Origin of the sequence: Pseudomonas sp. FBF18, from assembly GCF_024261405.1 — a bacterium.
Taxonomy (GTDB): domain Bacteria; phylum Pseudomonadota; class Gammaproteobacteria; order Pseudomonadales; family Pseudomonadaceae; genus Aquipseudomonas; species Aquipseudomonas palmensis.
In genome coordinates this window covers 1-57,671 of record NZ_QKRS01000018.1, presented here as the reverse complement: position 1 = coordinate 57,671, position 57,671 = coordinate 1, and the positions used below count along the sequence as shown (strand labels likewise).

Sequence of the window (57,671 nt, the reverse complement as noted above, 5' to 3'; positions counted from 1 at the left end):
ACCGCCAGCAGCGCCTGAGCTACCAGGTGTACGAGGACAACGGCTGGCTCGATGATGCGTTTTCCGAAACCCTGATGCTGCTGCTCGAGGCCTGGAGCGAGGGGCCCAACAGTTTCACCACCCAGTTGCCCACGGCGCACTACTTCGACGAGGTCGCCTTCTTCAACCACGCCATCAGCGACCAGCCACTGAACTACACCCGCCTGGTGCAGTTCTGCGGCTATGCGATGTTCCTGCGCCGCCATGGCAGCAGCCAACCGCAGGCATTTGGCGAGTGGATGCGACTGGTGGTCAACCTGTCGGTCAATGCCAGCTACGACGGGCCGGACGATGTAAAGCGCAGCGTCAGCGGGCTCGGCGAAATGCTGGAGCAGGCGCTGGACATCCTCGCGCACTTTGCCAGCGTCGACAGGCCCGTCAGCGGCTTTCGCGGTACCCAGGTGCGCGAGGAAATCACCAAGGCGAAACTGATCGTCGCCGACAGCCAATGGCGGCCGCTGCTCGAACACGCCGAGCAGCACGGCTACTTCCAGGGCCAGATCGATTTTCTGCTCGACCACAGCAGCGCCGCCTGGGCGCTGCAAAGCCACGCGCACGCCACCTGGCAGGAACACTTTGCCAGCAGCCTTGCGCTGGCCGAGCAGATGTTCGACGACCACGGCCTACGCGCAATCGACGACTTCCTCTGGGAGCGCGCGCTGTTGAGCGAGGGTGATTACCTGCTCAAACGCGGCTACAACCATTCGTTCCTTGGCGACGGTCTCACGGGCCCTGGCACCTGGAAACGCCTGCTGGCCAATGAAGACGGCATGCGCGTGACGCTGTTCTGCCTCTGGAACCGACTGGACGAAACCCGCCCGCTGCCGGCCCAGTTGCAACGCATCATCGACCAGGCCCGGGTGCGGGAGCCGTGGCGCCAGGTGCTGATCCAGACCCCCTCGGCCCTCGGGTACTGCGCGTTGCGCCAACTGCGCTTCGAACGCGACCAGGTGTACCTGCTGGCCAGGGAACGCATGAGTGGCAGCCATGCCGAGCTGTTCAGCTTCGCCCTGCATCAACGGCTGCAAACCCCGCAGCGGCTGGCGCAACTGGCACCGCTGTCGGTCGAAGGCTACGTGCCGGTTTCCGGCAGTGCCGACGAACCCTACTTCTACCTGCTGCACAGGCACAGCCCGCAGGTGCACACCCATCTCTATGTCACCTCCACGCCGCATGGCTTCCTGCTGCAGATCGATGTCGATGAACTGCTCGGGCGCGACGCCCTGGCCCATGCCCTGCAGCAGGACTTCGACTTTGTCGTCGAGGCCGGCTACCTGCAGAGCCACTGCTCCCGCGACACGGTCGAACGGCGGCTGGTCGCGCTGGCCGGCCTGTTGGCGGCCTGAGGCACGCGGACTGCCCGCCGCCCTCCAAGTGGTCGGTTGATGCCCGCGCCCTGCCCCTATGCTTGGGCAGGTCGCGAGGCATGCAGCCTTGCCATCAACGAGGACCATCAGCGATGACCAGCAGTACCGCATCACTCGCCATCCGCCCCATCCAGCCCACCGACTTCGAGGCCTGGCTGCCGCTCTGGCTGGCCTATCAGGACTTCTACCAGGTCGACCTGGGCGAAGCCGTCAACGCCACCACCTTCAAGCGCTTTCTGGACCCCGACGAGCCCGTGTTCGCCGCAGTGGCCGAGTACGACGGCGAGCTGGTCGGCATGGTCACCTGGGTCATCCACCGCTCCACCTGGTCGACCACCCACTACTGCTACCTCGAAGACCTCTACGTCGCCCCGCAGATGCGCGGCCAGGGTACCGGCGAGCACCTGATCGCCTGGGTCAAGGCCGCCGCCGACCAGCAGCAGTGCACACGCCTGTACTGGCACACCCACCAGACCAACCATCGCGCCCAGCAGCTGTACAACCGTGTGGCCGTCAACCCCGGCACGATCCTCTACCAGATCGCGCTGTAACCTTCCCCCGTTCAAGGGCAGGCATGGACAGCCGGGCCCTGGCAGGTCAGCATGCCGGCCTGCCCTTCTTCACTGCACAGACGTCATGGCCCACAGTTTTCAACTCGACACCCTGAAGATCCGCCTGGCCGCCGCCGAGCTGGCCCCGCTGGAGCTGCGCGTGCGGGTACAGCGCGCCCTGCGCGAACTCATTCTTGCCGGCGAACTGCCGCCGGGTTGCCGCCTGCCCGCCACCCGCACCCTGGCCAGTTCCCTGGGACTGTCTCGCGACACCGTGGAGATGGCCTATGTGCAACTGCAGCTGGAGGGCTGCATCTGCCGCCGCCCAGGCTCGGGCAGCTATGTGGCCGAGCACCTGGGGCCGCGTCTGCTGGGTGCACGGCCCCCGCGCACCGGCGCGCCGCAGCACGCGCCTGCCACCGTCGGCCTCAGCGCCCGTGGCGCGGCGATCCTGGCCAGCGGCGGGGTCAGCGACCAGCAGCAGGTCAAGGCCTTCGCCACCGGCCTGCCCGAGACGCGCAACTTCCCCCTCGACACCTGGGACCGCCTGCAACGCCAGGCCCAGAAGGACTACCGCGCCCAGGTGCTGCTGCATGGCGACCCGCTGGGTGCCGCGCCGCTGCGCCAGGCCATCGCCCGCTACCTGAACCTGGAACGCGGCGCCAGGGTGCACGCCGACCAGGTGCTGGTGCTGAGCAGCGCGCGCCAGGCGCTGTACCTGTGCGCGCAGGTGCTGGCCGACCCCGGCGGGCCGATCCTGCTCGAAGACCCGGGTTACTTTGGCGCGCGCAAGGCCTTCGAGATGGCCCAGCTGCAGGTGGTGCCCGTGGCCGTGGATGAGCACGGCCTGCGCACCGACCTGCTGCGTGCCGACCGCAGCGGCGCCAACACCGTCTACGTCACCCCGTCGCACCAGTACCCCACCGGCGTCACCCTGGCCCTGGAACGGCGCCTGGACCTGATTGCCTGGGCCGCCGAGCGCAACGGCTGGATCATCGAGGACGACTACGACAGCCAGTTCCACTACGACGGCCTGCCCACCGCCTGCGTGCAGGGCCTGGACAACGCGCAGCGCACGATCTACCTGGGCACCTTCGCCAAGTCGCTGTACCCCGGCCTGCGCATGGGTTTCATGGTGCTGCCGCCGGCCCTGGTCGCGCCCATGAGCCACGCGCGCAGCATGCTCGACGGGCACACCCCGCAACTGGCCCAGTTGACGCTGGCGCGGTTTATCGAAGACGGCCATTTCGCCGCGCACATTCGCGCCATGCGCACGCTGTATGCCGTGCGCCGCGAGGCCATGGCCGAGGCACTGCACCAGCACCTGGGCGGCATCGCCAGCGCGCAGCTGCCACCGGGCGGCCTGCAGATGCTGTGCCGCCTGGAGCATGGCTGGAGCGAGGCCGAGACGATCCGCCAGGCCGCGCGGGCGGGCATCCACCTGCCCGGCCTCAGCCGCCTGTACGCCACGCCGCCGGCACAGGGCGGCTGGCTGCTGGGCTTCGCAGCGCTCACCCCGCACCAGATCGGCAGTGCCGTGGCACGCCTGGCCAAGGCCCTGCGCCCCGGCGTGCGCAGCGGTCTGGCGCAGGCCAGCGAGGTGGACTGATCGGGCCACCCCTGGCGCGGATACGCTCGGCACCCCAGCCCATCCCGCAAGGACCTGCCCATGAACCGAACCGCTTCGCGCCTGCACCCGCGTGACCTCGTCTCACCCACCCTGGCCGCCCTGATCAGCGTCATGGTCAACTATGGCGGCACCTTCGTGCTGGTGTTCCAGGCCGCGCAACTGGGCAACCTGACCGCCGCGCAAACCGCCTCGTGGGTGTGGTCGGTGAGCATCGGCGTGGGCCTGACCGGGGCCTGGCTGAGCTGGCGCTACCGCGCGCCGATCATCACCGCCTGGTCCACCCCGGGCGTGGCGTTCCTGGCCACGGTCATGCCGTTCACACCCTATGGCGAGGTGATCGGCGCCTATGTACTGTGCGCCATCGGCTTCATCCTGCTGGGGCTGTCGGGGGTGTTCGAGCGGCTGGTGCGCTGGATACCGGCCGGCATCGCCGCCGGGCTGCTGGCAGGCATCCTGCTGCAGTTCGGGGTCAACGCCTTCGGCGGGGCCAGCGCCGACCCGCTGCTGGTGATCGTGCTGGTGCTCACCTACGCCGTGCTGCGCCGCTTCACCTCGCGCTTTGCCGTGGTCGGGGTGCTGGTGGCGGGCCTGGCCATGCTGCTGGCCCAGCAGCGCCTGGACCTGCACGGCGTGCACCTGAGCATGGCGCTGCCGGTATTCGAAACCCCGCAGTTCAGCCTTGGCGCGCTGTTCGGCGTGGCGCTGCCGCTGTTCATCATCACCCTCACCGGGCAGTACATGCCGGGCATGCTGGTGCTGCGCAACGACGGCTACACCACCAGCGCCAACCCGATCATCACGGTCACCGGGCTGGGGTCGCTGCTGATGGCGCCGTTTGGCGCCCATGCGTTCAACGTGGCCGCCATCACCGCGGCCATCTGCACCGGCAAGGACGCGCACCCCGACCCGGCCAGGCGCTACCTCGCCGGCATCGCCTGCGGGGTGTTCTACGTCACCGTGGGGGTTTTCGGCGTGACCCTGGCCAGCCTGTTCATGGTGCTGCCGCGCACCTTCGTCACCACCCTCGCCGGGCTGGCCCTGCTGGGCGCCATCGGTGGCAGCCTGGCCAGCGCGATGGGCGATGCGCGTACTCGCGAGACCGCGCTGATCACCTTTCTGGCCACCGCCGCCAATGTCACCCTGCTGGGTATCGGCGGCGCGTTCTGGGGGTTGCTGACCGGCCTGCTGGTGCATGCGCTGATGCACGCCGGCCGCCCGCTCAGCCCAGCCGTGGCGAGTGCGCCAGCAAGCCCTGGGTGTACGCCGCCTGGGGGTGGTCCAGCACATCCTGCGCCGGCCCCTGCTCGACAATCCGCCCTTCCCTGACCACCACCACGCGGTCGGCGATGGCGCGCACCACGCCCAGGTCGTGGGTGACGAACAGCAGGGTCATGCCCTCGCCCTGCAACTGCTTGAGCAGCGCCAGGATCGCCGCCTGCACCGACACGTCCAGGGCCGAGGTCACCTCGTCGCAGATCAGCACCGAAGGCTCGCACACCAGCGCGCGGGCAATCGCCACGCGCTGGCGCTCGCCGCCCGACAGATGATGCGGGTATTTGTGCGCTGCATCCGGGGGCAGCGCGACCCGTGCCAGCGCCGCGTCGATACGCGCCCGGCAGGCCGCGCCCTTGAGGCCGAAGAAGTGCTCCAGGGGCGCTTGCAGGCACTGCGCCACGGTCTGGCGCGGGTTCAGGGCGCGGTACGGGTTCTGGAAGATGTACTGGATACGGTGGCGCGTGGCCGCGGGCCGCTGGCGCGCCAGCAGGCTCAGCGGCTGCCCGTCGAAGGTCAGCTCGGCCTGTGCGGTATCGCCCAGCCCCGCCAGGGTGCGCGCCAGGCTGGTCTTGCCCGAGCCCGACTCGCCCACCACCGCCAGGCATTCGCCCTTGTACAGGTCCAGCGACAGGTCGAACAGCACCTGGCGGTCGTAGCTCAGGTTGAGGTCGCGCAGGCTCAGCAGTGGCGTGTCAGCGCAGCTGAGCACCGTTGCCGGCACCACCGTCGGCGCAGCCACAGCAGTCAGTTGCGGGTGCAGGCAGGCGACCTGCTGCGCGCTGTCCAGCGCATTCAGCGACGGTTCCAGCGAGGTGCAGGCAGCGCTGCGGCGCGCGCACCGCGGGGCGAAGGCGCAGCCTTGCGGGCGCTGACCGGGCGCCGGGGCATGGCCGGCAATCGCCTGCAACGGGCGCTGGCGGGCCACGTCCGGAATCGCCGCCAGCAGGCCCAGGGTGTACGGGTGCGCGGGCCGCGCGAACAGGCGTTCGCGCTGCGCCACCTCGACGATGCGCCCGGCGTACATCACCATCACGCGGTCGACCAGGTCCTTGATCACGGCCAGGTCGTGGGACACGTACACCGCTGCCACCCCCTGCTCCTTGCACAGCCTGCGCAGGGTTTGCAGGATGTGCGCCTGGGTGCCGACGTCGAGGGCGGTGGTGGGTTCGTCGAGCACGATCAGGCGCGGGCGCAGCACGAAGGCCAGGGCCAGCATCACCCGTTGCTGCTGGCCGCCGGACAGTTGATGGGGGAAGCGCCTGAGAAACTCGCGATCGCCGGGCAGGCCGACGTCCACCAGGGTCTGCTGCAGGCGGTCGGCCTGGGCCGCGCGGGCAAGCTGCGGCTCGTGGGCCAGCAGGGTTTCGCGCAGCAGGTTGCCGATGCGCAGCGCCGGGTTGAGGGCCATGGCCGGGTCTTGCGCAACATAGCCGATCAGCCCGCCGCGGGCACGGCGCAGGGCATCGCCCTTGAGCTCGAGCAGCGAGGCGCCGGCAATGTCGATGCGCCCGCCGGCAATCTGCGCACCGCGCCGGGCATGGGCCAGCAGCGCGGTGGCCAGGGTGGTCTTGCCCGAGCCGGACTCGCCGACAAGGCCGAGGATTTCACCGGGGGCCAGGCTGAAGTGGATGTGGTCGATGATATCGGCGCCGCTGGCGAGTTCGACCCGCAGGTTCTCGACCCGCAACGCTTCGCCGGCAACGCCGGCTCCTACAGACGGTGCAAAACCTGTAGGCGCCGGCGTTGCCGGCGAAGAGGCCATCAAGGCATGCGCATTCATTTGCGTTCTCCCGCACTGTGCCGGGCAATGCCCTCGGCCAGAATATTGGTGCCGTAGGCGAACACCCCGATCAGCAGCGCCGGTGCCAGCACCGCCCACGGCTGCACCAGCAGCCCGGCCTGGTTCTCGTTGATCATCAGCCCCCAGTCCGCCGCCGGCGGCGCCACGCCGTAACCCAGAAAGCTCAGGCCCGACAACATGCCCACGCCCCAGGTCAGCATGTTGCCAAAGTGCACCAGCAGCGGCGTGAGCACGTTGGGCAGGATCTCGCGAAGCAGAATCCGCGTGCGCGAAAAGCCCATCATCTGCGCCGCCTCCACGAACTCCTGGCTGGCCACCGCCACCGCACTGCCGCGCGCCAGGCGGATCACGCCGGGGGTAAAGGCAATCGCCACGGTCATCACGATCAGCCACGGCGCGCGCCCCAGCATCGACACGATCAGCAGCACCAGGATCAGGTCCGGAAACGCCAGCCACACATCCGCCAGCCAGGTGATGGCCTGGTCCAGGCGCTGGCGCGACAGACCGGCCAGCAGCCCCAGCGCCGTGCCCAGCACCAGCGCAATGGCAGCGGCCGCCAGCGACATCCACAGGATCGACACACCGCCACCGAGCAACCGCGACACCACGTCGTGGCCCAGAAAATCATGCCCCAACGGCGCCTCGCCGCTGGGCGGCCCGTACACCCCGCCAACCATGTCGGTAGGCGCATGCGGCGCCAGCCACGGGCCCAGCAGCGCCAGCAGCACGATGGCCAGGGTCACCAGCCCACCCCGACGAATTTGCGGCTCACGCCAGACACTTGCACTGAACATGCTCTCTTCCTCTCAAGGGGCCTTGGCTGCCGGGCGGCGCCACCAGCTCTGGATGCCGCGACGGTTGCGCTGGATCAGCGTGACCCGCCGCGCGGTGCGCAGCCTGGGGGTCAGCAGCACGGTGAGCAGATCGGCCAGCAGGTTGATCGCCACCACGCCCAGGGTGATCACCAGCACCACGCCCTGGATCAGCGGCAGGTCGCGCATCTGGATCGCGGTGTTGAGCTGGGTGCCGATGCCGGGGTAGCTGAAGATCACCTCGGCCAGCAGCGCGCCGCCGATCAGGGTGCGCAAGGTCAGGGCCACGCCCTGCACTGCCGGCACCAGCGCGTTGGGCAAGGTGTGGCGCCACACGATGCGCCATTCGGGCACCCCGCGCAGGCGCGCCGCACTCACGTAGTCGGATTCCAGCGCCTCGATCATCGAGGCGCGTACCAGCCGCGCCAGGTACGGCAGCGACGACAGGCTCAGGGCCAGGATCGGCAGCAGCAGAAACTCCAGCTGCTGCCACAGGTGCTTGTCCGGGTCGAGGATCGACACCGCCGGCAGCAGGCTGAACTGCGGCATGGAAAACAGCAGCACCAGCCCGATGGCCAGCAGAAAACCCGGGGTGGCCTTGAGAAAGATCAGCGCCGACAGCGCCCAGCGGTCCAGGCGGCTGTCACGCCGCAGCGCCAGGCTCACGCCGATGCTCAACGCCAGCGGCACCACCACCAGCAGCACGCCGCCCAGCAGCGCCAGGGTATTGCCAAAGCGCGCGAGAATGATGCCGGCCACCGGTTGGTTCGAATCCAGCGAGATGCCCAGGTCGCCGTGCAGCACCTGCCCCAGCCAGCTCAGGTACTGCAGCAGGATCGGCCGGTTCAGGCCCAGTTGCTCGCGCAGGGTCTGGATGCTCTCCAGCGGCGCGTCGGGGCCCAGGATCACCCGCGCCGGGTCCGAGGGCAGCGCCTGGGTGGCGATGAACACCACCAGGCTGATGACCCAGGCGGTGAGCAGGCCGTAGCCCAGGCGCCCGATGAACCAGGGCAGCCAGGCCGGCAGTCGATGAGAGGTTGCGCACGGTTCAGGCATGGTTCAACCACAGGCTGTCAAAGCGCCAGGAGGCGAAGGTGGTCTGTTCGCCGTGCAGGCCGCCGACCTTGTTCGAGGCGGCGTCCAGCACGTCGGTGAAGCCCCAGATCAGCAGGCCGCCGCGCTGGTGCTGAATGGCCTGCGCCTCGTGTACCAGTTGCTTGCGCTGCGCCAGATCCGGCTGGCCGAGGGCCTGGGTGAACAGCGCACTGAAGCGCTCGTCACGGAAGTTGCTGCGGTTGTAGATCGCCAGCGGTGCATCGTTGTGCAGGCCGGTGGCCAGAAAGCCGCGGGCCGGTGTCGAGCCGGGCGACATCAGCCACTGCTCCTTCTGCGGGCCGTTGAATACCGAGGCGTCCACCGGCGTGACCTTGACCTGGACCCCGGCCTTTTTCGCCTGCTGGGCGAACACCAGGGCAGCGTTGATTTCGTTGGCGGTGGTGGTCAGCTCTATGCGCAGGTCGGTCTGCCCGGCCTGGCGCAGCAGCGAACGGGCCTGGTCCAGATCGAAGGGGCGCTGGGCGATGGCATGGTTGTAGGTGGGGTCGGTTGGCGAATACAGGTCGTTGGCGATGCGCCCGAAACCGTTGAGGCCACGGCCCACCAGCTCCTGGCGGTCGGCCAGCAGGCGGAAGGCCTGGCGCACCCGCTCGTCCTGGAACGGCGCCTTGGCGGTGTTGAGGTTGAAGCCACTGAACGAGGTGGTGGGCGACACCACCAGTTGCAGGCGCGGGTCGGCCTTGAGCAAGGCACTGTGCTCGGCCTGCACGCCGCTGGCGATGTCGATCTGCCCGGCACGCAGGGCGGCTACGCGCGATACCTGGTCCTTGAATTCGATGATCTCCAGCTCGTCGGCATATGGCTGGTTGGGCTTGTAGTAGTTTTCGAAACGGCTGAACAGCGCACGCTGGCCCGGCACGAAACGTTTGAGCCGGTACGGGCCGGCGCCCACCGGGTTGCTGACCGGGTCGTAGTCGGTGGGCACGATGCCGCCGAAGGCAATCAGGGTCTCGTCCAGCGGGAAGAAGCTGCGGCCCTGCTTGAAGCGGATCTCGATGGTGCGCTCGTCGAGCTTGCGCAGCGCCTGGCGGTCGATGGCGCCCACCAGCCCGGCAAATGGCGAGGCAAGTTTGGGGTCGGTCAGGCGCAGGATCGAGAACAGCATGTCGTCGGCGCCGATGCTCTTGCCGTGGTGGAACTCCAGCCCCGGCTTGATGCGAATGGTCCAGGCGCTGGCATCGGCATTGGGCTCGGCAAATTCGGCCAGGCCCAGGCGCGTGCTGACGTCGTCGTTCCATTCCCAGAACTTGCTGTACAGCGCCCAGCCGCGAATGATCCCGCCACCGGAAGGCTTGTGTGCATCCAGGTTGCCGGCCTGGTCGCCGTCGATGATGCCGACGCGCAGGCGCCCGCCGTGCACCGGGGTGCCCGGGGGTGCGCTGGCCGCCGCGTTGCTGGCAGGCCCGCCGGCATCGCAGCCGCCCAGCAGGCTGGAGCCCAGCAACAGGCCGCCACCGACGGCCAGGCTGTTGCCGAGGAAGATCCGGCGCGAGAATTCATGAGGCATGGGCAGCTCCTTAGGCCGGCTCGACAGCGGTGCGCGCACTCAGGCGCGGGATCTCGAACCCGTGGTCCAGTTCCAGCAGCGGGAACAGCAGGTCGGCCACCCGGTGCGCTTCATCGATCAGCGGAAAGCCCGAGAGAATGAACGCCGAGGTGCCCTGCTGCTGGTACTCGCGAATGCGCTCGGCCACCTGCTCGGCACTGCCCACCAGGTAGGTGCCGGACGACGGGCCGAGGATGTCGAAGCCGAACAGGCTGGGGCCGGTCCACACGTTGGGGTAGATCTCAAGCTCGCGCGCAGTGGGCAGGCGCCCGTCGCGGATGCTCTGCACGTTGCGCTGCACCTGCGGGTTGTCGCTGTGGAAGGTGTCCAGGGTCTGGCCCGGCGGCAGGCGGCGCTCGATGGCGGCGCGGGCGGTGGCCAGGGAGGTCTGTTGCAGCAGCTTCTCGGCATGCGCCCAGGCTTGGGCCTCGGTCTCGCGCACGATGACCTGCAGGCGCGTGCCGTAGGTCAGTTCGCGGCCGATCTTCGCCGCTTCGGCGGCCACGCGGCGGAACTTGTCGCCCAGCCGGGGCGGGGTGTCGGCAAAGCTCAGATACACGTCCAGCAGTTGCACCGAATGCGCCACGCCCACGTCCGAGGTGCCGGCGCCCCACAGGGGTACCGCCAGGCGCTGCGGCGGGTGCCAGCCGCCCAGCGGATGGCGCGCCGCCGCAGCCGGGCGTGGCGCGAGCTTCACGTATTGGCCGTCGAAACCGGCGGTGTCGCCGGCATAGATGCGCTGGAAGGCGCGCCAGTACTCCAGGCTGAACTGGTAGCGCTCATCGTGCGGGTAATGCACACCCAGGGTGGCCAGGCCCGCGTCGCTGCCATTGACCACGTTGAACAGCAGGCGGCCGTTGGAGAACTCGTCGAAGGTCAGCGCCCACTTGGCCAGCACCGCCGGCGACAGCTCGCCCGGGTGCTGCGCCACCAGAAAGCGCAGGCGCTCGGTGGCATCGATCAGTGCCGCCGACACCGCCAGGCTCTCGTTGGGGCTTGAACCCAGCAGGGCGCCGTAGAACCCCAGGCGGTCACTGGCCACCGCCAGTTGCCTGAGGTGGGCGAAATCGGTTTTCCAGCGCCCCTGGGGCTCCCACGGGTAGGGGCCGTCGGGGCTGGTGAGGTACCACAGGATCTTGATGGCCATGGCAGGTTCCTCAGGCGCGTGGGCGGTCGATGGCCGGGACCAGGCCCAGCGCGTGGGCGCGGTCGATCAGCTTGCTCATGTTCCATTGCTGGGTGAGCACGCCGGGGCCGTAGGGGCGCGAGCCGCCGATGGACTCGGCCAGCAGTTGCAGTTGCGCGCCCTCCTCCAGCAGCAGGATGAATTCGGCAGTGGCGCGCAGGCCCAGGCGCCCCCACACGGTCGCACCGCCGTTGGCTTCGAGAATCGCCGGGGTGTAGGGGTTCTCGGCCAGGCGCTCGAGAATGAAGTCGACCTCGTCCTGGCGCCGGTCGATGTACACCGGCAGCTCGCGGGCCAGCTGGTAGCGCTGCACCGGCACGTAGTGGAACGGCAGGCTGCGCTGGGTCTGCGCCCAGGCGCCCAGGTACGGGGTGTGCACGTGGGACACCGTGGTGATGCCGGCGTCTTCGCGAAACAGCCGGGTGTAGCGGCCCAGCCCGCCCTTGCCCTGGCCATGCACCAGGTTGCCGGCAAAGTCGCTGACCGTGGCCTGCAGCGGCTTGCGGTAGTCCCACGGGCCTGGGTAGTTGACCGACACCAGCAGCTCGCGGCCCGGTACGCGCTCGATGAAGCCCACGGTGCCGGCGGCGGTGAGGGTGTTGGTTTCGCGGAACACGGTGAAGGCCTGTTCGGCCTCGTGCAGCACCTGCTCGATGAAGGCCTTGAGGTCGGCGTCGATCAGGTGCTCGGTGGTCAGTACGGTCATGGCGGACTCCTTGGTTCAGGCGCGGGCGCGCCGGGCCAGCAGTTGATGGGCAGCTTGCAGTGGACGCGGGTCGACCCAGTCGGCCAGGTTGAAATCGGCTTCGAGAAAGCCATGCAGGTTGAGGAAGGTCTTCTGGATGTCCAGGTAGCCCAGGCGCTGGGCCGAGAGGTCCGGGGCCAGGGTGGTGTGGAAGTCGCCACGGTAGGCTTCGTCCACGCCCTGGGCGCCGGCGCGGGTCTCGTCCTGCAGGATGCGCAGCAGTGCCTCGCGGTTGTGGCTGGCCCAGTCGGCGGCGCGCAGGGTCTGCGCGAGGAAGCGCACCACCAGCTCGAAGTGGTTGTCCAGCAGGCTCTGGTGCACGGTGATCGGCCGTGGCGTGCCGTTGTTGATGCGGTAACGCGGGTCGCTGATCTGGTCCAGGTCGATGCCCACCACCAGGCCCAGGCGGCGCGCTGCATCGGCAGCGGCGGCGCCCTTGACGTACACCGCGTCGACCTCGCCACGGGCCAGGTAGTCCAGCCCCGACCACAGGCGCTGCAGGCCCTGCTCGGGGGTGGGGGCGTCGTCCTGGTTGTGCAGCGCCACTTCCACCAGTTCGACATCGTCGAAGCTCAGGCCGGCCAGGCTCAGCGCGCCCTTGTAGCCATGCAGGCTCATGGCACGGGCGATGCTGCCCGGGCGGTTGTCGCCCCAGGCCGGCAGCGCCAGGCGCTTGCCCTTGAGGTCCCGGGCGCTGCGGATGCCGGAGTCGGGGCGTACCAGGACGGTCTGCCATTCCTCGATCCAGGTCAGGCCGATCAGGCGGCTGGGCGAACCGGCGGCGCGGGCGGCCAGGGCCGGCACGTTGCCGCCCTCGCGAAACAGCCCGGGCAACTGGTGATCGTAGTGGTGATGGCCTAGCTGGCGGGCCTCTTGCAGGGTCTCCACCGGCAGGCCGTCGGCGGCGAATTCCTCCCCCAGCCAGCCCAGGGTGTAGGCGATGCCGGAGGCGGTCGGCACCGGGCAGCGGGTGAACCAGATCTGTTCGAGGGCCGGTGCGGCAGGCAACGGCAAGGTAGCGGCGATTGACATGGGCATGTTCCATCAAGCGAAGGTAGCCATGCCATTGCAGCGCCCGTGCCAACTCACCAACTCATTGTTTTTGTTGGCTTTTTAAAGACCTGTTGAACACCGGGTGCTGGCCTGGCAGCAGTGTTGCAGCTGCCCTGCTGCTGCCAGAGCAACAATCGGCGCCCCGCTGCTGCCCCAGCAGCACCCCGCCGCCCGTACCTGGCCGCAGTCCTTGTGGCACAAGGCTTTGCGGCGTGTGGCACAGAACCTGCTCAAGGGCCTGAAACCTGTTCATTCAAGGAAGCCCCCGCATGAGTACCCCGCCCCGCCGCCTGGAAAGCGCCGCCCAGGCCATCGCCGCCGCCCATGAAATCGCCGGCCAGATCGCCGAGCTGGCCCGCGACCGGCACAACAACCGCCAGTTGCCGCGTCGCCAGGCCCAGCTGCTGTCCGACAGCGGCCTGACCGCCATCGGCGTGCCCGCGCAGTTCGGCGGGCTGGGCGCTTCGGTACAGACCATCGTCGAGACCGTGCGCATCGTGTCCGCCGCCGACGGCGGTGTCGGGCAACTGCTGCAGATTCACAACGTGATGCTGCGCGGTGTGCTCAGCGGCTACCCGGATGAAGTGCGCGAGCGCCTGATCGCCGACCTGCTGGCCGGCAAGCGCCTGGGCAACGCCTTGGCCGAGGTCGGCGGCAAGAACAAGTTCGCCCTCAAGACCCGCATCGAGCGCCGCGAAGACGGCAAGCTGGTGCTCAACGGCAGCAAATTCTACTCCACCGGCTCGTACCTGGCCGAATGGATCTCGCTGACCGCCGCCAGCGACGACGGCGGCGCCGGGGTGCTGCTGCACCGCGACACGCCGGGCCTGACCCTGCTCGACGACTGGGACGCATTCGGCCAGAACAACTCGGTGAGCGGCACGGTGCAGTTCGACAACATCGAGCTGGACGAGCGCTATGTGCTGCGCCGCCAGGGCCCGATGAAGCGCACCGGGCTGACCTTCCCGCAGATACTGCACGCGGCCATCGACACCGGCATCGCCGCCGGCGCCCTGCAGGCCGGCATCGACTACCTCAACCAGCACGCGCGCCCGTGGGTGGAGAGCGAGGTGGAGCGCGCCAGCGAAGAGCCGCACATCATCCGCCAGATCGGTGAATACGCCGTGGCCCTGCGCGCCGCCGAATCGCTGCTGCGCGATGCCGCACGGACCTTCGATGCGCACGAGCTGGCCCCCGACGACAAGGCCCTGCAGGACGAGCTGATTCTCTCGGTAGCCACCGCGCGGGCGCACTCGGATGCCGCCTCGCTGAAGATCTCCAGCGACATCTTCTCGCTGCTGGGGGCCAGCGCCTCGCTGAGCAAATGGAACCTGGACCGCTTCTGGCGCAATGCGCGGGTGCACACCACCCACGACCCGATCCGCTGGCGCCTGCACCACGTGGGCAACTACTACCTCAACGGCATCGACCCGGGCGAATACACCGCCATTCTCGCCGCCAAGCAGAGCGCGGGCGCCAGCCGCTGAACACCGGGCGCGGGGCCTGCCCTGCGCCTGCTTTCCCCTTTGTCTCGAGTTTTCCATGAGCCCTCGACACCCGCTGCTGCGCAGCCTGGCGATCTACCGCGAAATGCCCTGGCGTTTCGCCCTGGTCGCCGGGCTGTTCGTTTTCATCAACCTGGGGCTGGTCTGGCAGCAATGGCTGATCGGCCATGCGCTGAACGACGTGAGTGCCGGCGCCGCTGTGGTGCGCCTGGCCGATGGCAGCCTGGATGCACGCCTGGCCTGGCACTGGTTCTGGCTGATAGGCGCGGTGGCGCTGGGCCGCGCGGTGTTGCAGTACGCCGCGGCCATCGGCTCGCTGGTGCTCGGCCAGGCGCTGCTCACGCGCCTGCGCGAGCGCCTGCTGGCCCAGGTGCAGGCCCTGCACCTGGGCTACCACTGGCAGCACGGCATGGGCGAGATGGTCACCCGCACCACCCGCGATGCGGACAAGGTGCGCGATGCCCTGATCAGCTTCTGGCGCCAACTGGTGGAAACCCCGTTGGTGGTGCTGGCCACCGTCGGCCTGCTGACCTGGTACGACCCGTGGCTGGCCCTGGGGCCGCTGCTGCTGACCGTGCTCGGGCTGGGCATCTTCGTGCACCAGACCGAGCGCCTGGTGGCACTGGACCGTGCCGTGGGCGCCGCCTACGACCGGGTCAACCAGGACCTGGCCGAAGGCATCGGCGCGGTACGGGTGATCAAGTCGTTCGGCCTGCAGGCCCAGCGCATCCAGGGCTTTGCCGCGCAGGTGCAGGTGTTTGCCGGGCATGCACGCCAGGCGCTGGCCTACGCCAGCTCGCGCATACCGCTGCCGCAGGCGGTGGTGGCGCTGGGGCATGTGTGGATCCTGGTGGTCGGTGCGCAGCTGGTGGCCCAGGGGCGCATCGGCATCGGCGAGCTGGTGACCTCGCTGCTGATCGCCACCACCCTGGTGTTTCGCATCGAAGGCATCGGCCGGGTGATGCAGACCTTCGCCGACGCGCGCGCCTCGGCCGAGCGTATCTGGCAGTTGCTCGATGCGCCGGTACACATCGTCAGCGGTCAGCAGTCGCTGCCCCCGGGGCCGCTGGGCCTGAAGCTGGAGGCTGTCGGCGTGGCAGCGCCCGGCGGTGGGCAGGCGGTGCTCAGCCAGTGCTCGTTGCAGATAGAACCCGGCGAGGTGGTCGCGCTGGTGGGCGCCACCGGCACCGGCAAGAGCCTGCTGGCCAGCCTGCTGCCGCGCCTGACCGAGGCCGACCAGGGCCGCGTGCTGCTGGGCAGCGCTGCACGGGGCTGGCACGACGTGCGCACCCTGGCGCTGGATGAACTGCGCCGGCGCGTGCATGTGCTGCCCCAGGAGAGCTTTCTGTTCGCCGACAGCCTGGCTGCCAACCTGCGCCTGGGTGCGCCCACGGCCAGCGACGCGCAACTGCTCGATGCACTGCGCCAGGCCAGCACCGAGGACGTGCTGGCGCGCCTGCCCCAGGGCCTGGACACGCCGCTGGGCGACCGTGGCGTGACCCTCTCGGGCGGCCAGCGCCAGCGCCTGTGCCTGGCCCGCGCCCTGCTGGCGGCCCCCGACATCCTGTGCCTGGACGACGCCACCAGCGCGCTGGACGCGATCAGCGAGCAGCATGTGCTCGACACCCTGCGCCAGCGCCGCAGCGATGGGCATGCGCCGACCCTGCTGCTGATCGCCAGCAAGCTGAGCACCGTGCAACTGGCCGACCGCGTGCTGCTGCTGAGCAGTACCGGCATTGCCGACAGCGGCAGCCATGCGCAGCTGCTGCACCGCAACCCGACCTACCGTGAACTGCTGGGGATCGAGCATGGCTAAGCCGCAAGCGGGCACTGCCCTGAGCGATATCGAGATAGAAGAATTGCTGGCAAGAAAGGCCCTGGACCGCAGCATGTTCCGGCGCCTGCTGCCCCTGCTGCGCCCGGTGCGCCGGCAGATCGGCTGGGTGATCGGCCTGGAGCTGGTGCTGGTGTTCACCGTGTTCCTGCGCCCGTGGTTCGTGCGCGAGCTGCTTGATCACGGGCTGATCCATGACGGCAACGCCTGGCTGCTGGACCCGCCGCTGGTGCTGTGGCTGGGCGCGGGCCTGGCGGCAAGCTGGCTGGGGCGCTTCGTGCTGGCGGGGCTGTCGCAGTACATCGCCGGCAGCGCCGCGATCAGCGTGCTCAACGACCTGCGCGTGCGGGTGTTTGCGCACGTGCAGGCGCTGAGCGTGGGCTACTTCGACCGCACCCGCGCCGGGCGCATCATTTCGCGGGCCGACCGCGACGTGGACGCGCTTGAGCCGCTGCTGATCCAGGGCCCGCCCGAGCTGCTCGGCGCCCTGCTGCGCTGCAGCCTGGCGGCGGTGATGCTGTGGCTGATAGAGCCGCTGTTCTTCTTCAGCCTGATCGGCAGCGTGCCGTTGCTGCTGCTCGCCACCTGGGGCTTCAAGCGTATCGCCCAGCGCAACTGGGCGAAGGTCGCGGAAAACCGCAGCCGCTTCACCGCCCACCTGGTGGAGAGCGTCAGCGGCGTGCGCCTGCTGCAGCAGACCGGCCGGCAGCAGACCAACCTGCAGCGTTACCAGGGCCTGCTGGACGACTTCAACCGCGCGCTGATTCTGGGCAGCCTGCGCTCGGGCTGGTTCGCGCCGTTCACCGCGCTGCTGGCCGCGATGGGCATGGCGGTGCTGGTGCTGGTGGGTGGCTACGGGCTGGCCGAGGGTTCGGTGACGGTAGGCCAGGTGGGTGAAAGCCTGTTCTACGTGATGCTGTTTCTGGGGCCGTTGCAGGAGCTGACCGACCTGTTCGAGCGCTATGCCACCGGTTCGGCTTCGGCGCAGCGGATCTTTCTGCTGCTGGACACCGCGCCGCAGATTCTCGACCCGCAGGTGCCCGTGGCGTTGCCCAGGGCGCGTGGCGAGGTGCGCTTCGAGCAGGTGCGCTTTGCCTATGAGCGTCAGGCGCCAACGCCGGTGATCGACGGGCTGGACCTGCACATACGGGCCGGCGAGGTGCTGGCATTGGTCGGGCCGTCGGGGCATGGCAAGAGCACGCTGGTGCAGTTGCTCACGCGCTTCTATGACGTGGACGGCGGCGCGGTGAAGCTCGATGGCATCGATGTTCGCCAGTTGAGCCAGCAGCAGTTGCGCCGGCACGTGGGTGTGGTGCTGCAGGACAACGTGCTGTTTGCCGGCAGCATCCTCGACAACCTGCGCCTGGCAGCACCGGGGGCGGACGATGCGACGCTGATCGCGGCGGCCCGCGAGCTAGGCGCCGATGAAGTGCTGGAGCGCCTGCCGCACCAGTACGCGACCCAGGTGGGGGCGCTGGGCGCGCACCTGAGTCATGGGCAGCGTCAGTTGGTGTGCCTGGTGCGGGCGTACCTGGCAGACCCCGCGGTGCTGGTGCTGGACGAAGCCACCTCGGCGGTGGACGTGCATACCGAGCGGCGCATCCAGCGGGCGTTGCGTCGGCTGTGCGAGGGGCGCACGGCGATCATCATCGCGCATCGGCTGGCGACCATTCGCGAGGCAGACCGCATCGTGGTGATCGGCCAGGGCCGCCTGGTGGAGCAAGGGCCGCATGCGCAGTTGCTGGCCAGGGGTGGGGCGTATGCGGCGCTGCATCGCAGCTATGCGCGGGCCGGTTAGGGCCAATCGCGGGTCAAGCCCGCTCCCACAGGGGGGCATTGCTCTGGTGCTGCAACCGCCGCACCCACTGCTGCTGCACTGCTGCCCTGGCAGCAGTGCAGCAGCCCACCCCCCGCAAAATCGGGCCCGCACCGCGTGGCATGACGGTTGCACCACCTCTGGCACATTCACCGAGGAACAGCCATGAGCACCGAATTCTTCTGGCGCCTGCCCCTGGGCACCGACGGGCCGCAATTGAGCACCGACCGGCACAACCGTGGCAGCTTCAGCCACCAGCACGGCCATATCGCACCCGGCCGGCTGGCAGACGGCCGCCCCGACGGCTTCACCTATATCGACTACATCGCCCAGGTGGCCAAGGCCGCCGAACTGGCCGGCTTCGAAGGCGCCCTGCTGCCCACCGGCCCCGAGCCCTGGATCGTGGCCGCCGCACTGGCCCGCGAAACCCGCCGCCTGCGCTTTCTGATCGCCTTCCAGGCCGCCTGGACCCTGCCCGCCTACGCCGCACAGCAGGCCGCCATCCTGCAGCACCTGAGCCACGACCGCCTGGACTGGAACATCATCACCGGCGGCAACCCCGCCAGCCAGCGCGCCCAGGGCGACTTTCTCGACCACGACCAGCGCTACCGGCGCACCGGCGAATTTCTCGACATCATCGACGGCCTGTGGCGCAACGAGCACTTCAGCTACCAGGGCGAGGTCTATCAACTGGACAACGGCGCCCTGCCCGAGCACCTGGGCCATGTGCGCAAGCCGGGGGTGTACTTCTCCGGTTTCTCCGACCCGGCCCTGGACGTGGCTGCACGCCACGCCGACGTGTACCTGAACTGGGCCGAGCCGATCGAGCAACTCAGGCCGCACATCGAGCGCGTGCGCGAGCTGGCCGACAGGCAGGGCCGCACGGTGCGCTTCGGCCTGCGCGTGGACCTGTTCGCCCGCGAAACCGAAGAGGCCGCCTGGCGCGACCTGCGCCGCCAGTTCGACAAGCTCGACGGCAGGCCCAGCGCCCTCTCCAGCACCTTCAGCACTGCCAGCGACTCGGTCGGCGGCGCCCGCCAGAGCGCCTATCACCAGAACATCCAGCGCTTCGACGACCTGATTCTGGGGCCAAACCTGTGGGCCGGTTTCGCCAAGGCCAAGCCCGGCCCCACCGTGGGCCTGGTGGGCAGCCACCAGAACATCGCCGAACGCCTGGCCGAGTACCGCGACGCCGGCTTCTCGACCTTCATCCTGGCCGGCAACCCGCACCTGGAAGAAGCCCTGCGCATCGGCCAGGAAGTGCTGCCGCTGGTGCAACAACAATCCATCAAGGACCCGATGCCCCTATGACCACCCCTCTCGATACCCTCTGGTACACCCACAGCCCGGTGCCGACCGGCCTTGGCATCGCCGTGCAGACCGGGCGCCTGGCCGAGGCGTTCCAGCCGCTGGGCACCTCGATCCAGTCGCTGCGCGAGTCCAGCGAGCGCGAAGTGCGCGAAGCCCACTACGACCATCACCTGCCCAACTCGGTGCGCCACGGCGGCAACATTCCGGCGATCTGGGCCTACGCCAGCGGCGTGCAGACCCGCGTGCTGGGGCTGAGCTGGGCCGATGAGGTGCAGTTGATCCTGACCACCGAGGACAGCGGCGTGAAAAGCGTGCGCGACCTCAAGAACCGCCGCTTCGGCCTGCCCAAGTGGGCTAACGTGCAGATCGACTTCACCCGCGCCCAGGCCCTGCGCGGGCTGGAAAACGCGCTCAGGCTCGAAGGCCTGGACGTGGCCGATGTGGAGCTGGTGGACTACCCCTACGGCGGCACCCACAGCGACGAGCAGGTCACCCATGTGCATGGCGCCACGGTGACCCTGGGCATGAACCGGGTGAGCCGGCGCAACAACGAACTGATCGGGTTGCTGCGCGGCGATATCGACGCGATCTTCCTCAAGGGGGCCTCGGCCTTGCAACTGGCCCACGAGTTCGGCCTGCGGGTGGTGATCGACACCGGCTCGCACCCCGACCCGCTGATCCGTTCCAACAACGGCACGCCGCGCACCCTGACTGTTGACCTGAACCTGCTGCAACAGCATTTCGGCGCGTGCACGCGCATCGTCGACGTGGTGCTGCGTACCGAGCAGTGGGCCTGGGCCAACCCCGATGAAACCCGACGCTACCTGGCGCGCGAGCTCAACACCAGCGAGTACTGGGTGGCGGCGGCGTATGGCGAGGACGCGCACCGACGCCTGCGCACCACGCTGGACAGTCGCTCGATCGAGGCGCTGCAGGATTTCACCGATTTTCTGCATCGGTGGCATTTCATTGCGCGGCGCTTCGATGTGCGCGACTGGATCGATTTCAGTGTGCTGGAGGCGGTGATCGGGTCGACGTCGCGGGTGGCCACCTGATTGCTGGGGCTGCTTTGCAGCCCATCGCGGGTCAAGCCCGCTCCCACAGGACTCGCACGGTCCGTGTGGGAGCGGGCTTGACCCGCGATGCAAGGCGCCGCCTTGCCAACCGGTTGCTGCTGCAGCAGCAGGCATTCCACAGCCCCCTGCTGCACCACTAGCAACCCACCCCAAAACACCCGATAAACCCCATGTAAATCAACAGCTTGCAAACATGGCACAAACCCTGCTCTAGCCCCGTATCAGCCACACTCGGGGAGCCACACCATGCATCAGCTTCATCCACTGGCCAGGGGCATCGGCCTGGGCCTGCTGCTCGCAGGCACCAGCACCGCCCACGCCGACGACAGCACCACGCCGGCACTCAAGACCGTCACCGTCACCGCACAACACCGCGAAGAAACCCTGCAGGAAGTGCCGGTGGCGGTCAGCGCGGTCCAGGGCACCAGTATCACCGCCGACGGCGTGCGCGCCATGGGCGACATCACCACCTTCATCCCCAACGCCTCGGCCAAGAACCCCGATGGCGATGGCCGCCCGCGCTGGTACATCCGCGGCCTGGGCACCGGCGACACCGGCGCCGCCACGGTCTACCCGGTGGGCATCTATGCCGACGACGTCTACCTCAACGCACCCGTCGCCGGCGGCGGCCCGCTGTTCGACCTGGAGCGCATCGAGGTGCTGCGCGGCCCGCAGGGCACCCTGTACGGCAAGAACACCACGGCGGGGGCAGTCAACGTGATCTCGAAAAAGCCCACCTTCGACACCGACGGCTTCGGCACCATCGGCTTTGGCAGCAAGAACGAACGCATCCTCAACGGCGCCCTGGGCGGCACCCTGGTGGACGAACGCCTGGCCGGCCGGGTGTCGCTGTATTCCGAGGAGCGCGACGGCTTCACCCACAACCTGACCAACGACCAGACCTATGGCGACGTCAACAAGAAGGCCGTGCGCGTGCAGTTCCTGGCCAGGCTCAACCCGGACCTGGAGGCGCTGTGGAAGCTCCACGGGCGCCAGTTCAAGGGCGATGGCAGCAGCGGTTCGCTGCCGCTGGGCACCTATTACAACGTCGGCTACCAGCGCCCCCAGGGGCGGCGCATCGAGCTAAACGTGGACGAGCACTCCAAACTCGACCACGACGGCACCTCGCTGACCCTGAACTGGGACATCGGCGACTACCGGCTGACCTCCATCACCGCCTACGACTCTATCCGCCAGCAGTCGCTGACCGACGCCGACTACACCCCCTACGAGGTCAACGGCGCGAGCGACACCGACAACCGCTACGACCAGTACTCGCAGGAATTTCGCCTGGCCTCCCCGCAGCAGGAAACCCTGCGCTGGATGCTCGGCACCCATTACTTTCACGAAACCCTCGACAGCACCGACAGGCGTTTCGTGACGCCGGGCCCGACGCCCAACGGCAGCGGCTCCAACCAGATCGGCGGGGTCGACCTGAGCAGCCTCGACTACACCCACAAGACCGACAGCTACGCGCTGTTCGGCAACCTGGCCTATGACCTGAGCGACAACTTCACCGTGACCGGCGGGCTGCGCTGGACCACCGAGAAAAAGAGCATCGACCTGGACCTGGCCCAGCTCACCCGCACCAGCGCCAACGGCCCGCTGGTGCCGCTGGGCGCTGCGGGTGCCAACGGCAACCGCGACGAGAGCAAGCGCTGGGACGCCTGGACCTACGATGTGACGCCCGAGTACCGCATCAACGACAACCTGCGGGTGTTCTTTCGCTATGCCCACGGCTTTCGCTCCGGCGGCTTCAACACCGGCCTGTCGAGCAACCTGGCGCAGCTGACCACGGTCGACCCGGAACAGCTCGATGCCTACGAGCTGGGCCTGAAATCGGAGTGGTTCGACCACCGCCTGACGGTCAACGCCAACCTGTTCTACTACGACTACCAGGACATCCAGGTCAACCTGCTGACGGTCAACAGCGGCGTGCTCACCACCGCGCTCACCAACGGTGCCAAGGGCAAGGTCAAGGGCGCGGAGCTGGAGATCGAGGGCCAGCCCACCGACTACCTGCACCTGCGCGCGGCGGTGTCGTTCCTGGACACCGAGTACACCGACTTCAAGAACGTCAACCCCACCACCGGCGAAGTGACCGCCGACTACAGCGGCAACAGCTTCGTGCGCTCGCCGCGCAACGTGGTGTCGCTGGGCGCCGACTACACCATCCCGCTGGCGATCGGCGGCAAGCTGGTGGCCGGCGCCGACGTGAGTTTTCGCGACAAGGAGTACTTTCTGGCCAATCGCCAGAGCAGCGCCGAGCCGACCCTCAGCCAGCCTCACTACACCCTGGCCAACAGCCGCCTGACCTGGTTCAGCGCGGATGAAAAGCTCAGCGTGACCGGCTTCGTCAACAACTTCACCGACCGCCGCTACCAGGTGCACGGCCGGCCCAACGGCCCCCAGGGCCAGTACGTGCTGACCTACGGCGACCCGCGCACGATCGGCGTCAGCGTCACCAGCCGATTCTGATCGACCGCGCCGGCGGCAGGCTGCCGGCGCACTTCAACTGCCTTGCAAGGAGTACACCCCATGTTGCGTCCCACCCCCTTGGCCGGCGCCATCGCGCTGGTCATCGGCAGCGTTGCCGTGCCCGAATGCTCTGCCCAGGCCGCACCCGGCGCGGATGACAAGCTCGATACCGTGGTCGTGGTCGGCACCCGCCGCAGCGACGTCACCGCGCTGCAAAGCGCAGCCCCGGTGGATGTGCTGAGCGCCGAAAAGCTGCAGGACACCGGCGCCAGCGACCTGTCCGGTGCGCTGACCGCCCTGTCGCCCTCGTTCAGCTTCCCGCAGTCGCCCCAGGGCGCGTTCGCCGGCTCCATCGCCCAGGGCGCCTCGCTGCGCGGCCTGGCGTCGGACCAGGTGCTGGTGCTGGTCAACGGCAAGCGCCGCCATACCAGCGCCAACGTGACCCGCCAGGGCCTGGCCAACGGGCGTGGCGCAGCGGCCGTGGACCTGAGCCTGATCCCGCTCAGCGCGGTGTCGCGGGTGGAGATCCTGCGCGACGGCGCCGCCGCCCAGTACGGCTCGGACGCCATCGCCGGGGTGATCAACATCGTGCTCAAGGAGAACGACGACGGCGGCAACGTGGGCTATCGCTTCGGCGGCTACGACAAGGGCGACGGCCTGCAGCGCAAGCTCAGCGGCTGGAAGGGCCTGGCCCTGCCCAACGATGGCTTCCTGACCCTGAGCTTCGATGCCGGCAGCCAGGACCCGGCCAGCGACACCAACCCCGACAACCGGATCTTCTACCCCGGCAGCACCAGCACCGATACCCCGCGCGAGCAGAACAACCGCTACCGCACCTGGCGCTGGGGCTCGGGCAATGTCTCGGACCAGTACAACCTGGTGGCCAACAGCGAAATCGGCCTGGGCGAAGGGCTGACCGCCTATGGCTTTGCCACCTATGCGCACAAGAACACCGACGCCGACGGCTTCTTCGACCCCCCCACTACCCTGGCCCGCAACTACGGCAGCGATGCGCTGCGCCGCTACCCGGACGGGCGCCTGCCGGTCACCCGCTACAACCTGCAAGACTATGCCGTGACCGGCGGCCTGCGCTGGGAGGACGAAACCCTGGGCACGTTCGACCTGGCTGCCAACTACGGCAACGACACGTTGAAGTCCACCGACCGCAACGCCATCAACCCCAGCTGGGGCACGGCCAGCCCGTCGAGCATCTACACCGGCGAGCGCGAGAACCAACAGACCAACCTGACCCTGGACTGGGTGCGCGACTTCCCCACCGACCTGCTGGCCAGGCCGCTGACCCTGTCGGCGGGCCTGGCCTGGCGCAAGGAGAACTACCACCTGGGCGCCGGCGAGGCGGCCGGCTGGCAGAACGGGCCGCTGTTCGGCAGCCTGGACCCGGTCAGCGGGCGGCCGATCCCCGGTTACTACTCGGGCATCACCAACGTCGATGCCGCGTCGCTGGAGCGCAAGGTGTTCGGCGCCTATGTCGACCTCGAAGGGCAGCTCACCGACAAGTTCCAGGCCGGCGTGGCGCTGCGCTCGGAGCATTACTCGGACTTTGGCGACACCACCAACGGCAAGCTGTCGCTGCGCTACGACTTCACCCCGCAGATCGCCGCACGCGGCAGCCTCAGCACCGGCTACCGCGCCCCTTCGCTGGTGCAGAGCGGGCTGTCCTCGTTCAGCGTGCAGGTGGTGGAGCAGCCACCTGGCAGCGGCAACTGGGTCGAGGTGCAGCAGCGCACCCTGCGTGCCGACAGCCCCGAGGCCGCGCTGCTGGGCGGGCGCGCGCTCAAGCCCGAAGAGTCGACCAACTACTCCCTGGGCCTGGTGTGGCGCCCGCTGGCCAACGCCTCGGTGACCCTGGACGCCTACCGCATCGACATCGACAACCGCATCACCCTGTCCGACCAGTTGCCGGCCAGCGTGGTGGGGCCGATCTTCGCCGGTACGCCGTATGCCAACATCCAGAGTGCGGCGTTCTATACCAACATTGCCGACACCCGCACCGACGGCATCGAGCTGGCCGGCCAGTACCAGTGGGACCTGGCGCAGTACGGCCGGCTGGACCTGAACGCCGGCTTCGCCAAGACGCGCACGCGCATCACCGAACTGCGCGATGCCGGCGGCATTGCCGGCAACCAGATCGTCGGGCGCGCCACCCAGGGCCTGATCGAGCACGGCACCCCCGACACCAAGCTGACCCTCAGCGCCAACTGGCTGTACCAGAACTGGGGCGTGACCCTGACCCAGCGCCGCTACGGTGAATGGCAGAGCCTCAATGCCAGCAACCCCGACCTGGACCAGACCTTCAGCGCACAGTGGATCACCGACCTGGACCTGAGCTACCGCTTCGACCAGGGGCTGAAGGTCTCGGTGGGTGCGATCAACCTGTTCGACAGCCACCCAGACAAACTCGAAGGCCAGACCCTGTACGGGGTGCAGAAGTACTCGATCACCTCGCCCGAGGGCGCCCAGGGCGCGTTCTACTACACCAGCCTGAGTTACGACTTCTGAGTTTTGTCCGACAATAAAATTGAGCTGGATCAACGTTTGGCGTGATGTATGGCACTTAGCCTTCATCCACTGCGACAGCGCTTCTATAGTGTGGCGGGAACCACGTTCCCCCCACTCTAAGGAGCGTTCATGCTGCGCGTACTTTCACTGGAAAACCTCACCGTCACCCGCAAACTGGCACTGGGCTTCGGGCTGATGCTGGCCCTGGCGGTGTGGTTGGCCGCCACCGGCCTCAAGGGGTTGCACAACGACAAGACCTCGTTCGAGCGGATCAACCGACTGAGCACCCTGTTCGACGAAACGGTGTTTGCCCGCGAGGCCAACTACCAGTACGCGCTGGCGCCCCAGGCCGCCCACCTGGACACCCACCAGACCCACCAGCAGGCCTTGCACAGCGCACTGAACGCGGTGCTCGAGGACGTGCAGCGCGGCGCCTGGCCCGCCGAAGACCTGCAGACCGTGCAGCAACTGGCCGACGGCCTGCAGGGCTACATCACCACCCACCAGGCCGCCCTGGCCCTGGACCCGCCCGACAGCGCCCGGGTGGTGCAGGCCAACGCCCTGCTGGCCGACCTGCAGGGCAGCATCAACGTGCTGTACAAGAAGGAAGAGGAGCGCGCTGCCGCCAGCGTGGCCACGGTGGTCTCGATTCTGCTGGGCGTGACCGTCGCGACCCTGGTGCTGGGCACCCTGATCGCCTGGCTGATCGGCCGGCAGATCGTGCGCCCGCTGCGCCAGAGCCTGGAGGCGGCCGAGCGCATCGCCCACGGCGACCTCACCGTGCAGCTGGACAGCCATCGGCGAGACGAACTGGGCCAGCTGCTGCGCGCCATCGGCGACATGAGCCAGCGTCTGCGCGAGGTGATCACGCGCATTGGTCACGGCTCCTCGCAACTGGCGGTATCGGCCAGCCAGCTGGCCACCATCACCACCCAGACCCAGGCCGGCACCGACAGCCAGCGCAGCGACACCGACCGGGTCGCCACCGCCATGAACCAGATGACCTCGATGGTGCAGGCCGTGGCGCGCAACTCCGAAGACGCAGCCCAGGCGGCCCGCCAGGCCGACGAGGAAGCCAGCGGCGCCTCGGGCATCTCGCGCAATGCCATCGTGCAGATCGAGGCGCTGGCCGGCGAGGTCGGGGTGTCGGCCGAGTCGATGAGCCGCCTGCACCAGGAAATCGACCGTATCGCCAGCGTGCTCGGGGTGATCAAGGCCGTGGCCGGGCAGACCAACCTGCTGGCGCTCAATGCCGCCATCGAGGCGGCGCGTGCCGGCGAGGCCGGGCGCGGCTTCGCGGTGGTGGCCGACGAGGTGCGCAGCCTGGCCCAGCGTACCCAGCAGTCTTCCGAGGAGATCGAGCACCTGATCGGCGAGTTGCAGCGCATTGCCAACGAGAGCACGCAGATCATGCAGTCCAGCGTGGAGCAGACCCAGTCGACCGTGACCGGGGTGCGCAACACCGGCGATGCGCTGGCGGCGATCACCCGGCAGGTCTCGGACATCCAGCAGATGAGCCTGCGCATCGCCAGCGCCGCCGAAGAACAGACCACGGTGGTCGAGGAAATCACCCGCAACGTGCTGCATGTGCGCGAAACCGCCGACCAGTCGGCACTGGCCAGCAGCGAGATCGCCAGCTCCAGCGTCGAACTGGCGCGCCTGGGCAGCGACCTGCAGAGCCTGGTGGTGCATTTTCGCACCTGACGGCTCGCGGCACGGGCTGCGGCGCAGGGTGCGGGCAGGTGAAGGGGGAAAACGGATTGACTCCGTTTCCTGGCTGACCCAAGCTTGCCCCACCCCGCCTGCCCGGATGCCGCATGTCAAAACCGCGCCTCTATACCCTGCTCAGCCTGCTCGTGCTGCTCGTCATCGGGCTGGGCTACGGCTGGCTGGGTGACGCCCCGGCCCCCGCGCCGGCCCCCAGCCATGGCTACACCAAGGCGCTGACCATGGCCCATGAAGGGCAGCCGGGGGCGGGGCGGGTGCTGTACCAGCAACTGGCGCGCGCCGACCTGTCGGGCATTCGCCGCGCCAGCCTGCATGCCGAGCTGCCCAACTACCCTTCGCCGCTGGCGCTGAAGCTGGCCGACCAGGACCTGAGCCACGACGACCCGCTGGTGCGCCGCGCGGCGATCGCCAGCATCAGTGCGCTGGTGCCGGCGCCGCAGCGCAGCGTGCTGCTGGGGCCGATGCTCGAAGACCCCGAGCAGAGCGTGCGCTTTGCCGCGGTCGATGCGCTGCTGGGGCTGGGCCCGGACGATGTCGGCCTGTACTACGGCCCGCTGCAGCAGGCACTGGAGCAGTACCAGCAGGCCTTGCTCAAGCAGCTCGACGATGCCGCCGCCCAGGTGCACCTGGCCCGGCTGTACGTGCACGAGGGCCATGACGACGAGGCGGCGCAGGCACTGGAGCGAGCGCTGGCGCTGGCCCCCGACGACCTCGAGGCACTGGCGGCCAAGGTGCGCCTGCTCGACAGCCAGGGCCACGCCGATGCCTCCCGCGAGCTGCTGGCCCAGGCGCTCAAGCGCCACCCAGACTCGGCCTTCCTGCAACACGAGCTGGGCCTGTGGCTGATGCGCCACGACCAGCACGAATACGCGCTGCTGGCGTTCGACCGGGCCCTGGCGCTGGACCCGGACAACGCCGAGTATCGCTATACCCTGGCGTTGACCCTGCACAGCCTGGAGCAGGTCGAGGTGGCGCAGAAGCAGCTCGAAACCCTGCTCGCCCGCCAGCCGGCCAACCGCAAGGCGCGGGTGCTGCTGATCGGCTACTGGAAAGAGACCGGCCAGCTGCAGAACGTGCAGGTGCTGCTGGCCCAGCTGGAGCAGCAGAACCCGGACGATCCGCTGGTGCAGCAAGGCCTCTGAGGCCCCTCGTCCGGGCTCCCGCAAGCGTTTTGAACCCCGCCGAAAGTGGCGTGTCCAGTGATAGTGCATGGATAAAAAGGCAATCGCCTGGCTGTGCGTTATCAAAGGAGATCGCCCGTGAACAATTCGGTGCCAAACGGCGAACGCGCACTGATACTTGCCCCGCCCACCCTCAGCCGCCTGGCGCTGAACCTGTTCGACGAAGCCGGCATACAAGCGCTGGCCACCCGCGACCTGGACGAGATGGCCGATGCCCTGGGCCAGGGCGCGGGGCTGGCCATCATCGCCGACGAGTCCCTGGGCGGCTTCGTACAGTCGCCCGTGCACAACTACCTGCGTACCCAGCCCGCCTGGTCGGACCTGCCGGTGGTGCTGCTGACCAGCCCGGCCCGGGCGCCGGACGCCGACCTGCACACGGCGCTGGGCAACCTGTTCCTGCTGGCATGCCCGTTCCAGCCCAGCGGCCTGCTGGCCCTGACCCACGCTTCGCTGCGCGCCCGCCGTCGCCAGTACCAGGCCCAGTACAGCGCGGCCCGCCTGCAGGACCTGGAGCAGCGGGTGGAAGAGCAACTGCGCCACCTGCGCGAAGACGAACAACAGCTGCGCCACACGCAGAAGATGGAAGCCATCGGCCAGTTGGCCGGCGGTGTGGCCCACGACTTCAACAACCTGCTTACCGGCATCGGCGGCAGCGTGGAGCTGATCCGCCGGCGCCTTGCCCAGGGCCGCCAGGAAGACCTGCCCAAGCTTATCGACATGAGCCTGGGGGCGGTGCAGCGCGCCGCCAGCATGACCCATCGGCTGCTGGCATTCTCCAGCCGTCAGCCGCTGGATGCGGGCCCGGTCAGCCTGGCCAGCCTGCTGGACGGCGACCAGCTGCGCGCCCTGCTGACCCCGCAGATCGACCTGCAGGTCAGCCTCGACGCCGACCTGTGGCACATCGAGGTGGACGCGCAGCAGTTGCGCGAAGCCATCGACAACCTGCTGAGCAACGCCCGTGATGCCATGCCCAACGGCGGTGAGCTGCGCATCCACGCCGGCAACCGCCGCCAGGGCAAGCCGTTGCCTGGCGGGCATCCGCTGGCCAGCGGCGACTATGTGCTGCTGAGCGTGCACGACAACGGCTGCGGCATGCCGCAAAGCAGCGTGGACCGCGCCTTCGACCCCTTCTTCACCACCAAGCCCATCGGCCAGGGCACCGGGCTGGGCCTGTCGATGGTGTATGGCTTCAGTCGCCAGTCCCAGGGGCACGTGGCGCTGTACAGCAGCATCGGCCATGGCACCCAGGTCGAGCTCTACCTGCCGCGTCATGTGGGGGATGTACAGGGCGCGCCAGCGCCCGCCCCCGGCCCGCCGCCAGAGGCCAATGGCAGCAACCGCGTGCTGATCGTGGAGGACGACCACACGGTGCGCCAGCTGGTCCACGAGACCCTCGCCGAGCAGGGCTACCAGTGCTGCGAGGTGGCCGACGCCAGCCTGGCACTGTCGGTTCTGCGCTCCGACCGGCCGATCGACCTGCTGATCAGCGATGTGGGGCTGCCGGGGATGAACGGGCGCCAGCTGGCGGAGATCGCGCGCAAGCTGCGCCCGGGGCTGAAGGTGCTGTTCATCACCGGCTACGCCGAAAACGCCACCTCGTGCCGGGGCTTTCTCGACCCGGGCATGCAGATGATCAACAAGCCTTTCAAGTTCACCCAGCTGACGCGCAAGGTGGCGCAGATGCTCGGCCCGGGCAACCTCCCATGAGCCTGCCCCAGCCCCCGCCGGTGGCCGGCCGGCAGGTCACCGAGCACGCCGTGCGGGTGCTTACGGTGAATGTGCACAAGGGCTTCAGCGCGTTCAACCGGCGTTATGTGCTGCCCGAGCTGCGCGAGGCCGTGCGCAGCCAGGACGCCGACCTGGTGTTTCTGCAGGAGGTGCTGGGCAGCCACCGTGGCCATGCCAGTCGCCACCCGGACTGGTCCCACGTGCCGCAGTACGAGTTCCTGGCCGACAGCCTGTGGCCGCAGTACGCCTACGGGCGCAATGCGGTGTACCCGGACGGCGAGCACGGCAATGCGCTGCTGTCCAAGTTCGCCATCCGGCATTACGAAAACCTCGATGTGAGCGTGACCGGCAGCGAGCGCCGCGGCCTGCTCCACGCCGTGCTCGATGTACCCGGCCAGCGTCCGCTGCATACCGTGTGTGCGCACCTGGGGCTGGACGAGCGCCAGCGCGTCAAGCAGTTGCGCCTGCTGTGCCGGCTGCTGGAAAGCCTGCCCGCCGAGGCGCCGGTGATCGTGGCGGGCGACTTCAATGACTGGCGCCAGCGCGCCGACCAGCACCTGGCCGGCTGCGGCCTGGTGGAGGTGTTCACCCAGGCCCACGGGCGCCCCGCACGCAGCTTTCCGGCGCGCTGGCCGCTGCTGTGCCTGGACCGTATCTATGTGCGCAACGCCCAGGCCCGGCAACCCCGGGTGATGGGGCGCAAACCCTGGTCGCACCTGTCAGACCACTTGCCGCTGTTCGTGGAGGTACTGCTATGAAGGCCGACTGGCGCGAGGATAACGAGGTGCAATTGCTGATCAATGGCGAGGCGTACTTCCCGGCCGCCTTCGAGGCGATTGCCAATGCCAGGGAGCAGGTGCTGCTGGAGACCTTCATCATTTTCGAAGACAAGGTCGGCAAGCAGCTGCAACAGGTATTGATCGAGGCAGCGCAACGCGGCGTGCAGGTGGAGGTGCTGGTGGACGGTTATGGCACCGCCGACCTGAGCAACGCCTTTCTGCTGGCGCTGAGCCAGGCCGGTGTGCACCTGCAGGCGTTCGACCCGAGCCCGCGGCGGCTGGGGCTGCGCACCAACCTGTTCCGCCGCCTGCACCGCAAGATCCTGGTGATCGACGGGCACACTGCCTTTGTCGGCGGCATCAACTACAGCGCCGACCACCTGGCCGACTTCGGGCCGATGGCCAAGCAGGACTACGCCGTGCGGGTACGGGGGCCGATCGTGGCCGACCTGCAGCAGGCCACCCTGACCCTGCTCGACGCCCAGCGCGCGCGCCCTGTTCGGCCCCGGGGCTGGTGGCGCCGGGCGCCGCCGATCAGTGCCGACAGCGTGCAGGCGCGCATGTGCCTGTGCATCCGCGACAACGCCGAGCACCCCACCGACATCGAGCAGCACTACATGCGCGCCATCGTCACCGCGCGCGAACGGATCATCATCGCCAACGCCTATTTCTTCCCCGGCTACCGGATGCTGCGGGCCCTGCGCAATGCGGCCCGGCGTGGCGTGGACGTCACCCTGATCCTGCAGGGCATGCCCGACATGCCGCTGGTGCGGCTGTGCTCGCGCATGCTCTACAACTACCTGCTGCGCGACGGCGTGCGCATTCACGAGTACTGCGAGCGCCCGCTGCACGGCAAGGTCGCGGTGGTGGACCGCGAGTGGTCCACGGTGGGGTCGAGCAACCTCGACCCGCTGAGCCTGTCGCTGAACCTCGAGGCCAACCTGGTGATCCGCGACCAGGCCTTCAACCAGCTGCTGGGCGAGCACCTGCAGGCGCTGGCCCACAGCCAATGCAAGCCGGTGACCCTGCAACGGGTGCTGCGCGGCTACTGGTGGCGCGCACCGCTGATCTTCATGGCGTTCCACTTCACCCGGCTGTTCCCGGCCATCGTCGGCTGGCTGCCTGCGCACCAGCCCCGGCTCAAGCCGCTGCAGCCGCCAGCGGCGCTCCAGGAGCCGCTGTCATGAAGCTTTCCGGCACACACTGGCAATGGGCGCGCCGGGCCCTGACCCTGGCGTTCTTCATCCTGATACCGACATTGCTGTTCATGTTGCTGCGCAACCAGGACTGGGGCGAGGTGCGTCACGCCCTGGTGTCCTACCCGCCCGGGGTGTTGCTGCTGGGCGGGGCGATTGCGGCGTGCAGCTTCGTGCTGTTCAGCTGCTATGACCTGCTGGGGCGGCGCTACACCGGCCACCAGCTGCCGGCGCGCCAGGTCGTGCCGCTGGCCTTCGTGTGCTACGCGTTCAACCTGAACCTGAGTGCCTGGGTGGGCGGGGTTGCCCTGCGCTATCGCCTGTATTCGCGCCTGGGCCTGGATGTACCGACCATCAGCCGCCTGCTCGGGCTGGGCCTGGTGACCAACTGGCTGGGCTACCTGCTGGTGGCCGGCAGCCTGTTCGCCTGTGGCCTGCCGCGCCTGCCGGCGGGGATGGAGATCGGCACCGGCGGGCTGCGCGTGATCGGTGTGCTGATGCTGCTGGCCGCTGCGGCCTACCTGGGCGCCTGCGCGTTCGCCAGGCGCCGCAGCTGGCAGGTGCGCGGGCAGGTGCTCACGCTGCCGGGCATCCGCCTGGCACTGCTGCAGGCCGTCATGGGGGCATGCAACTGGCTGCTGATGGGGCTGGTGATCTACACCCTGCTGCCGGACAAGGTGGGCTACCCGAGCATCGTCGGGGTGCTGATGATCAGCAGCATTGCCGGGGTGATCACGCATATTCCGGCAGGCCTGGGGGTGCTGGAGACGGTGTTCATCACCCTGCTGCAGGGCCAGTACGCCAAGGGCACCCTGCTGGCGGCGCTGATTGCCTACCGCGTACTGTACTTTCTGCTGCCGCTGCTGGTGGCCTGCATCGTCTACCTGCTGCTGGAGCGCGTGGCCAGTCAGGGCGCCGGCGTGCCGGCCCCCGGCCCGCGCGACTCGGCGCGCTGAAGCATGGCCTTGACCTTGCGCTGCAGGCGGTCCAGCGGGAAGGGCTTGGTCAGCAGTTCCACCCCCGCCTCGAGGGTGTCGCGCTGGGCGATGGCTTCGTCGGTGTAGCCGGTGATGAACAGGATGTTCTGCTGCGGGTTGTGCCGGCGCACCTCGCTGGCCACCTGGCGCCCACTGAAACCGCCGGGCAGGCCGATGTCGGTGATCAGCAGGTCGACCGGCGGGCCGGCCAGGCACGCCGCCAGGCCTGAACGGCCATCCACGGCCTCGATCACGTCGTAGCCTTCCTGTTGCAGCACCTCCTTGATCAGCATGCGCAGGGTCGGTTCGTCATCGACCAGCAGGATCCGCCCCTTGCCCGGCACGCTGGCCTTGGCCTGCACCGGTACGCTGGCTGCAGGCTGGCCGTCGGCGCCACAGTAGCGTGGCAGCACCAGCCTGATGCGGGTGCCGCCGGTATCGGACGCCTCGATCCACACCCGCCCGCCCGACTGGCGCACGAAACCGTACACCATCGACAGGCCCAGGCCGGTGCCCTGGCCCACGGGCTTGGTGGTGAAGAAGGGTTCGAAGGCGCGCTCCATCACCTGGGGGCTCATGCCCTGGCCGTCGTCCTCGACCGTCAGCGAGCAGTAGTCGCCAGGGGGCAGGCCGTCCCTGCCTGCGACCCGGGCATCGTAGCGTTCATTGCCGGTACTGATGGTCAGCCGCCCGCCGGCGCGCATCGCATCGCGTGCGTTGATGCACAGGTTGAGCAAGGCGTTTTCCAGCTGGTTGGCGTCCACCAGGGTGCGCCACAGCTGCGGCTCGACCTTCAGCTGCAGGGCGATGTCCGGGCCCAGGGTCTGGCGGATCAGGGCGTCCATGCCGTGCACCAGGGCATTGAGGTCTGCCGGGCGCGGGTCGAGGGGCTGGCGCCGGGCGAACGCCAGCAGGCGGTGGGTGAGCACCGCCGCGCGCTGGGACGCCTCCTTGGCGGCGGCGATGTAGCGATCCAGGCCGTCCAGCTGGCCACTGCCGATACGCCGCTCGATCATTTCCAGGCTGCCGCTGATACCGGTCAGCAGGTTGTTGAAGTCGTGCGCCATGCCGGCGGTCAACTGGCCCACGGCATCCATCTTCTGGCTCTGGCGCAGCAGTTCCTCGGCTTGCACCAGGGCCGCGGCGCGCTCCTGGTCCAGGGTGATGTCGTGGCCGATGGCGGTATAGATGCCGGTGCTGGGCACGATCGACCAGTTGAACCAGCGGTAGTGGCCGTCGCGGTGACGGTAGCGGCACTTGAAGCCCTGCACGGTCTGCCCGGCCCGCAGTTGCTGGTGCACCGCTTCGATGCCCGGCCGGTCGTCGACATGGCACAGCTCCAGCACCGGCCTGCCGATGAACGAATCGTCCCAGCCCAGCAGCTCGCGACCGCAGGCATTGATGGCGTAGATCTGCAGGTCTTCGCGCACCAGCATCATGATGTCGCTGGACAGCTCCCAGATGCGCTCGTGGTCTGCGGTCTGCTCCATGATCTTCTGTTCGAAGGCATCGGCGCGTTCGCGCCACACCTGCTCGTTTCTGACCGTCTCGGTGGTTTCGAACACGGTGTTCAGAAAGCCCGCCACCTGGCCGGACTCGTCGCGCACCGGGCTGTAGCAGAAGGTGAAGTACGCCCGCTCCACGTCCCCGTTGCGGTCGGTATCGAGCGCGAAGTTTTCCATGAACACCGCTTCGCCGGCGTAGGCCCGCTGCGCCAGGGCGCTGATATCGTCCCACACGTCGCTCCAGATCACGCTCAGCGGCTTGCCCAGCGGCGCCGGCTTGGCGCCGAGCAAGGGCACGAACGCGTCGTTGTGGATGCTGATCAGCTCGGGGCCCCACACCAGGCAACCCGGAAACTTGGAAGCCAGCAGCATGTCCACGGCGATGCGCAGCGAAGCCTGCCATTGCGGCGCCGGCCCCAGGGCGGTGCGGCTCCAGTCGAACTGGCGTACCGCATCGCTCATGCCGCCCGACAGGTTCGGGGCCGCTTCAGAGTGGGGGGTGTGCATGATCGGGTGCGCTTCCTTGGGGCTCAAGGCTCGGACTGCTCGCCGATATCTTCGTTCCAGAGCTGGGGGTGGTCCTCGATGAATCTGCGCATCAGGCCGGTGCAGGTGGCGTCATGCAGCACCTGCAGGTTCACGCCACGGCTCTGCAGCAGGTCCTCCTCGCCCAGGAAGGTGTGGTGCTCGCCGATCACCACCTGCTTGATGCCGTACAGCAGGATGGCGCCGCTGCACATGGCGCAGGGTGACAGGGTGGTATAGAGGGTGGCGTCGGCGTACACGCTGGCCGGCTGGCGCCCGGCATCTTCGAGCGCGCTCATTTCACCATGCAGTATCGCGCTGCCCTGTTGCACCCGGCGGTTGTGGCCGCGTCCGATGATCCTGCCCTGGTGCACGATCACCGAGCCGATGGGAATGCCACCTTCTGCCAGGCTCTTCCGCGCTTCGTCGATGGCGGCCTGCATGAACGGATCGGTGTGTGTGGACATGATGACGGTGACTCCTGTGACAGCGGCTGTATGGGTGGAAACTAGCACAACGCCCTGGGCGATGGCGGGTTTTGCGGCCGCGACTATGCTCTATAGGTTTGCTTCGCCCCACCCCTCCCCGCGCCCGATCACCAGAGGAACGCTGCAATGAGCAAGAAAGTACTGGTAGTGCTGACCAATACCGCCAGGTATCCGAGCCTCAAGCGCGCCACCGGGCTGTGGCTGGGCGAAGCCGTGCACTTCGTTGCGGTGATCGAGAAGGCCGGCTACAAGGTGGACTATGTGAGCCCCGCCGGCGGCTACGTGCCGATCGACCCGCACAGCCTGAGCATGGCCCCGGACCTGGATTGGCAGTGGTACGACGACAAGGCGTTCATGAACCGCCTGGGCGCCACCCTGGCCCCTGACCAGGTCAAGGCGCAGGACTACCACGCGATCTATTTCACCGGCGGCCACGGGGTGATCTGGGACTTCCCCGACAACACGGCATTGCAGGGCCTGGCGCGCCAGATCTTCGAGGCCGGCGGCGTGGTGGCCTCGGTGTGCCATGGCGCGGTCGGCCTGCTCAACATCAAGCTCAGTGACAACACCCTGCTGCTCAAGGACCGCGAGGTTACCGGGTTCTCCAACGTCGAGGAACAACTGGTCGAACTGGACAAGGTGGTGCCGTTTCTGACCGAGAACGAACTGGCCGCGCGCGGTGGCCTGTACAGCAAGGCCGAGGACCCCTGGCAGGAATACGTGGTGCGCGACCAGCGCGAGGGGCGCCTGATCACCGGGCAGAACCCCGCCTCCTCGGCCGCTGTCGCACGCCAGGTGCTGGCAGTACTGGCCGCATCGAAGGCAGGCTAGCCCCCCGGAGCGTCGACGAATAGCACGGCCAATGTCGTCGCGTCTTACAAGGGCAAACTACGCCCCTCACTTATGCTGAACGGCATCCGCTCAAGATGCCCGCGCGCCCCTGCGGCCCGCTCTGTCAACATAGGTGAATCATGCCCCGTCACAAATTTCGCGCTGGCCGTGTGCTGCTGGAACTGCTGGTCATCCTGTTGATCGGCCTGACCCCTGTGGGGTGCGGCCTGTTGATCATGAGCTGGCAGGTGGAAAAGATGCTGGCCGAGTCGACCCTGGTCTCGATCCAGCACACCCAGCAGGACATCGATCGCATCCTCGACTCGCTGCACAATGCCAGCAACAAGGTGCTCAACCTGGCGGACTTCCCCTGCCCGCGGGCCCTGCCCAGCCTGCGTACCGAAGTGGTGATGCGCCCCGAGCTGCGCTCGCTGGTGCTGGTGCGCGAGAACCGTGCCTACTGCAGCACGGTGCACGGCGAATACCAGCTGCTGGTCGACCCGGGCAGCTTCTTCAACCAGCGCCTGCGCCTGGAGCCGGGCAACGATGTGACCCCGGACTCGGCCATCCTGTATTACCGCCTGCAGGAGTACCCGCTCGGCGTGCTGGCCCTGGTCGACGCCAAGACCCTGCAAGCCACGATGCAGCGGGTAAAGGCCAGCGCCAACCTGGTGCTGCAGTTCGGTGACGATTACCTGTGGAGCGAGGGCAGCACCTTCGACGACGTGCTGCCCGATCACTCCGAACAGCATGTCCGCGTGCTGTCCGCCAGTTACGGGTACACCATCCATGGCGGCTACCCGGACGGCCATATCTGGCAGGCGATGCTGTCCAACGCCCAGGCCATCATCCCGTCGTTGCTGCTGGTGGGCGTCATGACCTCGGCAGCGGTGTACTGGACGCTGTTTCGCAACCGCCGCGCGCCATCGGTGCGTCGTTACGGTTGAGGCCGGCGCAGGCACAAAAAAAGGCCATCGAGGCATGCTCGATGGCCTTTTTGCATACGCGCCGCGTTTATTCGGCGGTCAGTACACCGCGGCGAACCTGGTCGCGCTCGATGGATTCGAACAGGGCCTTGAAGTTGCCCTCGCCGAAGCCGTCGTCACCCTTGCGCTGGATGAACTCGAAGAACACCGGGCCCATCAGGGTTTCGGAGAAGATCTGCAGCAGCAGGCGCTTGTCGCCCGCCTCGGACGAGCCGTCCAGCAGAATGCCCCGCGACTGCAGCTCGCCCACCGGCTCGCCGTGGTTCGGCAGACGGCCTTCGAGCATTTCGTAGTAGGTGTCCGGCGGCGCGGTCATGAAACGCATGCCGAGCTTTTTCAGCGCGTCCCAGCTCTTGATCAGGTCGTCGGTGAGGAAGGCGACGTGCTGGATGCCCTCGCCGTTGAACTGCATCAGGAACTCTTCGATCTGGCCGGCGCCCTTGGAGGACTCCTCGTTCAGCGGGATACGGATCATCGCGTCGGGGGCGGTCATGGCCTTGGAGGTCAGGCCGGTGTACTCACCCTTGATGTCGAAGTAGCGGATCTCGCGGAAGTTGAACAGCTTCTCGTAGAAGCCGGCCCAGTAGGCCATGCGCCCGCGATACACGTTGTGGGTCAGGTGGTCGATGATCTTGAGGCCGGCGCCGACCGGGTTGCGGTCCACGCCTTCGATCCACTTGAAGTCGATGTCGTAGATCGAGCTGCCTTCCTCGAAACGGTCGATCAGGTACAGCGGCGCGCCGCCGATACCCTTGATCGCCGGCAGGCGCAGTTCCATCGGCCCGGTCTCGATCTCGACCGGCTGGGCACCCAGCTCCAGGGCACGGGCATAGGCTTCATGGGCATTGCGCACACGGAAGGCCATGCCGCACACCGACGGACCATGCTCGGCGGCAAAGTAGGACGCCACGCTCTTGGGTTCGTTGTTCAGGATCAGGTTGATGCCGCCCTGACGGTACAGGTGCACGTCCTTGGAGCGGTGGCTGGCGACCTTGGTGAAGCCCATGATCTGGAAGATCGGCTCCAGGGTACCCGGGACAGGTGCGGCCAGTTCAATGAACTCGAAGCCCATCAGGCCCATCGGGTTTTCGAAGATATCTGCCATGTTCGTTTCCTCATCATCAAAGCGTTCAAATCACAGGGGTAGCTTGCTGTCGATGTGGAGCGAACGTGGCGGCGCGCAGGAGATGCCCCTCACACTGCGGGCGAGGTAGTCACCATAAATCAGTTTGAACCCATGACACTTCATATGGGACCTATTCTCGGCCGTCTGATCCTCCAGTGGCGAAGGACCTTATTATTGTATGCGTAACGCGATTCTACAGGGCGTAAGAAAAATTGTAAGTACTTTAGTGCCCGGGCCTGCCGACAGCGGCAGCCTCCCCTGCAGTACATCAGGCTGACGCCTCAGCTGTATACGGGCCGATGAACGGCTATGCTGTGCGCTCAGGGGTACCAGGGAAACCCTGCCCTTGAAATCATCCGCGCTCATCCCGCACAGGTAGACACCATGCCCCTCACGAAAAAACGCCCCGGTCGCTGGACCCTGCGAGCCCTGCTGCCATGGCTGGTGGGGGCGATACCGGTGGTGTCCGGCGTGCTGATCATGCACTGGCAGGCACAGCGTGAGCTCGAGGCCAGGGCCGTGAACACGGCCGCCCTGGTCACCGGGCACTTCGATCGCATCCTCGACAACATCGCCGGCGCCGCCCAGGCCCTGCTGCCCCTGACCCGCCAACCCTGCGCAGAGGCCACGCTGGCGCTGCGCGAACAGGTGACACGCGGCTCGTTCGTACGCTCCAGCAACCTGTTTCGTGACAATGACCTGTACTGCAGTTCGCTGTTTGGCAACTTCAGCGAGCCGGTGGATGCCAAGGACTATGTCGATGGCAGCCTGTGGTTGATGAACGGCAACTCGGTGACGCCCGGCCATGCACTGCTGGCCTACCGGCTCAGCAAGGGCAACGACGGCGCCATCACCACCGTCGATGGCGACCACCTGAGCAGCGCCCTGGAGCTGCTCGACCAGGGCACCACCCTGGTGCTGCAGGTAGGCCCCAACTGGATGGGCGAAGACGGCGTGGTGCACCAGGGGCCGCCCCCGGTGTTTGCCGTGGCGCCGACGCAGCAGGCCTCGCAGCGCTATCGTTTTTCGGTGCACAGCGGTTATGCCGCTGGCGAGCCCTGGCGCCTGATGCGCGCCGAGTACCCGGGGCTGTTCGGCCTGGTGACCCTGCTGGGCGTGATGGCCGGCGCGGCCTGCCGCTGGCAGCTGCGCAGGGCCAGTTCGCCACGGGTGGAGCTGCAACGGGCACTGGAGGCCGACGAGTTCATCCCGTACTTCCAGCCGGTGGTGCGCGAGGGTGACTACCGCTGGGCCGGCGCCGAGGTGCTGATGCGCTGGCAGCACCCGCGCGAAGGCATGGTGCGCCCAGACCTGTTCATTCCCTATGCCGAGCACAGCGGCCAGATCGTGCCCATGACCCGGCGCCTGATGCAGCGCGTGGCCGAAGGCCTGGCGCCCCACGCCCAGACCTTTGGCGACGGCTTTCATGTGGGCATCAACATCACTGCCGATCACTGCCAGGACATGGCCCTGTATGACGACTGCCGCGATTTTCTCGCCGCCTTCCCGCCTGGCCGGGTGATCCTGACCCTGGAACTGACCGAGCGCAAGCTGGTGGTACCCAGCGACACCACCGAGCAGCTGTTCGCAAGGCTGCAGGCCCTGGGGGTGATGATCGCCATCGATGACTTCGGCACCGGCCAGTCGAGCCTGGGCTACCTGCGCCAGTTCAAGGTCGACTACCTGAAGATCGACCAGAGCTTCGTGGCCATGATCGGCGTCGATGCCCTGTCGCTGCATATCCTGGACAGCATCATCGAGCTGTCGGGCAAGCTGGGCCTGGGCATTGTCGCCGAGGGCGTGGAGACCATCGCCCAGCGCGACTACCTGGCCCGGCACCGGGTGGACTTCCAGCAGGGCTACCTGTTCGCCCGGCCGATGCCGTTGGCCGAGTTCGTGGCTGCATTGGGCACACAGCCGGTTGCCCAGGTGACGCGCCCCTGAGATCATGCGCGCTCACCACTTCCCTACCCCTTCGTGCTCCCGAGGCCCCCTTGTCCAGAGGCATCGTTTCATCGGTCATGGCGTCGTGTCTGTTCGCCCTGATGTACTACTACACCTCCCTGCTCACCCCCCTCGACGGCGAGGAGATCTTCGGTTGGCGCATGCTGCTGACCCTGCCGTGCATCACGCTGTTCATGCTGCTGTCCAAGGACTGGCCACTGGCAATCGGCGTACTGCAGCGCATCCGGCGCAACCCGCTGCTGTTGCTGGGGCTGGTGGGTACCTCGACATTGATGGGGCTGCAGCTGTGGGTGTTCCTGTGGGCACCGCTGCACGGGCGCAGCATGGAGGTGTCGCTGGGGTACTTCCTGCTGCCGCTGACCATGGTGCTGACCGGGCGGGTGGTGTATGGCGAGCGCCTGTCACGCCTGCAGAAGGTCGCCGTGGCCTGCGCCGTGGTGGGGGTGGGGCATGAACTGATACGCCATGGCTCGTTCGCCTGGGAAACCCTGCTGGTGGCCGGCGGCTACCCGTTCTACTTCATCTTGCGGCGCAAGTTGCGCACCGATCACCTGGGCGGGCTGTGGGCCGACATGTGCCTGATGATGCCGCCCTCGGTGTACTTCATCGTGCAGGGCCCGCTGAGCGCAGCCGACCTGCTGGCCCACCCGCAGCTCTATGTGCTGATCCCGATCCTGGGCGTGATCAGCGCCCTGGCGCTGGTCACCTACGTGATGGCCAGCCGTCTGCTGGCGTTCAGCCTGTTCGGCCTGCTCAGCTATGTGGAACCGGTGCTGCTGGTGGCGGTGGCCCTGATCCTGGGCGAGAGCATCGCCCAGGATCAGTGGCTGACCTACCTGCCGATCTGGCTGGCAGTGGTGGTGCTGGTGCTCGAGGGGGTCAGGCACCTGCTGCGTCAGCGGCGGCGTTCGGTGTAAGCCGTACCTGCCGCACCCGGCGCTCCTGCACGGCCTCGACGGTCATCAGCCAGTCGCCCCAGGTCAGTTGATCGCCCACCCGCGGCAGGCGGTCGAGCAGGCTCATGACCAGGCCGGCGAGGGTCTGGTAGTCCTCGGTGGGCTTGGCCGCAAAGCCGATCTGCGCCTGGATCTGGCGCAGGTTCAGCGCGCCGTTGACCAGGTAGCCGTCCGGCGCCTGCACGATGCCCGGCCCTTCGACTTCACTGGCATCGGGCAGCTCGCCGGCGATGGACTCGAGGATATCGGTCATGGTCAGCACGCCGGTGAAGTCGCCGAATTCGTTGACCACGAAGGCGATGTGGGTCGACTGGCTGCGCATCTGCTCCAGCGCGTTGAGGATGCTGAAACTCTCCAGCAGGTTCAGCGGCGTGCGCGCCAGGCGCTCCAGGTCCGGCTCGTGACCGGCCAGCAGCTCCCTGAGCAGCTCCTTCTTGTGCACGAAGCCCAGCGGCTCCTCCACCCGCCCCTGGCGAATCAGCGGCAGGCGCGAGTAGGACGAATGCATCAGCGCGGTACGGATCGCCTCCGGCGGTTGTGCCAGGTCGATGAAGTCGACTTTGGCGCGCACCGTCATCAGCGTTCTGATGGGGCGTTCGGCCAGGTTCAGCACGCCGCTGATCATCACCCGTTCGCGGCGGTCGAACAGCACCTGTTCATCGCCATCCTCGACCAGGTCGGCGATGTCCTCACCCACCTCGTCGGCCTGCAACCGGCGCCCACCCAGCATGCGCATCACCGCGTGGGCGGTGCGCTCGCGCAATGGCCGGTGCTGTTGCAGGCTGCGCTTGCGCCGGGCGCGGGCCAGCTGGTTGAACAGCTCGATCAGGATCGAGAAGCCGATTGCCGCGTACAGGTACCCCTTGGGTATATGAAAGCCCAGGCCCTCGGCGGTGAGGCTGAAGCCGATCATCATCAGAAAGCCCAGGCACAGCATGATCACCGTGGGGTGGGCGTTGACGAAGCGGGTCAGCGGCTTGCTCGCGACGATCATGATGCCGATGGAGAAGATCACCGCGATCATCATGATCGACAGGTGCTCGACCATGCCCACGGCGGTAATCACCGCGTCCAGCGAGAACACTGCATCGAGTACCACGATCTGCGCCACGATCGGCCAGAACGCCGAATGGCGCGCCGGGCCCTGATGGTGGGCGACATGCCCTTCGAGACGCTCGTGCAACTCCATGGTGGCCTTGAACAGCAGGAACACACCGCCGAACAGCATGATCAGGTCACGGCCCGAGAAGCTCTTGTCGAACACCTCGAACAGCGGCGCGGTCAGCGTCACCATCCACGAGATGCTGGCCAGCAGGCCCAGGCGCATGATCAGCGCCAGCGACAGGCCGATCACCCGCGCGCGGTCGCGCTGATGGGGCGGCAGCTTGTCGGCGAGAATCGCGATGAACACCAGGTTGTCGATACCCAGTACCAGCTCGAGCACGATCAGCGTGGCAAGGCCCAGCCAGGCCGTGGGGTCGGCTAGCCATTCCATGGGCAGGTACTCAGGCGGGAAACGTCACGGGGACGGGAAAGGGAGGATGGCCAGGACGGCCGGGTACTGGGAGGCTCCGAGAACGAAGTCATATCAACCTTGGGTCAATTAGGGACGGTGATCCTACAATTTCAGCTGACTTTTCTCACAGCGTGAAATTATTTCAATCTGTGGCAAAACACCCGCTGCGGCACAGGGCAATTTCCTTCAATACCCCACCGACCTTCCCGCCTACCCTCGCTGCACCCTCCCCCTCAAGGATCTGCCGCATGAGCCTCAGCCTTTCCATGGCCGCCTTCGCCCTGGCCGCCTCCATTTCCCCTGGCCCGGTCAACATCGTTGCCCTGGGCGCCGGCGCACGGCATGGCTTGCGCCCGGCCATGCGCCACGTTACCGGCGCCACCCTGGGGTTCATACTGCTGCTGGTACTGATCGGCCTGGGCCTGCACGAGGTGCTGCGCCACTGGCCAGGCCTTGCCGTTGCCCTGCACTGGGCCGGGGTGCTGTTTCTGCTGTACATGGCATGGAAACTGGCCCGCGACGACGGCGCGCTCGGTGAAGGGCGTGATACCCACGCACCCAGCCTGCTGCGCGGCGCTGCCATGCAATGGCTCAACCCCAAGGCCTGGCTGGCCTGCGTGGCGGGCATCGGCGCCTTCGTGGGCCAGGGCGAAACCGCCCTGCTGGGCCAGTTCAGCCTGATCTACCTGGTGATCTGCTACCTCTCGCTGGGCAGCTGGGCGCTGGCCGGCAGCCTGATCCGCAGCTACCTCGACAACCCGCGGCGCCTGCGCCTGTTCAATCGCAGCCTGGCCGCCCTGCTGGTGCTGAGTGCGCTGTACCTGATGCAGGGGTCTGTATGAATAAGACGAAGGTCAGGCTGTTTTCAACCCAGCATCACCGAGTATCAAGGCTTTTCGTACAGCGCCTAGGCTGAGCGGTAATGCCCGGGCGTCGCAGCCAGGTGCTGCTTGAATGCCCGTTGCAGATGCGCCTGGTCGGCAAACCCGGCCTCCAGCGCCACCTCGGCGATCAGCCGGCCCTGGCGCAACTGGGCGCGGGCGTACTGCACGCGGCAGTCCAGCACAAAGCCGTGCGGGGTCAGGCCGTAATGCTGCTTGAAGGTGCGGATCAGATACGAGGTGGACAAGCCGGCCGCCTGGCTGATGTCTTCGAGCTTGAGCGGTTCGGTGCAATGTGCGCGAATGAATGCCGCCGCCCGCTCCAGGCGCGCATCCGGCCTGGCCAGCGGTGGTGGCGCTGCCTCCAGCTGCTGGCGCAGGTCGCCGAAGAACGCTTCGGCAGCCGCCGCCTTGCACGCCGCGCCACGCTGGTTGTCGATGAGCACGTCGTACAACTGCAACAGGGCCTCGAACAGGGCCGGGGCGGTACTCAGGGTGGCAGCGACCGGTTCGAAGCCAAGCCGGGTCAGCCACGGCATGTCCACGTAAAGCATCAGGTACGACCACGGCTGGTCGGCGATCGGGTTGCAGGCATGCACCACACCGGGGTTCATCATCACCACCGTGCCGGTCTCGACCTCGCGCCAGGTGTGCCCGCTGAGGTAGGAGCTGCGCCCGGCAGTGATCGCACCGATGGAGAACCCGGCATGGGAATGGCGCGCATAGCAGACCTTGCGACCGTCTGCGACCCCGCGCGCCTCGATGAAGGGCAACGCCGGGTCACGCCAGAAATACGAGGTGGTGGTCATCGCGTGCGGGCCTGTGGGCAGTGGAACAACGCGCACTCTATCAGGCTTCAAGGCGTGCCACTGCCCCTTGCGCACCGCTCGTCGCCGCTTGCGCGCCCTGATAAGCTGCCGCGCAGACCGTTCAAGGAAGACCCGCATGAGCAGCAAGCACTTCACCGAAACCAGCAAATTTCTCAGCTACGTGCTGCGTCACGCCCCCGAATCCATCGATCTGCAACTGGACAGCGAAGGCTGGGGCGATGTCGATGCACTGATTGCCGGCGCCGCTCGCCAGGGCCGCGCGCTGGACCTGGCGCACCTGCAGGCAGTGGTGGCCAGCAGCGACAAGAAACGCTTCGGCCTGTCGGACGATGGCCGCAGGATTCGCGCCGTACAGGGGCACTCGACAGCGACGGTCGAGCTCCAGTACGCGCCCAAGGCGCCGCCTGCCGAGCTGTACCACGGTACGGCAACGCGCTTTCTCGACTCGATTGCCCAACAGGGCCTGATCGCCGGCAACCGTCACCACGTGCACCTGTCCCACGACCCTGCCACGGCCATTGCGGTCGGCCAGCGTTACGGCTCACCGGTACTGCTGCACATCGATGCAGCGGCAATGCACGCCCAGGGCCTGACGTTCTTCCAGGCCGACAATGGCGTATGGCTGACGGCCCACGTGCCGGTGGCGTTCATTCGACAGCCCGGTTAAACCGGCGAATCGGCGTCGTGCACCACCACCAGCAACTGCGCCTGCACCGCCCCGACCGAGCGTAGCCGGTGCGGTGTCTGGGCATTGAAGTGCAGCGCATCGCCGCGCTCGAGCAACACCCGCTCGTGCATGAAGTCCACTTCCACCTGCCCTTCGTGCACGAACAGGAACTCTTCGCCAAGGTGCTCCTTGAACGTCGAGTCGCTGAAGTCCGCCGGCGGGCAGATGATGAACGGCAGCAGGCTGCGCTGGCCGATATGCTGGGCCAGCACCGCGTAGCCCGGCCCTTCGGCGCTGCCGGACAACGCCTGGCGTTCACCCCGGCGTACCAGGCTGTAGCGCGCCTGCGCAGGCTGGTCTTCGGCGAACAGTTCTTCCACGTTCACGTTCAACGCCCGCGCCAGTTTCAGCGCCGCCGCAATCGAAGGCGTGTTCAGACCCCGCTCCACCTTGGACAGGTAGCTCTTGGTCATGGCCGTTTTCTCGGCCAGCGTCTCAAGCGTCAGCCCAAGTTTTTTTCTTAATACTTTCAATCGGATAGACATTTAACGCCGCTATTCCCGGTGCAATGGGCAACCTTTCCCTTGCCAATGACACTTTGTGTCATATAGCCTTGTTTGTGTCATCAGGTTGACCGCCCCGCTCACCTTCCAAGCAACCGGGGCGGGCCAGCCCTGACGTCCGATCCGCCACCGAGGAAACCCCAATGGCCAAGACATTAGCACTCCCCAAGGACCAACTGGTCAAGCAGGCCCTGGAACAGATGCAGGGCTCGCTTGCCGATAATACGTGGACTGTGCGTGAAAAGCTGGCGCTGACCTGCCGAATCCTGTTCGACAACGGCCACGACTCCGGCCTGGCCGGGCAGATCAGTGCCCGCGGCCCGCAACCGGGCACCTTCTACACCCAGCAACTGGGGCTGGGCTTCGATGAAATCACCGCCAGCAACCTGCTATTGGTCAACGAGGACCTGGAGGTGCTCGAAGGCAGCGGCATGCCCAACCCGGCCAATCGCTTTCACAGCTGGGTGTACCGCGCACGCCCGGATGTGAACTGCATCATCCACACCCACCCGACCCACATCGCCGCGTTGTCGATGCTCGAGGTACCGTTGCAGGTGTCGCACATGGACCTCTGCCCGCTGTACGAGGACTGCGCGTTTCTCGAAGGCTGGCCCGGGGTGCCGGTGGGCAACGAGGAAGGCGAGCTGATCAGCGCGGCGCTGGGCGACAAGCGCGCCATCCTGCTCTCGCACCACGGCCAGCTGTCGACCGGCGCCAGCATCGAGGAAGCCTGTGTGATCGCGCAGTTGATCGAGCGCGCGGCGCGCCTGCAGTTGCTGGCGATGTCAGCCGGCCAGATCAAGCCCATCGAGCCGGTGCTGGGACGCGAAGCGCACGACTGGATCGCCCGCCCCAAGCGCCACGGCGCGGCGTTCGCCTACTATGCCCGGCAGTGCCTGCGTCAGCATGCCGATTGCCTGAACTGAACCTGTTTTCTGCGGAGTGTTTTTCATGTCCACGACTTTTCACGGCATCATCGGCTACACCATCACCCCGTTCAGCGCCGACGGCACCCAACTCGACCTGGCGGCCCTGGGCCGCTCCATCGATCGGCTGATCGAAGGTGGCGTACAGGCCATCGCGCCCCTGGGCAGCACGGGCGAAGGCGCCTACCTGAGCGACCGCGAGTGGGACCAGGTGGCCGAGTTCAGCCTGGCGCACATTGGCGGGCGGGTACCGACCATTGTCAGCGTCTCGGACCTGACCACCGCCAGCGCCATGCGCCGTGCGCGCTTTGCCGAGGCCCATGGGGCAGATGCGGTGATGGTATTGCCGGCGGCCTACTGGAAGCTGAGCGAGGCCGAGATCCTGCAGCACTACCAGAGCATCGGCGACTGCATCGGCGTGCCGATCATGCTCTACAACAACCCGGCCACCAGCGGCACCGACCTGTCGGTGGAGCTGATCATGCGCATCGTGCGCCAGGTCGAGAACGTGACCATGGTCAAGGAGAGTACCGGCGACATCCAGCGCATGCACAAGCTGCAGCAGTTGGGCGAAGGCCAGGTGCCGTTCTACAACGGCTGCAACCCGTTGGCCCTGGAAGCGTTCGTGGCCGGTGCCACGGGCTGGTGCACGGCGGCAGCCAACCTGATTCCGGCGCTCAACCAGCAGCTGTACCAGGCCGTGCTGGGTAACGACCTTGAGGCGGCGCGGGCGCTGTTCTACCGGCAGTTGCCATTGCTGGAGTTCATCCTCAAGGGCGGCTTGCCGGCGACGGTGAAGGCAGGGTTGGCATTGACCGGTCTGGAGGTGGGCGAGCCGCGCAGGCCGGTGTTCGGGCTGGATGAAACCGGGCGTGAGCGGTTGCGCGGGTTGCTCGAACAGATGGGGTAAGGCCTTCTCACGGCCTCGGCGCACGGTATCGCCACGGCCAACAGGGCATGCATCGCCAGCCCTGTTGGCTCGGCTTCAGGGCGCTACAACCGCCAATCCAGGCTCACCGTCAGCGTGCGCGGATCACCCCAGTACACCCCGTTGTAGAACCCCACGTTGTTGTAGTACCTGGTATCCAGCAGGTTCTTCACGTTCAAGGACGCCGACAGGTGTTCGTCGAACTCGTAACGGGACATCAACCCCACCACCGTGTAGGACCGCTGGCGAATGTCAGCCGGCGCCGTGATGATCCGGCCATCGCTGCCTCGCCCCACCGGACGATTGCCGCTGCGGTAGATGTCGCTCTGCCAATCCACCGACCCACCCACGGTCAACCTGTCCATCACCCTGTAGGTGCTGTTCCAGCGCACCATGTTCAACGGCTGGGTGGTGTTGCGCCGCTTGTGCTCGGCATCCAGCGAGTGGGTGTAGCTGTAGCCCAGGGTCATGTTCCACCCCGCCATCACCTCGCCAGCGACCTCTGCCTCGAAGCCCTCCACGGTATTGCCCTTGCCGCCGGACTTGTAATACTGCTCGCCGTTGGGCCCTACCGGAATGGAATCGTCCACCTCGGCCACGTTGTCCTGCTTGCTGCGAAACACCGCCGTCGACAGGTTCAGGCGCTCGTCCAGCAGGCTGCCCTTCAGGCCCACCTCGTAGTTGCTGCCCACCACCGGTTCCAGGTACTTGTCGTCGACATCCTTGTAGTTCTGCGGCTTGAAGATGTCGGTGTAGCTGGCGTACACGGTGTAGTGGTCGGTGATGTCGTACAGAACGCCCGCATAGGGTGTCCACACGTCATTGTGGGTGCGGCTGGAGCGCGGGTTCTCCACCACCTGCCCCGCCGCATCGAATGCCCATGAGCGCCCCGTGACCTTCCAGCTGCCGTAGCGGCTGCCCAGCACCAGGTGCAGTGCATCGGTCACGTTCAGCCGGGTGGCGACATAGCCGGCCTTCTGCTGCGTGGTATCGCGCGAACCATCCAGGTTGGTCACGGTATCGGCGAACTTGTCTACCCCGCCCAGGTACTTCCAGTCGGGGATGGTCGTGTAGCCGGGCGGCAGGTCCAGGGGCCGCTTGAGCGGCGCGCTGTTGCGCCGCTGCGACTCGCCATAGCCGATCATGAATTCGTGCTCGCGCCCCAGCAGCGCAAAGGGCCCGCCCAGGTTGAGGTCGGCGGCGCTCATTTTCTCGTCGCCGATGAAGTGGCTGACCCAGGCATTCATGCCGCTGCGGTCGGCCTCGGGGAAGCCCTGGCCACCGAAGTACACCTTGCCGTCGGTTTCGCTCTGGCGGTAGGTGTAGGCGGCCTTGAGGTGCCAGTCGCCGCCCAGGCGCTGGTCGAGGGTGGCGAACACGGTCTCGTCCTTGAGCGGCCATGAACTCCACGGCGCCGAGATGTTGTTCGAACGCGGCAGCTTGGCCTTGCCACCGGAGGCGTTCCAGTACGGCACGGTGCCCCACGAGGCACCCTGTACATGCTTGTTCTGGTAGTCGTACCCCACCGCCAGCACGGTGTCGTCGCTCAGGTCGCCCTCGAGAATGCCGTAGGCCACCTCGCGCTGGGTCTGGTAGCGGTCGCGAAACGAATGGGCATCGCGGTAGGCCAGCACGCTGCGCCCGCGCAGACGGCCGTCGAAGGCCAGCGGCCCGCCCACGTCGACATAGCTGTAGTAGTTGTCGTAGCTGCCGCCACGCAGGCCGGTTTTCACCGCCAGTTCATGGGTGGGGCGCTTGCGCATCATGTTGATGGTGCCCGACGGGTCGCCGGCGCCGGTGGTCAGCCCGGTGGCGCCACGCACCACTTCGATGCGGTCGTAGATGATGGTGTCCGAGTCGGACTTGAGCCCCGCGAAGGTGTTGAGCATGCCGTCGATCTGGAAGTTGTCGATGGCATAGCCGCGCGAGTTGTAGGTGGGGCGCTCGGAGTCGTTGCGCTGCACCACCACGCCCGTCACCTGGCCCATGGCTTCGGAGAGGTTGTCGAGCTGGAAGTCGTCCAGCTGCTGGCGGGTCAGCACCGACATCGACTGCGGGGTGTCCTTGATCGACAGGTTCAGGCGGGTTGCGGTGCTCATGCTGCCGGTGGTGTAGGCCCCGGTGTTTTCGGTGGTGCTGCCCAGGCGCTGGGCACTCACGTTGGTCGAACCCAGCTCCAGCGCCTGGGGGGCGGCGTCGGGCAGGGGTTCGTTGTCAGCCAGTGCGACGGCGCTGCAGGCGGTGCCGTACAGGCCCAGTGTCAACGTCATGGAACGGGTAATCGGCGCGAACATCGCGGCCTTCTCCTTGTTTTACGACGGGAAATTCCGTTTAGAAATACACAGCGGGACATCATCGGATCACCCTTAATACGAATGCTTATCGATTTAATTTAGGCATGAAAAAGGCGATCCGAAGATCGCCTTTTTTACCCGCCGGATGCGCTACGGCATCACAGGTGGCGTGTACTGCAACGTGGTGCCCAGCGCCCAGAGCAAGAACAGCACCAGCGGCACGTGCACCAGCAACTGCACGAACGAGAAGCCGATCAGGTCGCGCGCCTTGAGCCCCAGCACGCCCAGCAGCGGCAGCATGTAGAACGGGTTGATCAGGTTAGGCAGCGCCTCGGCGGCGTTGTAGATCTGCACCGCCCAGCCCAGGTGGTACTGCAGGTCGTTGGCCACCAGCATCACGTAGGGCGCCTCGATGATCCACTTGCCGCCACCGGAGGGAATGAAGAAGCCCAGCACCGCGGAGTACACGCCCATCAGCAAGGCGTAGGTGTCATGCGAGGCGATCTGCACGAAGAAGGTGGAGATATGGTGCGCCAGGGTTTGCGCGTCCACGCCCTTGACCTGGGTGAGGATGGCCGCGATCGAGCCGTACAGCGGGAACTGGATCAGTACCCCGGTGGTGGTCGGCACCGCACGGCCCACCGCATCCAGGAAGCTGCGCGGGCGCCAGTGCAGCAAGGCGCCGAGCATGATGAACAGAAAGTTGTAGGTATTGAGCCCCGAGATCGCGGTGATGGCCGGCTTGGTCGAGAACTCGTGGTACAGCCAGCCAGCCGCCAGGGCCACCAGCAGCAGGGTCAGCACCGGGCTGTATTCCAGCCATTCACCCGGGCGCGTGCGCTGTGCCGGTGGTGGTGCGCTGAAGCTGGGGTCGATGCCACAGGCCTGGGCATCGCGGGCACTCTGCGGGCCGGGTGCAGTGGCGTAGGCCACGATCAGCGACACGATGACCAGCGCCGCCAGCATCACGCCCGACTGCCAGAGGAAGATGGTTTCGGTGAACGGGATCACCCCGGTGATCGCCAGGATCGACGGCGGCAGGCTGGCCGGGTTGGCTTGCAGCTGCGCGGCCGACGAGGACAGGCCCAGCGCCCATACGGCGCCCAGGCCCAGGTAGGCGGCGGCACCGGCGGCGCGGTAGTCCATCTTCAGGTCGGTACGGCGCGCCAGGGCGCGTACCAGCAGGCCGCCGAACACCAGCGACAGGCCCCAGTTGAGCAGCGAGGCGACCATCGAGATCAGCGCCACCCAGCACACGGCCGAACGGCCGTTCTTCGGAATGCGCGCCAGGCGGTCGATGAGTTTCACCGCCGGCGGCGAGCTGGCCACCACATAGCCGCCGATGACCACGAAGGCCATCTGCATGGTGAAGGGGATCAGGCTCCAGAACCCGTCACCGAAGGCGGTGGCGGTATCGAGGGGTTTGGCGCCCATGGCCAGGGCGGCCAGTGACACCAGCACCACGGCCAGGGCGGCGAACACCCAGGAGTCGGGGAACCAGCGTTCGGCCCAGTTGGAGCAACGCAGGGCAAAGCGGGCGGAGCGGCTGTCTTGGAGTTCGGCGGCCACGGGATTTTCCTTCTTATTGATTTTTTTTGAACGGCTGAAGGCCCCTTCGCCGGCAAGGCCGGCTCCTGCACAGGAATGCGTGGTTCCCTGCAGGAGCCGGCCTTGCCGGCGAAGAGGCCAGCACAGGCAAGGCGGTTATCAGCCTAGAACGTCATCTCTTTCACATCATCGGCCACGATCAGCTTGCCGGCGGTCTTGGCGACGATCTCTTCCACGCTCACCCCCGGCGCTGTCTCGCGCAGGATGAACGCGCCATTCTCGATCTCAAGATAGGCCAGGTCGGTCAGCACCTTGCGGATGCAGCCGGCACCGGTCAGCGGCAGGCTGCAGCGCGACAGCAGCTTGGACTCGCCGTCCTTGGAGGCATGGGTCATGGTGACGATGATGTTCTCGGCACCAGCCACCAGGTCCATCGCCCCGCCCATGCCCTTGACCAGTTTGCCCGGGATCATCCAGGAGGCGATGTTGCCCTCCACGTCCACCTCGAACGCCCCCAGCACAGTGAGGTCGACGTGACCGCCACGGATCATCGCGAAGGACTCGGCCGAGTTGAAGATCGACGCGCCGGTGCGGGCGGTCACGGTCTGCTTGCCGGCGTTGATCATGTCGGCGTCCAGCTGCGCTTCGGTGGGGAATTCCCCCATGCCCAGCAGGCCGTTCTCCGATTGCAGCATCACGTCCATATCCGCCGGGACGTAGTTGGCCACCAGGGTCGGGATGCCGATGCCAAGGTTGACGTAGTAGCCGTCCTTGAGTTCACGGGCTACACGTTGTGCCATTTGTTCGCGGGTAAGTGCCATGCTCAGGTTCTCTTTGTTGTTCTGCGCGGGGTCGGGTCAGGCTTTGACGGTGCGTTTTTCGATACGCTTCTCGAACGTGCCGACGATGACCCGGTCGACGTAGATGCCCGGGGTATGGATCTCGGTAGGCAGCAGCACGCCTGGCTCGACGATCTCCTCGACCTCCACCACGGTGATCTTGCCGGCGGTGGCGGCCAGCGGGTTGAAGTTCTGCGCGGTGTTGCGGTACACCACGTTGCCGTAGTGGTCGGCCTTCCAGCCCTTGACGATGGCGAAGTCACCGGTGATGGCTTCTTCGAGGATGTACTTGCGCCCGTTGAATTCGCGCACTTCCTTGCCTTCGGCCACCGGGGTGCCGTAGCCGGTGGCGGTGAAGAAGGCCGGGATGCCGGCGCCGCCGGCGCGCATCTTCTCGGCCAGGGTGCCTTGCGGGGTAAGTTCCACTTCCAGTTCGCCGCTGAGCAGCTGACGCTCGAACTCGGCGTTTTCGCCCACATACGAGGCGACCATCTTGCGGATCTGGTGGTCTTCGAGCAGCACGCCCAGGCCGAAGCCATCGACGCCGCAGTTGTTGGACACCACGGTCAGGCCGCGCACGCCACGGCGCTTGATCTCGGCAATGAGGTTTTCAGGGATGCCGCACAGGCCGAAGCCGCCTGCCAGTACGGTCATGTTGTCGGCAAGGCCTTCGAGGGCCTCTTCATAGGTCGCTACGCGCTTGTCCAGTCCGGCCATGCTGATTCGCCTTTTGTAGTTGTAGAACCGACGAGGGTCGTCGGAGAGCGTCTGGGGCCATCTTCGCCCTTGGCCACTCATTTGTTAATTTTGTTTTTTTGATGGATTGATTGGTTATTCAAATCAATGTCGACGCGGGTAGGCTTGACCCGCCACAAAACCCTAAAGGACAGTAGACCACCCTCCCCACTTTGCAGGAGCCTTCCATGCGTACGCTCGAACTCGGCGACTCCACCGTACCCGTCATCGGCCAGGGCACCTGGTACATGGGCGAAGACCCCGGCCAGCAGAAAGCCGAGGTCGCCGCCCTGCAGCACGGCATCGACCTGGGCCTGACGTTGATCGACACCGCCGAAATGTATGCCGAGGGCGGCGCCGAGCAGGTGGTGGGCCAGGCCATCCAGGGGCGTCGCGAGCAGGTCTGCGTGGTCAGCAAGGTGTACCCGCACAACGCCAGCCGCAGCGGCATCCCCGCCGCCTGCGAGCGCAGCCTGCAGCGCCTGGGCACCGACCATATCGACCTGTACCTGCTGCACTGGCGCGGCCAGTACCCGCTGGAGGAAACCGTCGAAGCCTTCGAGCGCCTGCGCGAGGCCGGCAAGATCCGGCGCTGGGGCGTGTCCAACTTCGATACCGATGACCTGCGCGAGCTGGACAACCCGGCCTGCGCCACCAACCAGGTGCTGTACAACCCCGAGCAGCGCGGCATCGAGTTCGACCTGCTGCCCTACAGCCACAAGCGCCACTTGCCAACCATGGCCTACTGCCCGCTGGCCCAGGCCGGACGCCTGCTCAAAAACGCGACCCTCAACCAGATCGCCGAACGCCATGGCGCCACCGCGGCCCAGGTGGCACTGGCCTGGGTAACCCGAGAAGACGGCGTGATCGCGATCCCCAAGGCGGTGGACAAGCGCCATGTGCAGCTCAATGCCGCCGCGGCCAGCCTGACCTTGAGCAGCGAAGACCTGCGCGCCATCGACCGCGCCTTCCCGCCGCCCACCCGCAAGCAGCGCCTGGCGATGGTGTGATCAGCGAAAGTCGCGGCTGCGCACATCCAGCCCGTGCAACAGCGGGCTGAGGTCTTCCAGGCGCTTCGCGATCAGGTGGCGCACGCCGTCGGCGCATTCGAGCGTACCCATCACCCGCAGCAGCTGCGAGCCCACCAGCACCCGGCGCTGACGCTCGGCCAGCTCGCGCCACACCACCACGTTGACCATGCCGAACTCATCCTCCAGGGTCACGAAGGTCACGCCGCTGGCAGTGCCTGGCCGCTGGCGCCCGGTGACCAGCCCCGCCACGCTCACCGCATCGCCGTGTTCGGCCCCCTCCAGGGCCTGCGAACTGCGACAGCCCAGGCCATTCAGGCGTCGGCGCAGCAGGCTCAGCGGGTGCGGGCCCAATGTGGTGCCGACGCTGGCATAGTCGGCAAACAGGTCCTCGCCCACGCTGGGCACCGGCAGGTTCACCGGCGCTTCACGGGGCGGCTCCACCCCGGCGAACAGCGGCAGTTGCGCCTGCACCGCCGCCACTTCCCAACGCGCCTGATAACGGTGCCCGGCCAGGGCGCCCAGGGCCCCGGCATCGGCCAGCAGCGCCCGCGCCCGCGCATCCAGGCCGGCACGCAGGCACAGGTCGGCCACATCGCCGAACGCCCGCTGCGCCCTGGCCTGTGCCAGGCGCAGGGCATCGTCCTGGCGAAAGCCGCGCACCTGGCGCAGGCCAAGGCGCAGCGCCAGTTCATCGCCGCCCACCGGCTCCAGGCTGCAGTCCCACTGGCTGTGCTGCACATCCACCGGGCGAATCTGGATGCGGTGGCGGCGCGCGTCCTGCAGGATCTGGTCCGGGCTGTAGAAGCCCATCGGCCAGCTGTTGATCAGCGCACAGGCGAAGATCGCCGGCTCGTGGCACTTGAGCCAGCAACTGGCGTAGGTCAGCAAGGCAAAGCTGGCCGCGTGGGACTCGGGGAACCCGTAGCTGCCAAAGCCCTTGATCTGCTCGAAGATGCGCTCGGCGAACTCGACGCTGTAGCCGTTGTTCAGCATGCCCCGGGTCAGCCGCTCGCGGTGTGGCTCCAGCCCGCCGTGACGTTTCCAGGCGGCCATCGAGCGGCGCAACTGGTCGGCCTCGCCTGCCGTATAGTCGGCAGCCACCATGGCCAGCTCCATCACCTGCTCCTGAAACAGCGGCACGCCCAGGGTGCGCTCGAAGACCTTCTTCAGCGCATCCGACGGGTAGGTCACCTGCTCCTGCTTGTTACGCCGGCGCAGGTACGGGTGCACCATGTCGCCCTGGATCGGCCCGGGGCGCACGATGGCCACCTCGATCACCAGGTCGTAGAACTCGCGTGGCTTGAGCCGCGGCAGCATGGCCATCTGCGCCCGTGACTCGATCTGGAACACCCCCACGGTATCGGCACGGCCGATCATGTCGTAGGTGGGGACATCGTCCGGCGGCAGGGTCGCGATGGTCAGCTCGCGCCCGCGGTGGTAGCGCACCAGGTCGAAGCAGCGGCGCAAGGCGCTGAGCATGCCCAGGGCCAGGATATCGACCTTGAGCAGGCCGACCATGTCCAGGTCGTCCTTGTCCCACTGGATCACCGTGCGTTCGTCCATGGCGGCGTTTTCCACCGGCACCAGGGTGTCCAGTGGCTGCTCGGAAATCACGAAGCCACCAGGGTGCTGCGACAGGTGCCGGGGGAAGCCGATCAGCTCGCCGGTCAAGGTCAGCACCCGGTGCAGCAGCGGGCTGTCGGGGTCGAAACCGGCTTCGCGCAACCGCTCCGGCGGCGGGATGCGGTCGGTCCAGCGCCCGCAGCAATCGGCCAGGGCGTTGATCTGGTCGGGCGGCAGCCCCAGCACCCGGGCAATGTCGCGCACCGCCCCGGCGGCATGGTAGGTGCTGGCCACGGCCGTCAGGGCGGCGCGGTGGCGGCCATAGCGGTTGAACACGTATTGCAGCACCTCTTCGCGCCGTTCGTGCTCGAAGTCCACGTCGATGTCCGGCGGCTCGTCGCGCTCACGCGATAAAAAGCGCTCGAACAGCAGGTGCGTGCGGGTCGGGTCCAGCTCGGTGATGCCCAGCACGAAGCACACCACCGAGTTGGCTGCCGAGCCCCGGCCCTGGCACAGGATGCCCTGGCCACGGGCAAAATGAACGATGTCGTAGACGGTCAGGAAGTAGCTCTCGTAGCCCAGCTCGGCGATCAGCGCCAGTTCGTGTTCGAGGGTCTGGCGCACGGCCGGCTCGATTCCCCCCGGCCAGCGCCACGGCACCTGGCGTTCGCACAGCGTGCGCAGCCAGCCGGTCGGCGTGTACCCCTCGGGCACCACTTCGCGCGGGTACTGATAGCGCAACTGGCCGAGGTCGAAGGTGCAGCGCCGGGCAATCTCCAGGGTGGCCTCAAGCAGGTGGGCCGGGTACAGCTCGGCCAGCTGCGCCAGGGGCCGCAGGTGCCGCTCGCCATTGGCGAACAGGTGCTGCCCGGCACCGGCCACGGTGCTGTGATGGCGCAGCGCGCTCATGCAGTCCTGCAGCGCGCGCCGCCCACGCGCATGCATGTGCACGTCGCCACAGGCCACGGCGCGCAGGTTCAGGCTCGCGGCCAACCCCTGCAGTTGTTGCAGGCGCTGATGATCGTCGGCACCGCGATGCAGTTGCACCGCCAGCCACAGGCGCTCGCCGAACACCTCGCGCAGCCACAGGCCGGGGCCGGCCTGCAACGGCTCGTCCGGCACCCACAGCGCCAGCAGGCCGTGCAGCGGGCCGGCGAAGTCTTCGCGCAGCAGCTGGTATTCGCCCTTTTTCGCCCGGCGCCGCGCCAGGGTGATGAGCCGACACAGGTGCTGGTAGCCGCTCAGGTTTTCGACCAGCAGCACCAGCCTGGGGCCGTCGTGCACCCGCACCTCGCTGCCGACGATCAGCTTGAGGCCCGTCTCCCTGGCCGCCTGCCAGGCGCGCACGATACCGGCCAGGGTGCATTCGTCGGTGATCGCCAGGGCCTGGTAGCCCTGCTGGTGCGCCCGCTCGAACAGCTCGCGGGCACTCGAGGCCCCGCGCTGGAAGGTGAAGTTCGACAGGCAGTGCAGCTCGGCATAGCCCACGCTCATGCGAACCAGCCCTGCAGCCACAACGGCCCGCCTTCGCCCAATGGCCGGTAGGCCCAGCCGCGCTGGCCAGCCGGGGTTTCGACCAGGTAGTAGTCACGCCGTACATCGCCGCCATCCCACCAGCCAGATTCGATCCGCTCGGGCCCGGCCAGCAGGCGCAGGCCCTCGGGCGCCAAGGCCTGCGGCTCGGCCAGCAGCCAGCCCGGGCGCGGCGGCCCACCCGG

At 67.4% G+C, this 57,671-nt stretch carries 43 protein-coding genes and 2 pseudogenes (1 of these 45 running past the window's edge); 26 read left to right on the top strand and 19 right to left on the bottom strand.

Features of this window, described 5'->3' with window-relative positions:
• The 4 genes from DN387_RS22250 to DN387_RS22235 form a co-directional block, all read left to right on the top strand.
• Positions 1–1,385 carry the 3' portion of a DUF262 domain-containing protein gene (locus DN387_RS22250; protein WP_054915359.1) on the top strand. Its footprint begins 979 nt before the window's first position, so the window shows 1,385 of its 2,364 coding nt (coding positions 980–2,364); its start codon lies beyond the left edge, outside the window; the stop codon is at positions 1,383–1,385.
• A 113-nt stretch (positions 1,386–1,498) separates the two neighbouring features.
• Positions 1,499–1,957 (top strand): GNAT family N-acetyltransferase, encoded by a 459-nt coding sequence (locus tag DN387_RS22245; protein WP_054915360.1) that lies wholly within the window; start codon positions 1,499–1,501, stop codon positions 1,955–1,957.
• Positions 1,958–2,042: 85 nt separating this feature from the next.
• Positions 2,043–3,566 carry a PLP-dependent aminotransferase family protein gene (locus DN387_RS22240; RefSeq protein WP_054915361.1) on the top strand — a complete coding sequence of 508 codons (1,524 nt, stop codon included), beginning with the start codon at positions 2,043–2,045 and terminating at the stop codon, positions 3,564–3,566.
• A gap of 60 nt (positions 3,567–3,626) precedes the next feature.
• Positions 3,627–4,913, top strand: coding sequence for a benzoate/H(+) symporter BenE family transporter (locus tag DN387_RS22235; protein ID WP_081315127.1), 1,287 nt, complete (start codon positions 3,627–3,629; stop codon positions 4,911–4,913).
• On the opposite strand, the gene DN387_RS22230 is transcribed toward DN387_RS22235, so the two are convergent.
• Genes DN387_RS22230 through DN387_RS22200 form a run of 7 tightly spaced genes read right to left on the bottom strand, consistent with a single transcriptional unit; the run spans position 4,807 to position 13,100 of the window.
• The gene (locus DN387_RS22230; RefSeq protein ID WP_082405744.1) at positions 4,807–6,642 is read right to left on the bottom strand and encodes an ABC transporter ATP-binding protein; all 1,836 of its coding nucleotides are present in this window, start codon (positions 6,640–6,642) and stop codon (positions 4,807–4,809) included. The two genes, DN387_RS22235 and DN387_RS22230, sit on opposite strands and share 107 nt — an antisense overlap.
• Positions 6,639–7,457, bottom strand: coding sequence for an ABC transporter permease (locus DN387_RS22225; RefSeq protein ID WP_043860485.1), 819 nt, complete (start codon positions 7,455–7,457; stop codon positions 6,639–6,641). The genes DN387_RS22230 and DN387_RS22225 overlap by 4 nt, the downstream gene beginning before the upstream one ends.
• 12 nt (positions 7,458–7,469) lie before the next feature.
• Positions 7,470–8,531, bottom strand: coding sequence for an ABC transporter permease (locus tag DN387_RS22220; protein ID WP_054915363.1), 1,062 nt, complete (start codon positions 8,529–8,531; stop codon positions 7,470–7,472).
• Entirely contained in the window at positions 8,524–10,098 is a 1,575-nt protein-coding gene (locus DN387_RS22215) for an ABC transporter substrate-binding protein (RefSeq protein WP_054915364.1), read from the bottom strand. Before DN387_RS22215 ends, DN387_RS22220 begins: the two co-directional genes overlap by 8 nt.
• 10 nt (positions 10,099–10,108) lie before the next feature.
• Positions 10,109–11,284, bottom strand: a complete 1,176-nt coding sequence (locus DN387_RS22210; protein ID WP_054915365.1) for an LLM class flavin-dependent oxidoreductase — start codon at positions 11,282–11,284, stop codon at positions 10,109–10,111.
• A 10-nt stretch (positions 11,285–11,294) separates the two neighbouring features.
• Positions 11,295–12,029, bottom strand: a complete 735-nt coding sequence (locus DN387_RS22205) for a class II aldolase/adducin family protein (RefSeq protein WP_254506361.1) — start codon at positions 12,027–12,029, stop codon at positions 11,295–11,297.
• A 15-nt stretch (positions 12,030–12,044) separates the two neighbouring features.
• Complete coding sequence (locus tag DN387_RS22200; protein WP_054915367.1) at positions 12,045–13,100, bottom strand: ABC transporter substrate-binding protein; 1,056 nt, start codon at positions 13,098–13,100, stop codon at positions 12,045–12,047.
• Between the two features lie 290 nt (positions 13,101–13,390).
• On the opposite strand from DN387_RS22200, the gene DN387_RS22195 reads away from it, so the two are divergent.
• The 13 genes from DN387_RS22195 (at position 13,391) to DN387_RS22135 (ending at position 33,229) form a co-directional block, all read left to right on the top strand.
• The gene (locus DN387_RS22195) at positions 13,391–14,608 is read left to right on the top strand and encodes an acyl-CoA dehydrogenase family protein (protein ID WP_054915368.1); all 1,218 of its coding nucleotides are present in this window, start codon (positions 13,391–13,393) and stop codon (positions 14,606–14,608) included.
• A 55-nt stretch (positions 14,609–14,663) separates the two neighbouring features.
• Positions 14,664–16,442 (top strand): ABC transporter ATP-binding protein, encoded by a 1,779-nt coding sequence (locus DN387_RS22190; protein ID WP_054915369.1) that lies wholly within the window; start codon positions 14,664–14,666, stop codon positions 16,440–16,442.
• Complete coding sequence (locus tag DN387_RS22185; protein WP_054915370.1) at positions 16,435–18,258, top strand: ABC transporter ATP-binding protein; 1,824 nt, start codon at positions 16,435–16,437, stop codon at positions 18,256–18,258. The genes DN387_RS22190 and DN387_RS22185 overlap by 8 nt, the downstream gene beginning before the upstream one ends.
• A gap of 183 nt (positions 18,259–18,441) precedes the next feature.
• On the top strand, positions 18,442–19,587 hold the full coding sequence (locus DN387_RS22180; protein WP_054915371.1) for an LLM class flavin-dependent oxidoreductase: 1,146 nt from the start codon (positions 18,442–18,444) through the stop codon (positions 19,585–19,587).
• The gene (locus DN387_RS22175; RefSeq protein ID WP_043862916.1) at positions 19,584–20,642 is read left to right on the top strand and encodes an ABC transporter substrate-binding protein; all 1,059 of its coding nucleotides are present in this window, start codon (positions 19,584–19,586) and stop codon (positions 20,640–20,642) included. The genes DN387_RS22180 and DN387_RS22175 overlap by 4 nt, the downstream gene beginning before the upstream one ends.
• 267 nt (positions 20,643–20,909) lie before the next feature.
• Positions 20,910–23,141 carry a TonB-dependent receptor gene (locus DN387_RS22170; RefSeq protein ID WP_054915372.1) on the top strand — a complete coding sequence of 744 codons (2,232 nt, stop codon included), beginning with the start codon at positions 20,910–20,912 and terminating at the stop codon, positions 23,139–23,141.
• 60 nt (positions 23,142–23,201) lie between these two features.
• The gene (locus DN387_RS22165; protein WP_054915373.1) at positions 23,202–25,661 is read left to right on the top strand and encodes a TonB-dependent siderophore receptor; all 2,460 of its coding nucleotides are present in this window, start codon (positions 23,202–23,204) and stop codon (positions 25,659–25,661) included.
• A 129-nt stretch (positions 25,662–25,790) separates the two neighbouring features.
• Entirely contained in the window at positions 25,791–27,365 is a 1,575-nt protein-coding gene (locus DN387_RS22160; RefSeq protein ID WP_043862919.1) for a methyl-accepting chemotaxis protein, read from the top strand.
• 113 nt (positions 27,366–27,478) lie between these two features.
• Positions 27,479–28,531 carry a lipopolysaccharide assembly protein LapB gene (locus DN387_RS22155; protein WP_254506359.1) on the top strand — a complete coding sequence of 351 codons (1,053 nt, stop codon included), beginning with the start codon at positions 27,479–27,481 and terminating at the stop codon, positions 28,529–28,531.
• Positions 28,532–28,648: 117 nt separating this feature from the next.
• A complete protein-coding gene (locus DN387_RS22150; RefSeq protein ID WP_054915375.1) occupies positions 28,649–30,277 on the top strand; it encodes a response regulator in 1,629 nt (542 codons plus the stop codon).
• The gene (locus DN387_RS22145) at positions 30,274–31,056 is read left to right on the top strand and encodes an endonuclease/exonuclease/phosphatase family protein (protein ID WP_054915376.1); all 783 of its coding nucleotides are present in this window, start codon (positions 30,274–30,276) and stop codon (positions 31,054–31,056) included. The genes DN387_RS22150 and DN387_RS22145 overlap by 4 nt, the downstream gene beginning before the upstream one ends.
• A complete protein-coding gene (gene clsB, locus DN387_RS22140) occupies positions 31,053–32,264 on the top strand; it encodes a cardiolipin synthase ClsB (RefSeq protein ID WP_054915377.1) in 1,212 nt (403 codons plus the stop codon). The genes DN387_RS22145 and clsB overlap by 4 nt, the downstream gene beginning before the upstream one ends.
• Positions 32,261–33,229 (top strand): lysylphosphatidylglycerol synthase domain-containing protein, encoded by a 969-nt coding sequence (locus tag DN387_RS22135; protein ID WP_054915378.1) that lies wholly within the window; start codon positions 32,261–32,263, stop codon positions 33,227–33,229. The genes clsB and DN387_RS22135 overlap by 4 nt, the downstream gene beginning before the upstream one ends.
• Here the strand turns inward: DN387_RS22135 and DN387_RS22130 are convergent.
• Positions 33,181–35,262, bottom strand: coding sequence for an ATP-binding protein (locus DN387_RS22130; protein ID WP_054915464.1), 2,082 nt, complete (start codon positions 35,260–35,262; stop codon positions 33,181–33,183). The genes DN387_RS22135 and DN387_RS22130 overlap by 49 nt on opposite strands.
• 23 nt (positions 35,263–35,285) lie before the next feature.
• Positions 35,286–35,747 (bottom strand): nucleoside deaminase, encoded by a 462-nt coding sequence (locus DN387_RS22125; RefSeq protein ID WP_229589252.1) that lies wholly within the window; start codon positions 35,745–35,747, stop codon positions 35,286–35,288.
• Between the two features lie 147 nt (positions 35,748–35,894).
• Here DN387_RS22125 and DN387_RS22120 point away from each other — a divergent pair, with 147 nt between their 5' ends.
• Both DN387_RS22120 and DN387_RS22115 read left to right on the top strand, forming a co-directional pair.
• Positions 35,895–36,599, top strand: coding sequence for a type 1 glutamine amidotransferase domain-containing protein (locus tag DN387_RS22120; protein WP_043862926.1), 705 nt, complete (start codon positions 35,895–35,897; stop codon positions 36,597–36,599).
• A gap of 140 nt (positions 36,600–36,739) precedes the next feature.
• Complete coding sequence (locus DN387_RS22115; RefSeq protein WP_043862927.1) at positions 36,740–37,546, top strand: CSS-motif domain-containing protein; 807 nt, start codon at positions 36,740–36,742, stop codon at positions 37,544–37,546.
• 67 nt (positions 37,547–37,613) lie between these two features.
• Here DN387_RS22115 and hppD read toward each other — a convergent pair whose 3' ends face one another.
• Positions 37,614–38,690, bottom strand: a complete 1,077-nt coding sequence (gene hppD / locus DN387_RS22110; protein WP_054915379.1) for a 4-hydroxyphenylpyruvate dioxygenase — start codon at positions 38,688–38,690, stop codon at positions 37,614–37,616.
• A 405-nt stretch (positions 38,691–39,095) separates the two neighbouring features.
• On the opposite strand from hppD, the pseudogene DN387_RS22105 reads away from it, so the two are divergent.
• Together DN387_RS22105 and rarD are read left to right on the top strand one after the other, a co-directional pair.
• Positions 39,096–40,644, top strand: a pseudogene (locus DN387_RS22105) (EAL domain-containing protein).
• 61 nt (positions 40,645–40,705) lie between these two features.
• Positions 40,706–41,593, top strand: coding sequence for an EamA family transporter RarD (gene rarD / locus DN387_RS22100; protein WP_054915381.1), 888 nt, complete (start codon positions 40,706–40,708; stop codon positions 41,591–41,593).
• Here the strand turns inward: rarD and DN387_RS22095 are convergent.
• Positions 41,556–43,127, bottom strand: coding sequence for a TerC family protein (locus tag DN387_RS22095; protein ID WP_043862931.1), 1,572 nt, complete (start codon positions 43,125–43,127; stop codon positions 41,556–41,558). The genes rarD and DN387_RS22095 overlap by 38 nt on opposite strands.
• 269 nt (positions 43,128–43,396) lie before the next feature.
• Here DN387_RS22095 and DN387_RS22090 point away from each other — a divergent pair, with 269 nt between their 5' ends.
• Entirely contained in the window at positions 43,397–43,990 is a 594-nt protein-coding gene (locus tag DN387_RS22090) for a LysE family translocator (RefSeq protein WP_054915382.1), read from the top strand.
• 65 nt (positions 43,991–44,055) lie between these two features.
• Here the strand turns inward: DN387_RS22090 and DN387_RS22085 are convergent, their stop codons facing one another.
• Positions 44,056–44,838 (bottom strand): AraC family transcriptional regulator, encoded by a 783-nt coding sequence (locus DN387_RS22085; protein WP_054915383.1) that lies wholly within the window; start codon positions 44,836–44,838, stop codon positions 44,056–44,058.
• 136 nt (positions 44,839–44,974) lie between these two features.
• On the opposite strand from DN387_RS22085, the gene DN387_RS22080 reads away from it, so the two are divergent.
• Positions 44,975–45,526 (top strand): RNA 2'-phosphotransferase, encoded by a 552-nt coding sequence (locus tag DN387_RS22080; protein WP_054915384.1) that lies wholly within the window; start codon positions 44,975–44,977, stop codon positions 45,524–45,526.
• Here DN387_RS22080 and DN387_RS22075 read toward each other — a convergent pair.
• Positions 45,523–46,071, bottom strand: coding sequence for a helix-turn-helix domain-containing protein (locus DN387_RS22075; protein ID WP_043862935.1), 549 nt, complete (start codon positions 46,069–46,071; stop codon positions 45,523–45,525). The two genes, DN387_RS22080 and DN387_RS22075, sit on opposite strands and share 4 nt — an antisense overlap.
• A 161-nt stretch (positions 46,072–46,232) precedes the next feature.
• Here DN387_RS22075 and DN387_RS22070 point away from each other — a divergent pair, with 161 nt between their 5' ends.
• On the top strand, positions 46,233–47,015 hold the full coding sequence (locus DN387_RS22070) for an aldolase (protein WP_043862936.1): 783 nt from the start codon (positions 46,233–46,235) through the stop codon (positions 47,013–47,015).
• Positions 47,016–47,040: 25 nt separating this feature from the next.
• Complete coding sequence (locus tag DN387_RS22065) at positions 47,041–47,925, top strand: dihydrodipicolinate synthase family protein (protein WP_054915385.1); 885 nt, start codon at positions 47,041–47,043, stop codon at positions 47,923–47,925.
• 83 nt (positions 47,926–48,008) lie between these two features.
• On the opposite strand, the gene DN387_RS22060 is transcribed toward DN387_RS22065, so the two are convergent.
• From DN387_RS22060 to DN387_RS22045, 4 genes are all read right to left on the bottom strand, one after another.
• Positions 48,009–50,237 (bottom strand): TonB-dependent siderophore receptor, encoded by a 2,229-nt coding sequence (locus DN387_RS22060; RefSeq protein WP_054915386.1) that lies wholly within the window; start codon positions 50,235–50,237, stop codon positions 48,009–48,011.
• A 150-nt stretch (positions 50,238–50,387) separates the two neighbouring features.
• Positions 50,388–51,806: a short-chain fatty acid transporter gene (locus DN387_RS22055; RefSeq protein ID WP_043862939.1), complete on the bottom strand. Its 1,419-nt coding sequence runs from the start codon at positions 51,804–51,806 to the stop codon at positions 50,388–50,390.
• 143 nt (positions 51,807–51,949) lie between these two features.
• Positions 51,950–52,606 (bottom strand): CoA transferase subunit B, encoded by a 657-nt coding sequence (locus DN387_RS22050; RefSeq protein WP_054915387.1) that lies wholly within the window; start codon positions 52,604–52,606, stop codon positions 51,950–51,952.
• Between the two features lie 36 nt (positions 52,607–52,642).
• Positions 52,643–53,341 (bottom strand): CoA transferase subunit A, encoded by a 699-nt coding sequence (locus DN387_RS22045; protein ID WP_043862941.1) that lies wholly within the window; start codon positions 53,339–53,341, stop codon positions 52,643–52,645.
• A 206-nt stretch (positions 53,342–53,547) separates the two neighbouring features.
• Between DN387_RS22045 and DN387_RS22040 the strand changes: the two genes are divergently transcribed.
• Complete coding sequence (locus DN387_RS22040; protein ID WP_054915388.1) at positions 53,548–54,369, top strand: aldo/keto reductase; 822 nt, start codon at positions 53,548–53,550, stop codon at positions 54,367–54,369.
• Here DN387_RS22040 and DN387_RS22035 read toward each other — a convergent pair whose 3' ends face one another.
• A complete protein-coding gene (locus tag DN387_RS22035) occupies positions 54,370–57,468 on the bottom strand; it encodes an error-prone DNA polymerase (RefSeq protein ID WP_218186780.1) in 3,099 nt (1,032 codons plus the stop codon).
• Positions 57,444–57,671: pseudogene (locus DN387_RS22030) on the bottom strand (DNA polymerase Y family protein); the annotation flags it as partial. The gene DN387_RS22035 and the pseudogene DN387_RS22030, both read right to left, overlap by 25 nt.

Bases quoted from the DNA above. Each gene is read 5' to 3' on its own strand.
- DN387_RS22145 (WP_054915376.1), top strand. From the start codon at position 30,274: ATGAGCCTGCCCCAGCCCCCGCCGGTGGCCGGCCGGCAGGTCACCGAG.
- DN387_RS22210 (WP_054915365.1), bottom strand. From the start codon at position 11,284: ATGGCCATCAAGATCCTGTGGTACCTCACCAGCCCCGACGGCCCCTAC.
- clsB (WP_054915377.1), top strand. From the start codon at position 31,053: ATGAAGGCCGACTGGCGCGAGGATAACGAGGTGCAATTGCTGATCAAT.
- DN387_RS22130 (WP_054915464.1), bottom strand. From the start codon at position 35,262: ATGCACACCCCCCACTCTGAAGCGGCCCCGAACCTGTCGGGCGGCATG.
- DN387_RS22180 (WP_054915371.1), top strand. From the start codon at position 18,442: ATGAGCACCGAATTCTTCTGGCGCCTGCCCCTGGGCACCGACGGGCCG.
- DN387_RS22045 (WP_043862941.1), bottom strand. From the start codon at position 53,341: ATGGCCGGACTGGACAAGCGCGTAGCGACCTATGAAGAGGCCCTCGAA.
- DN387_RS22120 (WP_043862926.1), top strand. From the start codon at position 35,895: ATGAGCAAGAAAGTACTGGTAGTGCTGACCAATACCGCCAGGTATCCG.
- DN387_RS22115 (WP_043862927.1), top strand. From the start codon at position 36,740: ATGCCCCGTCACAAATTTCGCGCTGGCCGTGTGCTGCTGGAACTGCTG.
- DN387_RS22090 (WP_054915382.1), top strand. From the start codon at position 43,397: ATGAGCCTCAGCCTTTCCATGGCCGCCTTCGCCCTGGCCGCCTCCATT.
- DN387_RS22085 (WP_054915383.1), bottom strand. From the start codon at position 44,838: ATGACCACCACCTCGTATTTCTGGCGTGACCCGGCGTTGCCCTTCATC.
- DN387_RS22205 (WP_254506361.1), bottom strand. From the start codon at position 12,029: ATGACCGTACTGACCACCGAGCACCTGATCGACGCCGACCTCAAGGCC.
- DN387_RS22075 (WP_043862935.1), bottom strand. From the start codon at position 46,071: ATGTCTATCCGATTGAAAGTATTAAGAAAAAAACTTGGGCTGACGCTT.
- DN387_RS22050 (WP_054915387.1), bottom strand. From the start codon at position 52,606: ATGGCACTTACCCGCGAACAAATGGCACAACGTGTAGCCCGTGAACTC.
- DN387_RS22225 (WP_043860485.1), bottom strand. From the start codon at position 7,457: ATGTTCAGTGCAAGTGTCTGGCGTGAGCCGCAAATTCGTCGGGGTGGG.
- DN387_RS22070 (WP_043862936.1), top strand. From the start codon at position 46,233: ATGGCCAAGACATTAGCACTCCCCAAGGACCAACTGGTCAAGCAGGCC.
- DN387_RS22220 (WP_054915363.1), bottom strand. From the start codon at position 8,531: ATGCCTGAACCGTGCGCAACCTCTCATCGACTGCCGGCCTGGCTGCCC.
- DN387_RS22215 (WP_054915364.1), bottom strand. From the start codon at position 10,098: ATGCCTCATGAATTCTCGCGCCGGATCTTCCTCGGCAACAGCCTGGCC.
- DN387_RS22195 (WP_054915368.1), top strand. From the start codon at position 13,391: ATGAGTACCCCGCCCCGCCGCCTGGAAAGCGCCGCCCAGGCCATCGCC.
- DN387_RS22065 (WP_054915385.1), top strand. From the start codon at position 47,041: ATGTCCACGACTTTTCACGGCATCATCGGCTACACCATCACCCCGTTC.
- DN387_RS22190 (WP_054915369.1), top strand. From the start codon at position 14,664: ATGAGCCCTCGACACCCGCTGCTGCGCAGCCTGGCGATCTACCGCGAA.
- DN387_RS22235 (WP_081315127.1), top strand. From the start codon at position 3,627: ATGAACCGAACCGCTTCGCGCCTGCACCCGCGTGACCTCGTCTCACCC.
- DN387_RS22095 (WP_043862931.1), bottom strand. From the start codon at position 43,127: ATGGAATGGCTAGCCGACCCCACGGCCTGGCTGGGCCTTGCCACGCTG.
- hppD (WP_054915379.1), bottom strand. From the start codon at position 38,690: ATGGCAGATATCTTCGAAAACCCGATGGGCCTGATGGGCTTCGAGTTC.
- DN387_RS22135 (WP_054915378.1), top strand. From the start codon at position 32,261: ATGAAGCTTTCCGGCACACACTGGCAATGGGCGCGCCGGGCCCTGACC.
- DN387_RS22175 (WP_043862916.1), top strand. From the start codon at position 19,584: ATGACCACCCCTCTCGATACCCTCTGGTACACCCACAGCCCGGTGCCG.
- DN387_RS22200 (WP_054915367.1), bottom strand. From the start codon at position 13,100: ATGTCAATCGCCGCTACCTTGCCGTTGCCTGCCGCACCGGCCCTCGAA.
- DN387_RS22040 (WP_054915388.1), top strand. From the start codon at position 53,548: ATGCGTACGCTCGAACTCGGCGACTCCACCGTACCCGTCATCGGCCAG.
- DN387_RS22165 (WP_054915373.1), top strand. From the start codon at position 23,202: ATGTTGCGTCCCACCCCCTTGGCCGGCGCCATCGCGCTGGTCATCGGC.
- DN387_RS22185 (WP_054915370.1), top strand. From the start codon at position 16,435: ATGGCTAAGCCGCAAGCGGGCACTGCCCTGAGCGATATCGAGATAGAA.
- DN387_RS22080 (WP_054915384.1), top strand. From the start codon at position 44,975: ATGAGCAGCAAGCACTTCACCGAAACCAGCAAATTTCTCAGCTACGTG.
- DN387_RS22230 (WP_082405744.1), bottom strand. From the start codon at position 6,642: ATGAATGCGCATGCCTTGATGGCCTCTTCGCCGGCAACGCCGGCGCCT.
- DN387_RS22155 (WP_254506359.1), top strand. From the start codon at position 27,479: ATGTCAAAACCGCGCCTCTATACCCTGCTCAGCCTGCTCGTGCTGCTC.
- DN387_RS22125 (WP_229589252.1), bottom strand. From the start codon at position 35,747: ATGTCCACACACACCGATCCGTTCATGCAGGCCGCCATCGACGAAGCG.
- DN387_RS22160 (WP_043862919.1), top strand. From the start codon at position 25,791: ATGCTGCGCGTACTTTCACTGGAAAACCTCACCGTCACCCGCAAACTG.
- DN387_RS22245 (WP_054915360.1), top strand. From the start codon at position 1,499: ATGACCAGCAGTACCGCATCACTCGCCATCCGCCCCATCCAGCCCACC.
- DN387_RS22240 (WP_054915361.1), top strand. From the start codon at position 2,043: ATGGCCCACAGTTTTCAACTCGACACCCTGAAGATCCGCCTGGCCGCC.
- DN387_RS22170 (WP_054915372.1), top strand. From the start codon at position 20,910: ATGCATCAGCTTCATCCACTGGCCAGGGGCATCGGCCTGGGCCTGCTG.
- DN387_RS22060 (WP_054915386.1), bottom strand. From the start codon at position 50,237: ATGTTCGCGCCGATTACCCGTTCCATGACGTTGACACTGGGCCTGTAC.